Annotated in this window: 55 protein-coding genes and 1 tRNA gene (2 of these 56 running past the window's edge); 31 read left to right on the plus strand and 25 right to left on the minus strand. The window is 64.6% G+C overall.

Annotation, left to right across the window (positions count from 1 at the left end):
* Positions 1-675: the 5' portion of a redox-regulated ATPase YchF gene (ychF, locus tag RT97_RS26975; protein ID WP_042581929.1), read on the minus strand. 417 nt of this gene lie to the left of the window's left edge; 675 of the gene's 1,092 nt are visible here — the first part of the coding sequence; its start codon is at positions 673-675; the stop codon falls past the left edge of the window.
* A gap of 204 nt (positions 676-879) precedes the next feature.
* On the opposite strand from ychF, the gene RT97_RS26980 reads away from it, so the two are divergent.
* The 6 genes from RT97_RS26980 (at position 880) to rbsD (ending at position 7,001) form a co-directional block, all read left to right on the plus strand.
* Positions 880-1,833, plus strand: a complete 954-nt coding sequence (locus RT97_RS26980; RefSeq protein WP_042581930.1) for a sugar ABC transporter substrate-binding protein — start codon at positions 880-882, stop codon at positions 1,831-1,833.
* Positions 1,834-1,869: 36 nt separating this feature from the next.
* Positions 1,870-3,486, plus strand: a complete 1,617-nt coding sequence (locus tag RT97_RS26985) for a sugar ABC transporter ATP-binding protein (protein WP_042581931.1) — start codon at positions 1,870-1,872, stop codon at positions 3,484-3,486.
* Positions 3,483-4,469 carry an ABC transporter permease gene (locus tag RT97_RS26990; RefSeq protein WP_042581932.1) on the plus strand — a complete coding sequence of 329 codons (987 nt, stop codon included), beginning with the start codon at positions 3,483-3,485 and terminating at the stop codon, positions 4,467-4,469. The genes RT97_RS26985 and RT97_RS26990 overlap by 4 nt, the downstream gene beginning before the upstream one ends.
* Before the next feature lie 62 nt (positions 4,470-4,531).
* On the plus strand, positions 4,532-5,629 hold the full coding sequence (locus tag RT97_RS26995; protein WP_042581933.1) for a LacI family DNA-binding transcriptional regulator: 1,098 nt from the start codon (positions 4,532-4,534) through the stop codon (positions 5,627-5,629).
* On the plus strand, positions 5,626-6,606 hold the full coding sequence (gene rbsK / locus RT97_RS27000; protein WP_042581934.1) for a ribokinase: 981 nt from the start codon (positions 5,626-5,628) through the stop codon (positions 6,604-6,606). Before RT97_RS26995 ends, rbsK begins: the two co-directional genes overlap by 4 nt.
* Positions 6,603-7,001 carry a D-ribose pyranase gene (rbsD, locus tag RT97_RS27005; RefSeq protein ID WP_042581935.1) on the plus strand — a complete coding sequence of 133 codons (399 nt, stop codon included), beginning with the start codon at positions 6,603-6,605 and terminating at the stop codon, positions 6,999-7,001. Before rbsK ends, rbsD begins: the two co-directional genes overlap by 4 nt.
* A gap of 1 nt (position 7,002) precedes the next feature.
* On the opposite strand, the gene RT97_RS27010 is transcribed toward rbsD, so the two are convergent.
* On the minus strand, positions 7,003-7,884 hold the full coding sequence (locus tag RT97_RS27010) for an MOSC domain-containing protein (protein ID WP_042581936.1): 882 nt from the start codon (positions 7,882-7,884) through the stop codon (positions 7,003-7,005).
* Positions 7,885-8,024: 140 nt separating this feature from the next.
* Between RT97_RS27010 and RT97_RS27015 the strand changes: the two genes are divergently transcribed.
* The 5 genes from RT97_RS27015 to RT97_RS27035 all read left to right on the plus strand — a co-directional run bounded on the left by RT97_RS27015 (position 8,025) and on the right by RT97_RS27035 (position 13,250).
* On the plus strand, positions 8,025-8,735 hold the full coding sequence (locus tag RT97_RS27015; protein WP_052810760.1) for a hypothetical protein: 711 nt from the start codon (positions 8,025-8,027) through the stop codon (positions 8,733-8,735).
* A complete protein-coding gene (locus tag RT97_RS27020) occupies positions 8,729-9,472 on the plus strand; it encodes a hypothetical protein (protein ID WP_042581937.1) in 744 nt (247 codons plus the stop codon). Before RT97_RS27015 ends, RT97_RS27020 begins: the two co-directional genes overlap by 7 nt.
* 66 nt (positions 9,473-9,538) lie before the next feature.
* Positions 9,539-10,666 carry an FAD-dependent monooxygenase gene (locus RT97_RS27025; protein WP_042581938.1) on the plus strand — a complete coding sequence of 376 codons (1,128 nt, stop codon included), beginning with the start codon at positions 9,539-9,541 and terminating at the stop codon, positions 10,664-10,666.
* A gap of 32 nt (positions 10,667-10,698) precedes the next feature.
* The gene (locus RT97_RS27030) at positions 10,699-11,418 is read left to right on the plus strand and encodes a DsbC family protein (RefSeq protein WP_042581939.1); all 720 of its coding nucleotides are present in this window, start codon (positions 10,699-10,701) and stop codon (positions 11,416-11,418) included.
* A complete protein-coding gene (locus RT97_RS27035; protein ID WP_042581940.1) occupies positions 11,418-13,250 on the plus strand; it encodes a M61 family metallopeptidase in 1,833 nt (610 codons plus the stop codon). Before RT97_RS27030 ends, RT97_RS27035 begins: the two co-directional genes overlap by 1 nt.
* On the opposite strand, the gene RT97_RS27040 is transcribed toward RT97_RS27035, so the two are convergent.
* The gene (locus RT97_RS27040) at positions 13,247-13,837 is read right to left on the minus strand and encodes a DUF2325 domain-containing protein (protein WP_042582007.1); all 591 of its coding nucleotides are present in this window, start codon (positions 13,835-13,837) and stop codon (positions 13,247-13,249) included. The two genes, RT97_RS27035 and RT97_RS27040, sit on opposite strands and share 4 nt — an antisense overlap.
* Positions 13,838-13,975: 138 nt before the next feature.
* On the opposite strand from RT97_RS27040, the gene RT97_RS27045 reads away from it, so the two are divergent.
* On the plus strand, positions 13,976-14,755 hold the full coding sequence (locus RT97_RS27045; RefSeq protein ID WP_042581941.1) for an enoyl-CoA hydratase: 780 nt from the start codon (positions 13,976-13,978) through the stop codon (positions 14,753-14,755).
* Positions 14,756-14,776: 21 nt separating this feature from the next.
* Here RT97_RS27045 and RT97_RS33935 read toward each other — a convergent pair whose 3' ends face one another.
* The gene (locus RT97_RS33935; protein ID WP_253278324.1) at positions 14,777-16,204 is read right to left on the minus strand and encodes a hypothetical protein; all 1,428 of its coding nucleotides are present in this window, start codon (positions 16,202-16,204) and stop codon (positions 14,777-14,779) included.
* Entirely contained in the window at positions 16,201-16,866 is a 666-nt protein-coding gene (locus RT97_RS27060) for a sigma-70 family RNA polymerase sigma factor (protein ID WP_042581942.1), read from the minus strand. The genes RT97_RS33935 and RT97_RS27060 overlap by 4 nt, the downstream gene beginning before the upstream one ends.
* Before the next feature lie 136 nt (positions 16,867-17,002).
* Here RT97_RS27060 and RT97_RS27065 point away from each other — a divergent pair, with 136 nt between their 5' ends.
* The 3 genes from RT97_RS27065 to RT97_RS27075 all read left to right on the plus strand — a co-directional run bounded on the left by RT97_RS27065 (position 17,003) and on the right by RT97_RS27075 (position 20,058).
* The gene (locus RT97_RS27065; protein WP_042581943.1) at positions 17,003-18,520 is read left to right on the plus strand and encodes a vWA domain-containing protein; all 1,518 of its coding nucleotides are present in this window, start codon (positions 17,003-17,005) and stop codon (positions 18,518-18,520) included.
* A gap of 53 nt (positions 18,521-18,573) precedes the next feature.
* Positions 18,574-18,650, plus strand: a tRNA-Met gene (locus RT97_RS27070).
* A gap of 82 nt (positions 18,651-18,732) precedes the next feature.
* A complete protein-coding gene (locus RT97_RS27075) occupies positions 18,733-20,058 on the plus strand; it encodes a site-specific integrase (RefSeq protein WP_042581944.1) in 1,326 nt (441 codons plus the stop codon).
* Positions 20,059-20,144: 86 nt separating this feature from the next.
* On the opposite strand, the gene RT97_RS33235 is transcribed toward RT97_RS27075, so the two are convergent.
* The 5 genes from RT97_RS33235 to RT97_RS33240 are packed head-to-tail and all read right to left on the minus strand — an operon-like array spanning position 20,145 to position 22,491.
* Positions 20,145-20,315, minus strand: coding sequence for a hypothetical protein (locus RT97_RS33235; RefSeq protein WP_155403901.1), 171 nt, complete (start codon positions 20,313-20,315; stop codon positions 20,145-20,147).
* 21 nt (positions 20,316-20,336) lie between these two features.
* A complete protein-coding gene (locus tag RT97_RS27080) occupies positions 20,337-20,987 on the minus strand; it encodes a hypothetical protein (RefSeq protein WP_052810762.1) in 651 nt (216 codons plus the stop codon).
* Positions 20,988-20,995: 8 nt separating this feature from the next.
* A complete protein-coding gene (locus tag RT97_RS27085) occupies positions 20,996-21,289 on the minus strand; it encodes a hypothetical protein (protein WP_042581945.1) in 294 nt (97 codons plus the stop codon).
* A 12-nt stretch (positions 21,290-21,301) separates the two neighbouring features.
* A complete protein-coding gene (locus RT97_RS27090) occupies positions 21,302-21,721 on the minus strand; it encodes a hypothetical protein (RefSeq protein WP_042581946.1) in 420 nt (139 codons plus the stop codon).
* Between the two features lie 11 nt (positions 21,722-21,732).
* Positions 21,733-22,491 carry a hypothetical protein gene (locus RT97_RS33240; protein ID WP_155403902.1) on the minus strand — a complete coding sequence of 253 codons (759 nt, stop codon included), beginning with the start codon at positions 22,489-22,491 and terminating at the stop codon, positions 21,733-21,735.
* A 158-nt stretch (positions 22,492-22,649) separates the two neighbouring features.
* Between RT97_RS33240 and RT97_RS27100 the strand changes: the two genes are divergently transcribed.
* Complete coding sequence (locus tag RT97_RS27100) at positions 22,650-22,922, plus strand: helix-turn-helix domain-containing protein (protein ID WP_042581948.1); 273 nt, start codon at positions 22,650-22,652, stop codon at positions 22,920-22,922.
* Between the two features lie 440 nt (positions 22,923-23,362).
* The gene (locus tag RT97_RS27105; RefSeq protein ID WP_172672258.1) at positions 23,363-25,534 is read left to right on the plus strand and encodes an AAA family ATPase; all 2,172 of its coding nucleotides are present in this window, start codon (positions 23,363-23,365) and stop codon (positions 25,532-25,534) included.
* An 8-nt stretch (positions 25,535-25,542) separates the two neighbouring features.
* On the opposite strand, the gene RT97_RS27110 is transcribed toward RT97_RS27105, so the two are convergent.
* From RT97_RS27110 to RT97_RS27120, 3 genes are all read right to left on the minus strand, one after another.
* A complete protein-coding gene (locus tag RT97_RS27110) occupies positions 25,543-26,163 on the minus strand; it encodes a hypothetical protein (protein ID WP_155403903.1) in 621 nt (206 codons plus the stop codon).
* A 61-nt stretch (positions 26,164-26,224) separates the two neighbouring features.
* Positions 26,225-27,607 carry a relaxase/mobilization nuclease domain-containing protein gene (locus RT97_RS27115; protein WP_042581951.1) on the minus strand — a complete coding sequence of 461 codons (1,383 nt, stop codon included), beginning with the start codon at positions 27,605-27,607 and terminating at the stop codon, positions 26,225-26,227.
* Positions 27,604-28,059: a plasmid mobilization protein gene (locus RT97_RS27120; protein WP_042581952.1), complete on the minus strand. Its 456-nt coding sequence runs from the start codon at positions 28,057-28,059 to the stop codon at positions 27,604-27,606. The genes RT97_RS27115 and RT97_RS27120 overlap by 4 nt, the downstream gene beginning before the upstream one ends.
* A gap of 462 nt (positions 28,060-28,521) precedes the next feature.
* Here RT97_RS27120 and RT97_RS27125 point away from each other — a divergent pair, with 462 nt between their 5' ends.
* The gene (locus RT97_RS27125) at positions 28,522-31,251 is read left to right on the plus strand and encodes a DEAD/DEAH box helicase family protein (RefSeq protein ID WP_080898450.1); all 2,730 of its coding nucleotides are present in this window, start codon (positions 28,522-28,524) and stop codon (positions 31,249-31,251) included.
* 9 nt (positions 31,252-31,260) lie between these two features.
* Positions 31,261-33,279: a site-specific DNA-methyltransferase gene (locus RT97_RS27130; RefSeq protein WP_042581953.1), complete on the plus strand. Its 2,019-nt coding sequence runs from the start codon at positions 31,261-31,263 to the stop codon at positions 33,277-33,279.
* Between the two features lie 151 nt (positions 33,280-33,430).
* Here RT97_RS27130 and RT97_RS27135 read toward each other — a convergent pair whose 3' ends face one another.
* From RT97_RS27135 to RT97_RS32195, 4 genes are all read right to left on the minus strand, one after another.
* Positions 33,431-34,459, minus strand: coding sequence for a restriction endonuclease (locus RT97_RS27135; protein ID WP_042581954.1), 1,029 nt, complete (start codon positions 34,457-34,459; stop codon positions 33,431-33,433).
* 109 nt (positions 34,460-34,568) lie between these two features.
* On the minus strand, positions 34,569-35,144 hold the full coding sequence (locus RT97_RS27140; protein WP_042581955.1) for a hypothetical protein: 576 nt from the start codon (positions 35,142-35,144) through the stop codon (positions 34,569-34,571).
* On the minus strand, positions 35,141-35,488 hold the full coding sequence (locus RT97_RS27145; RefSeq protein WP_042581956.1) for a hypothetical protein: 348 nt from the start codon (positions 35,486-35,488) through the stop codon (positions 35,141-35,143). Before RT97_RS27145 ends, RT97_RS27140 begins: the two co-directional genes overlap by 4 nt.
* Before the next feature lie 170 nt (positions 35,489-35,658).
* Positions 35,659-37,185, minus strand: coding sequence for a DNA primase family protein (locus tag RT97_RS32195; protein WP_052810765.1), 1,527 nt, complete (start codon positions 37,183-37,185; stop codon positions 35,659-35,661).
* A gap of 124 nt (positions 37,186-37,309) precedes the next feature.
* On the opposite strand from RT97_RS32195, the gene RT97_RS27155 reads away from it, so the two are divergent.
* On the plus strand, positions 37,310-38,251 hold the full coding sequence (locus RT97_RS27155; protein ID WP_155403904.1) for a hypothetical protein: 942 nt from the start codon (positions 37,310-37,312) through the stop codon (positions 38,249-38,251).
* 47 nt (positions 38,252-38,298) lie between these two features.
* Here RT97_RS27155 and RT97_RS27160 read toward each other — a convergent pair whose 3' ends face one another.
* The gene (locus RT97_RS27160; protein ID WP_042581958.1) at positions 38,299-40,251 is read right to left on the minus strand and encodes a DEAD/DEAH box helicase; all 1,953 of its coding nucleotides are present in this window, start codon (positions 40,249-40,251) and stop codon (positions 38,299-38,301) included.
* A gap of 380 nt (positions 40,252-40,631) precedes the next feature.
* On the opposite strand from RT97_RS27160, the gene chrA reads away from it, so the two are divergent.
* Positions 40,632-41,849, plus strand: a complete 1,218-nt coding sequence (gene chrA, locus RT97_RS27165) for a chromate efflux transporter (RefSeq protein WP_042581959.1) — start codon at positions 40,632-40,634, stop codon at positions 41,847-41,849.
* A gap of 10 nt (positions 41,850-41,859) precedes the next feature.
* Here chrA and RT97_RS27170 read toward each other — a convergent pair whose 3' ends face one another.
* A complete protein-coding gene (locus tag RT97_RS27170) occupies positions 41,860-42,306 on the minus strand; it encodes an SRPBCC family protein (protein ID WP_042581960.1) in 447 nt (148 codons plus the stop codon).
* Between the two features lie 186 nt (positions 42,307-42,492).
* On the opposite strand from RT97_RS27170, the gene RT97_RS27175 reads away from it, so the two are divergent.
* Positions 42,493-42,714, plus strand: coding sequence for a hypothetical protein (locus tag RT97_RS27175; RefSeq protein WP_042581961.1), 222 nt, complete (start codon positions 42,493-42,495; stop codon positions 42,712-42,714).
* 35 nt (positions 42,715-42,749) lie between these two features.
* On the opposite strand, the gene RT97_RS27180 is transcribed toward RT97_RS27175, so the two are convergent.
* The 4 genes from RT97_RS27180 to RT97_RS27195 all read right to left on the minus strand — a co-directional run bounded on the left by RT97_RS27180 (position 42,750) and on the right by RT97_RS27195 (position 44,706).
* Positions 42,750-43,190, minus strand: a complete 441-nt coding sequence (locus RT97_RS27180; RefSeq protein ID WP_042581962.1) for a helix-turn-helix domain-containing protein — start codon at positions 43,188-43,190, stop codon at positions 42,750-42,752.
* An 81-nt stretch (positions 43,191-43,271) separates the two neighbouring features.
* Positions 43,272-43,694: a hypothetical protein gene (locus tag RT97_RS27185; RefSeq protein ID WP_155403905.1), complete on the minus strand. Its 423-nt coding sequence runs from the start codon at positions 43,692-43,694 to the stop codon at positions 43,272-43,274.
* Positions 43,695-43,777: 83 nt separating this feature from the next.
* Positions 43,778-44,257: a MarR family winged helix-turn-helix transcriptional regulator gene (locus tag RT97_RS27190; protein WP_042581964.1), complete on the minus strand. Its 480-nt coding sequence runs from the start codon at positions 44,255-44,257 to the stop codon at positions 43,778-43,780.
* Between the two features lie 17 nt (positions 44,258-44,274).
* Positions 44,275-44,706: a GNAT family N-acetyltransferase gene (locus RT97_RS27195; RefSeq protein ID WP_042582012.1), complete on the minus strand. Its 432-nt coding sequence runs from the start codon at positions 44,704-44,706 to the stop codon at positions 44,275-44,277.
* 82 nt (positions 44,707-44,788) lie between these two features.
* Between RT97_RS27195 and RT97_RS27200 the strand changes: the two genes are divergently transcribed.
* The 3 genes from RT97_RS27200 (at position 44,789) to RT97_RS27210 (ending at position 46,454) form a co-directional block, all read left to right on the plus strand.
* The gene (locus RT97_RS27200; protein WP_253278325.1) at positions 44,789-45,190 is read left to right on the plus strand and encodes a DUF2946 family protein; all 402 of its coding nucleotides are present in this window, start codon (positions 44,789-44,791) and stop codon (positions 45,188-45,190) included.
* A gap of 116 nt (positions 45,191-45,306) precedes the next feature.
* Positions 45,307-45,924 (plus strand): SCO family protein, encoded by a 618-nt coding sequence (locus RT97_RS27205; RefSeq protein ID WP_042581965.1) that lies wholly within the window; start codon positions 45,307-45,309, stop codon positions 45,922-45,924.
* Between the two features lie 44 nt (positions 45,925-45,968).
* Positions 45,969-46,454, plus strand: coding sequence for a copper chaperone PCu(A)C (locus RT97_RS27210; protein ID WP_155403906.1), 486 nt, complete (start codon positions 45,969-45,971; stop codon positions 46,452-46,454).
* 269 nt (positions 46,455-46,723) lie between these two features.
* Here RT97_RS27210 and RT97_RS27215 read toward each other — a convergent pair whose 3' ends face one another.
* Positions 46,724-48,364: a 3-(methylthio)propionyl-CoA ligase gene (locus RT97_RS27215; RefSeq protein ID WP_042581966.1), complete on the minus strand. Its 1,641-nt coding sequence runs from the start codon at positions 48,362-48,364 to the stop codon at positions 46,724-46,726.
* Between the two features lie 174 nt (positions 48,365-48,538).
* On the opposite strand from RT97_RS27215, the gene RT97_RS27220 reads away from it, so the two are divergent.
* The 5 genes from RT97_RS27220 to RT97_RS27240 all read left to right on the plus strand — a co-directional run bounded on the left by RT97_RS27220 (position 48,539) and on the right by RT97_RS27240 (position 52,279).
* The gene (locus RT97_RS27220; protein ID WP_042581967.1) at positions 48,539-49,210 is read left to right on the plus strand and encodes a nitroreductase; all 672 of its coding nucleotides are present in this window, start codon (positions 48,539-48,541) and stop codon (positions 49,208-49,210) included.
* Positions 49,211-49,270: 60 nt separating this feature from the next.
* Positions 49,271-50,047, plus strand: coding sequence for a helix-turn-helix domain-containing protein (locus RT97_RS27225; protein WP_042581968.1), 777 nt, complete (start codon positions 49,271-49,273; stop codon positions 50,045-50,047).
* A gap of 35 nt (positions 50,048-50,082) precedes the next feature.
* On the plus strand, positions 50,083-50,967 hold the full coding sequence (locus RT97_RS27230) for a DMT family transporter (protein WP_042581969.1): 885 nt from the start codon (positions 50,083-50,085) through the stop codon (positions 50,965-50,967).
* A 74-nt stretch (positions 50,968-51,041) separates the two neighbouring features.
* Positions 51,042-51,776, plus strand: a complete 735-nt coding sequence (locus tag RT97_RS27235) for a ubiquinone/menaquinone biosynthesis methyltransferase (protein WP_042582015.1) — start codon at positions 51,042-51,044, stop codon at positions 51,774-51,776.
* A gap of 227 nt (positions 51,777-52,003) precedes the next feature.
* Entirely contained in the window at positions 52,004-52,279 is a 276-nt protein-coding gene (locus tag RT97_RS27240) for a hypothetical protein (RefSeq protein WP_042581970.1), read from the plus strand.
* Positions 52,280-52,300: 21 nt separating this feature from the next.
* Here the strand turns inward: RT97_RS27240 and RT97_RS27245 are convergent, their stop codons facing one another.
* A complete protein-coding gene (locus RT97_RS27245) occupies positions 52,301-55,429 on the minus strand; it encodes a CHAT domain-containing protein (RefSeq protein ID WP_042581971.1) in 3,129 nt (1,042 codons plus the stop codon).
* Positions 55,430-55,515: 86 nt separating this feature from the next.
* Here RT97_RS27245 and RT97_RS27250 point away from each other — a divergent pair, with 86 nt between their 5' ends.
* Positions 55,516-55,863: the 5' portion of a hypothetical protein gene (locus tag RT97_RS27250; protein WP_042581972.1), read on the plus strand. It continues 90 nt past the right edge of the window; the window shows 348 of its 438 coding nt (coding positions 1-348); the start codon lies at positions 55,516-55,518; its stop codon lies off the right edge, out of view.

Raw genomic sequence — 55,863 nt, forward strand, 5'->3', positions numbered from 1 at the left:
GTATTCGCGCAGGCGATCGAGGTAGGGGTTGTTCTCGAAGCCGTCTTCGGCCACATTGCCCACGAACATCGCGGGCTTGGCGGTGATGAGCGTGAAGCTCTTGACCAGCGGCTGCTCTTCCTTGGTGAACTCGAGCGCGCGCACGGGCGTGTTCTCGTTCAGGGCGGCCTGGCAGCGCTCCAGCAGGCCGACGAGCTTCTGCGCGTCCTTGTCGCCCGAGCGCGCCACCTTGGTGTGGCGGTGCAGCGCTTTCTCGACCGTGGCGAGGTCGGCCAGGCACAGTTCGGTCTGGATCACTTCGATGTCGGAGATCGGGTCGACCTTGCCGGCCACGTGGATCACGTTGTCGTCGTCGAAGCAGCGCACCACGTTCACCGTGGCATCCGTCTCGCGGATGTGCGCGAGGAACTTGTTGCCCAGGCCTTCGCCGGTGCTGGCGCCGGCCACGAGGCCGGCGATGTCGACGAACTCGACGATGGCGGGCACCACTCGCTCGGGCCCCACGATCGCGCTCAGTTGCGCCAGGCGCGGATCGGGCACTTCCACCACGCCCACGTTGGGCTCGATGGTGCAGAAAGGATAGTTTTCCGCTGCGATGCCGGCCTTGGTCAACGCATTGAAAAGGGTGGATTTACCGACGTTGGGCAGGCCGACGATGCCGCATTGCAAACTCATGGGAGGTCCTCTTGGGTAACCCGCGATTTTAGGCGACCATGCTTGCATGCCCGCCCGGCAGGTCTTCGGCCCCCTTCGTCCATCCCTCGAAAGCTCAGGGTTAAACCCGATTAGCAAACGTTTGCGCAAACGTTTTCGTTAGGTAATATCGGAGCCCCCGGCAGAGACCGGCGTACCGCTCAACCACACCTCAGGAGACACACCATGAAGTTCACCCGCCGCACCCTGCAAAGCGCCGCCGCGCTCACGCTGCTGGGCGCCATCGCCGCCACGCCCGCCTTCGCGCAGGACAAGCCCAAGGTCGCACTGGTCATGAAGTCGCTGGCCAACGAGTTCTTCCGCACCATGGAAGACGGCGCCAAGGCGCACAACAAGGCCAACGCCGCGAAGTACACGCTGGTGGCCAACGGCATCAAGGACGAGACCGACACCTCCGCCCAGATCAAGATGGTCGAGCAGATGGTGGCGCAGAAGATCAACGCGCTGGTCATCGCGCCGGCCGATTCGAAGGCGCTGGTGCCCGTGATCAAGGCCGCCATCGACAAGGGCATCCTGGTGGTCAACATCGACAACCAGCTCGACGCCGCCGCGCTCAAGGAAAAGGGCATCCAGGTGCCCTTCGTCGGCCCCGACAACCGCGCCGGCGCCAAGCTGGTGGGCGATGCGCTGGCCAAGGAGCTGAAGGCGGGCGACAAGGTCGGCATCATCGAAGGCGTCTCGACCACCTTCAATGCGCAGCAGCGCACCCTCGGCTACCAGGATGCCATGAAGGCCTCCAACGTGACGGTGGTGGGCGTGCAGTCGGGCCAGTGGGAAATCGACAAGGGCAACACGGTGGCCGCCGGCATGATGCGAGAGCACCCCGATCTCAAGGCGCTGCTCGCCGGCAACGACAGCATGGCGCTCGGCGCCGTGGCAGCGGTGAAGGCCGCGGGCAAGACCGGCAAGGTGCTGGTGGTGGGCTACGACAACATCGGCGCCATCAAGCCGATGCTCAAGGACGGCCGCGTGCTCGCCACTGCCGACCAGTTCGCCGCCAAGCAGGCCGTGTTCGGCATCGAGACCGCCCTGAAGGCCATCGCCGACAAGAAGAAGCAGTCGGAGATGCCCGCCGAAGTGAAGACCGACGTGGTGCTCGTCACCAAAGACTCCAAGTAAACCGAGAGAGCCAAGACGTTGAACGCAGCGCCCGCCATGAATTCCGGTCCACCCGTGCCCGTGCTCTCGCTGAGCGCGCTCGGCAAGGACTACGCGGCGCCGGTGCTCGACGACGTCTCGATCGTGCTGAACGCCGGCGAAGTGCTTGCCCTCACGGGTGAGAACGGCGCCGGCAAGAGCACGCTCTCGAAAATCGTCTGCGGCCTGGTGCAGCCCACGCGCGGCCAGATGCTGCTGGACGGCAAACCCTTCCAGCCGGGCTCCCGCCGCGATGCCGAGCGCCTGGGCGTGCGCATGGTGATGCAGGAACTGGGGCTGGTCACCACGCTGTCGGTGGCCGAGAACCTGCTGCTCGACCGCCTGCCCAACACGACCGGCTGGATCCGCAAGGCCAAGCTGCACGAGCTGGCCGCGCGCCAGCTCGCCAAGATCGGCATGGAGAACATCGACCCGGCCACGCCCGTCGCGCGGCTGGGCATCGGCCAGCAGCAGATGGTCGAGATCGCGCGCAACCTGCAGGACGACACCCGCGTGCTGGTGCTCGACGAGCCCACCGCGATGCTCACGCCGCGAGAAACCTCGCACCTCTTCGAGCAGATCGAGCTGCTGAAGGCGCGCGGCGTGGCGATCGTCTACGTGTCGCACCGCCTCGAAGAGCTGCAGCGCATCGCCGACCGCGTGGCGGTGCTGCGCGACGGCAAGCTGGTGGACGTGCGCGCCATGGCCGGCGTGCGCGAATCCGAACTGGTGCAACGCATGGTCGGCCGCGCGGTGCACGAGCACGAAGGCCGCGATCGCCGCGTCGCCGGGCCCGTGCTTCTGAGCGCGCGCGGCCTCGGCCGGGCGCAGGTGGTGCGCGACGTTGATCTCGACCTGCGCGCCGGTGAAATCATGGGCCTAGCCGGCCTGGTCGGCTCTGGCCGGACCGAACTGGTGCGCCTCCTCTTCGGTGCCGACCGCGCGGACCGAGGCGAAATTTCTCTCTACGACGCAAAGACCGGGGCGCAGCCCGTGCAGCACGTGCGCAAGGGCTGGCGCTCGCCGATGCAGGCGATCCGCGCCGGCATCGGCCTGGTCACCGAAGACCGCAAGTCGCAGGGCCTGCTGCTCACGCAATCGATCCGTGTCAACGCGACGCTGAGCGACCTGGGCGCGATCTCGCACGCCGGCTGGCTGCAGCGCGCCAAGGAACGCAATATCGCGCGACAGCTGGTGGAGCTCCTGCGCATCCGCTCGCGCAGCATCGAACAACCCGTCGCCACGCTGAGCGGCGGCAACCAGCAGAAGGTGGTGTTCGCGCGCTGGCTGCACCGCGAATGCAAGGTGTTGCTGCTCGATGAACCCACGCGCGGCGTGGACGTCGGTGCACGCGCCGACCTCTACGCCGAACTCGACCGCATGACCGACGCCGGCAAGGCGCTCTTGATGGTCTCGAGCGACCTGCGCGAACTGATGGCGATGTGCGACCGCATCGGCGTGATGAGCGCGGGCCGCCTGGTCGCCGTGTTCGAGCGCGGCGAATGGAGCGAGCAATCGCTGCTCGCCGCCGCGTTCAGCGACGCGACCGGACGCCCCGCCGCGCCAGCCACGTCGCACTCGTCCCCTCTTTCCGATTCGAACCCGGCCCACCCGGCCACTGCCGAGACCCCATGAACGCAGCCGTCCCGACAACCAATCCGCGCACCTCCGCACTGAAGGGCCAGCTGGGCACCTACCTCGGCCTCACGGTCGTGCTGGTGGGCATGATCGCGCTCTTCGGCTCGATGAGCGAATACTTCCTCACGCGCGACACCTTCATCTCGATCGCCAACGAAATCCCCGCGCTCGCCGTGATGGCGGTGGGCATGACCTTCGTGCTGATCATCGCGGGCATCGACCTGTCGGTCGGCTCGGTGCTCGCACTCAGCGCGGCCGTGACGGCCGCGGCCATCCTCGAGTGGAAGCTCTCGGTGCCGCTCGCCGCCATGCTCGGCCTGGCCACCGGCCTCGTCTGCGGCACGGTGACCGGCGCGGTGTCGGTCGCCTGGCGGCTGCCGAGCTTCATCGTCTCGCTGGGCATGCTCGAAGCGGTGCGCGGCGGCGCCTACCTCGTGACCGACTCGCGCACGCAGTACGTGGGCGATGCGATCTCGGGCCTGGCCGCGCCGTGGATCGGCGGCATCTCCGCTGCCTTCGTGCTCGCGGTGGTGCTGGTCGTCATCGGGCAGATGGTGCTCACGCGCACGGTGTTCGGCCGGCATGTGGTGGGCATCGGCACGAACGAGGAAGCGATGCGCCTGGCGGGTGTCGACCCGCGGCCGATCCGCATCATCGTGTTCGCCGTCACCGGTCTTCTTGCGGGCCTCGCGGGCCTGATGCAGTCGGCGCGGCTCGAAGCGGCCGACCCGAATGCGGGTGTCGGCATCGAGCTGCAGGTGATCGCGGCCGTGGTCATTGGCGGCACCAGCCTCATGGGCGGTCGCGGCTCGGTGGTCAACACCTTCTTCGGCGTGCTCATCATCGCGGTGCTCGAGGCCGGCCTAGCGCAGGTGGGCGCGAGCGAGCCGAGCAAACGCATCATCACGGGCGCCGTGATCGTGGTTGCGGTGATCATCGACACCTTGCGCCAGCGCCGCGCGGACCGCCGCCTGGCCTAGGAGAAGGTGTGAACGAATCTCACGCCTTCTGACGCTTCCCAAAGAACGAGGAACAACACCCCATGGCCACCATCAAGGACGTCGCGCTGCGCGCGGGAGTCTCCGTCACCACCGTCTCGCACGTGGTCAACGACACGCGCCATGTGAGCGCCAAGGGCCGCGAACGCGTCGAGCTCGCCATCCGCGAGCTGGGCTACGTGCCCAATGCGATGGCGCGCAGCTTGAAGAGCAACACCACCTCGACGCTCGGGATGCTGATTCCGAACAGCTCCAACCCCTACTTCGCCGAGATCGTTCGCATCGTGGAAGACCGCTGCTTCGGCGCCGGCTACACGCTGGTGCTGTGCAACACCGACGACGAGCCCCGGCGCCAGAGCGTGTACCTGCAGGTGCTGGCCGAGCGCCGCATCGACGGGCTGATCGTGGTGTCCACGGGCGACGACGACTCGCTGGTCACGCAACTGCAGGGCCTGCGCATCCCCACGGTGCTGGTCGACCGCGAGATCGCCGACCCGAGCTGCGACCTGGTGGAGACCGCGCACATGCAGGGCGGCCTGCTCGCGGTGCGGCACCTCCTGTCGCTCGGCCACAAGCGCATCGCCTGCATCGGCGGGCCCGAGGGCCTCACGCCCAGCGAGCAGCGCATCGAAGGCTGGCGCATGGCGCTGGCCGAGGCCGGAACCACGCCGAACGCCGATGCGCTGCTATGGCGCGGCGCCTTCACCAGCCAGAGCGGCTACGAGGCGATGCACGCCATCCTGCGCACCGAACATCCGCCTTCGGCCGTGTTCGTGTGCAACGACCTGATGGCCATCGGCGCGCTGCGCGCCGCGCATGAAAGCGGCGTGCACGTGCCCGACGAGCTCTCGATCGTCGGCTTCGACGACATCGAACTCTCGGCCTACACCAGCCCGCCGCTCACCACCGTGGCACAGCCCAAGGAACGCATCGGAGCGCTGGCGGTCGACATGCTGCTGGAGCGTGTGGGCGGCAAGCGGCGCGACGCGCGCAAGGTGGTGCTGCAGCCCGAGCTGCGCGTGCGCGCCTCGACCGCGCGCCATGCGAGCTTCCGCGAGGCCACCGCGCCCGCGACTTCTTCTTCGGCGCCCGCCGCCGGCGCGGCGCCTTCAACGGAAAACCGAAAGTCCCGCACCCCGTGAGTCCGAAGCCTTCTTCCCGCAGTTCCGAGCCGTCGCCGGTGCCTTTGCCGCCGCGCATCGTGGTGCTCGGCAGCCTCAACATGGACCTGGTGCTGCGCGTCCCCCATGCACCGGCCGCGGGCGAAACCCTGATCGGCCATTCGATCGCCAACATCCCCGGCGGCAAGGGCGCCAACCAGGCCGTGAGCTGCGCGCGCGAAGGCGGCCAGGTGCGCATGATCGGCTGCGTGGGTGACGACGCCCACGGCCGCGCGCTGCGCGAATCGCTGGAACGCGACGGCATCGACACCGCCGCGCTGCGCACGGTCGATGCGGAGCCCACGGGCACGGCGCTGATCCTGGTGGAAGACAGTGGCCAGAACCGCATCGTGATGATCCCCGGCGCCAACGCGAAGGTCGAGATCGACGAGCCCGCGCTTCGCGAGCAGCTGAAGGGCGCGGCCTTTCTCGTGATGCAGTTCGAGACGCCGATGGACCAGGTCGCGCGCGCCCTCTCGGTGGCGCACGAAGCGGGCTGCAAGGTGCTGCTCAACCCGTCGCCGGTGCAGGCGATTGCCGAGCCGCTCTGGCCGCGCATCGACACGCTGGTCGTCAACGAGATCGAAGCACAGACGCTGTGCGGCCAGTCGGCCGACAGCCCGCAGGAAGCCGCACTGGCCGGCAAGGCGCTGCGCGCCAAGGGCATCGACCGCGTGGTCGTCACGCTCGGCGCGCGCGGCGCGGTGGCCATCGACGCCGACGGTGCGCGCCACCATCCCGCACCGAAGGTGCAGGCGGTGGACACCACCGCCGCCGGCGACACCTTCCTCGGCGCGCTCGCGGTGGCATTGGGCGAAGGCCAGCCGTTCGACGAGGCGGTGCGCCTGGGCATCCGCGCCGCGGCGCTGTGCATCCAGCATCCCGGCGCCCAACCCTCCATTCCGCGGCGCGATGCCGTGCTGCAAAGTCCCCCGCCTCCCGACTGGATCACGCTGTGAAACGCTCTCCCCTGCTGCATGCCGAACTCTCGCAAGTGATTGCCGCTCTGGGGCACGGCGACATGGTGGTCATCGGCGATGCGGGACTGCCGATTCCCGATGGCCCGAAGCGCATCGACCTCGCGCTCACGCCCGGCATCCCGCGCGTCGCGGACGTGCTCAAGGCGGTGCTGTCGGAGATGCAGGTGGAGCGTGCGCTGCTGGCGCGCGAGGCGGTGGAGCAACTGCCGGCCGGCGCGCTGCCCGCATGGTGCGAGGGCCAGCTGGCCGTGGTGCCCGAGACGATTTCGCACGAAGAGCTCAAGCGCCTGAGCGCACGCGCCCGGGCGGTGATCCGCACCGGCGAATGCACGCCCTACGCCAACATCGTGCTGTGCGCAGGCGTGACGTTCTGATTCATTCGAACCGGTAGTTCGCGCCCACGGTCTGCCCGACCTTGAGCGTGTACTCGACGCCCTGCACCACGATGCAGTTCATGCCGAAGGTGATGCCGCCATCGACGCGCGCATCCGCGCGGTAGGTGCGCAGGACGTTGCCGACATCGGGGCTGCTGAGGGCGGTGGCCGGGTCGATGTCCGGGATCGGGCAGCGCGTGCAGGGCTTGACGGGCTTGAGCTCGGCCTCGCCTTCGCCGGTGGCGATGTGCAGCGCGTCGACGCGGTCTTCGTCATGCGACTCGATGCCGGCCAGCACGATGTTGGGCCGGAAGCGCTCGATGCCGACCGCTTCGTGCCCCGCCGCTGCGAGCCTTTCATTGAGCTCGGCCAGCGAGCCTTCGCTCGCCACCAGCAGCGGGTAGCCGTCGGCGAACTGGTTCAGCGCCTCGACGCCGTCGGTCCACTTCAGGCTCGACAGGCGCTTGTGCTCGGGGTCGAAGCGCACCAGCCGCAAAGTCTGCGGCTTGCCGGGTTCGGAGAGGAAATCGCTGAACCACTGGGCCGCGATGTCGCCCATGTCGTAGGCGGCCACTTCGTCTTTCCACACCCGCACGCGCACCGGCTTCTCGACGCGGTCGAAGGCCAGGTGCAGGGCCAGCATGCCGGGGGCGCGCAGCACCACTTCCATGTGCTTCATCTGCGGCTTGATGAGCGCCATGCGCGGGATCTGGCGCTGGGTGACGAACTCGCCGTTGGCATCGACCACCATCCAGGCCCGGTCGAACTCCAGGCCGGTTTCGGTCAGCAGCATTTCATTCAATTCGACACCGGCACACGACTTGACGGGGTAGACGAACAGGCGCGCTATGGTGGCTTGGAGGTCGAAAACGGGCTGCGACACGGTGGGGCTTTCTTGAAAATCGACCGCGATTGTCCCGCATCGGCGCCGCCCCGGGACTTGGCGTTCCGGCGCGAATGGCGTTAAAACCGCGCCTTGCGCCTTTGCACCCTCGGGGCGCCCTTCCTGGAGAAAGCATCCGCATGGCAGACGACCTGAGCGAACAGCAGATTCCGATGACCGGGCAGGTCCTGATGCCCACGGGCCTCGCGGCCCTGGTGCGGATTCCGATTCCCGGCACCAACCTGTGCATCGAGCTCGACCCGCGCGGCTGGGTGCCCAAGGGCGGCTCGACCTCCACGCTGTTCTTCCAGGACATCAAGGGCAAGAAGCACCTGCGGCTGGACTACGGTTTCAACGTCAAGACCAACTCGGTGAACTACCACTGGAACGCCAACAACGCCACCGGGCATTTCGGCTACGGCGACCACCAGCCCGCGGGCACGGCGGGCAAGTACGTCTACCAGGCGGCCAAGTATTTCAAGTGGGGCGGCCGCATCATCGGCATCGTGGGCATGTCGCTGGATGCGGTCTCGGTCGTGCAGTCGGACCGGCCGATGCGCCGCGCCACCGAGGTGGTGTCGGCCTGGGCGCTCGCGCGCGTCGGCTGCGTGGCGGCCGGCGAATACGGCGCGGGCCTGGGCGTGGCGGGCGGGCCCTACGGCATCGCGGCGGGCGGCATCGGCGGCTGCCTGATCGGCGGCATCGCGGGCTACTGGGCCGGCGAGAAGATGGCGCAGGCCGCCTTCATCGTCTACGACTGGGCCGACGAGACGGTCTTCACGCCGCTGCTGCGCGCTGCCGAGTTCGAGGTCAAGGCTTTCATGAACGAGCTGGGAACGCCGCGATGGTAGGGCGCGTCGGGCTGCACACGGTGCGCGCGAGCCTGCCGCCGCACCTGGAGCTCGGGCAACTGGGCGTGGGCCAGTCGATGCTGCTGCTGCAGATCGACGATGCGGACGACGACGCACTCGATGCGCTGCACCTGGCCATTGCCGAGGCTTTCGTGGCGTTGGGCCGCGTGACCTTCCTGGAAGACGTGGAGCGGCCCACGCTCGGCACGCTGTGGCGCAAGTTGTGGAGCCCGGGACACCACCGCGTCGAAGGCGCCGAATGGACGCCCGAGGAAGACGGCACGCGGCACCGCCGCATCGTGCTGCGCAGCGCGTTCGGCGCGGCGGGCGCCGTGGGCACGGCGCCGGTGGAGCTGGGGCTCACGTCGACCGTGAAGCCCGAGGTGGCGGCGCGGCTCTTCGAGTTCTCGGGCTGGTTCCAGGGCGCGCAACTGGTGCTGCTGTCCAAGGCTGCGGCGCCCGCGCCTGGCGTGGACGACCGCTTCATCTGCACGCTGGCGGCGGAGAAGAACTGGTCGGTGCTGGATGCGTTGCCGGTAGAGGACAAGATGACGGCCGCCGCCTTTCCGGGCGTGGACGGCGCGCTGATGGGCGTCATCGCACTTGGGGACACCGATGCGCAGGCCATCGCCGACGCGCTGACCGGGCGCTTCACCGCGCACGGCCTGCCCTGGCAAGTGCATGCGCCGGCCGAAACGCTGTCGCGCTACGGCCACGCGCTGGCCCAGGGCGCCTGACGCATCGCCCCCTCCCCGGGCGGGGGCGCGGGAACGGGCGCACAACGCAACTCCTACAATCGTCCGATGGCCCTCCCCCCAGAAGTTTGCATTCGCGGCGCCGGCATCGTCGGCCGCACGCTGGCCCTGCTGCTCGCACGCGAGCGCGTGCGCGTGGCGCTGGTGGTGCCGCCGGCCACGCAGGGCCCGCAGGACATCCGCGCCTACGCGCTCAACACCGCCTCCCGCACCCTGCTCGAATCGCTGCGCGCCTGGCCCGATGCGGCCCATGCCACGCCGGTGCGCGAGATGCTGGTGCATGGCGATGAAGGCGGCCGCGTGCAGTTCAGCGCGGCGCGCCAGAAGGTCGATGCACTGGCCTGGATCGTCGATGTGCCCGCGCTCGAACAGCAACTGGCCGATGCGGTGCGCTTCCAGCCCCAGATCGAGGTCGTGACCGAGCCCGCGCCCGCACCGCTCACCGTGGTCTGCGAAGGCAAGGCCAGCGCCACGCGCGAGGCGCTCGGCGTGAGCTACGAAGTCACGCGCTATGCGCAGCACGCAGTTGCGGCGCGGCTCGAGGCCGAGCAGCCGCACGACGGCATCGCGCGCCAGTGGTTCAACGACAAGGGCGAAGTGCTCGCGCTGCTGCCGCTGGGCGGGACGCCCGGCAAGACGGTCGCGCTGGTGTGGTCGGTCGACCAACTGCGCGCACCCGCGCTGCTCGCGCAGGGCGACGACGAATTCAACGCCGCCGTGACCGAAGCCAGCCATGGCGCGCTCGGTGCCCTCAAGCTCACGAGCGCGCGAGCGGCGTGGCCGCTCGCGCGCGCCATCGCCGACCGCTGGACCGGCGCCATGCCCGGGCAGGCGAACCGGTCGTGGGCACTCGCGGGCGATGCCGCCCATACGGTGCACCCGCTCGCGGGCCAGGGCCTGAACCTCGGACTGGCCGACGCGGCCGCGCTGGCCGAGGTGATCAAGACCCGCGACTACTGGCGCAGCGTGGGCGATCCGCGGCTCCTGCGCCGCTACGAACGCGCCCGCCGCGCCGACGTGCTGCAGATGAGCCTGGCGACCGACGGCCTGCAGCAACTTTTCTCGCACAACCTGGGCCCGCTGCCTGCGTTGCGCAACTGGGGCATGCGCGGCTTCGACCGCACGCGCCTGGTCAAGCACTGGATCACCGCGCAAGCCATGGGCTTGAAGGCGTGACGACACACATTCGAACCGAACGGACCTCCCCGATGACTCTCGCTCGCAACCTTCTTCTTGCCGCCTGCACGCTGGGCGCGGTCCTGACCGCCACCGCCGGCGAAGCCGAGATCCGCAAGAACCTCCCCACGCACATCCCGCAGTTCCCGCCGATCGACGAGGTGACGAAGTCGCCGGTCAACGGCCTCTACGAAGTGCGCGTGAACGGCTCGCAGATCTTCTACACCGACGAGCAGGGCAGCTACCTCATCCAGGGCAACCTGATCGATGTGAAGACGCGCCGCAACCTCACCGAGGAGCGCGTCGAGAAGCTGAGCGAAGTCGCCTTCGACAAGCTGCCGCTGCAGGACGCGATCAAGATCGTGCGCGGCAACGGCAAGCGCAAGCTGGCGGTGTTCGAAGACCCGAACTGCGGCTACTGCAAGCGCTTCGAGAAGGACATGAAGACGGTCAACAACGTCACCGTGTACCTGTTCCTCTACCCGGTCCTGGGCGCCGATTCGACGATCAAGTCGCGCGACATCTGGTGCAGCAAGGACAAGGGCAAGGCCTGGGGCGACTGGATGGAAGCCGGCACCAAGCCCGCCACCGCGGCAGGCAGCTGCGACGTGGCGGCGCTGCAGCGCAACGTGGAGTTCGGCCGCAAGTACAACATCACGGGCACGCCCACGCTGATCTTCACCAACGGCACCCGCACGCCGGGCGCCATTCCCGCAGAGCAGGTCGAGAAGCAACTCGCCGCCGCCAGCTGATGGCGACGAAAGCCGTTTCCCGGCGCGCAACCGGCGCGCCCGCTGCGGGCGTGCGCTACCGCATCGAGTGTGCGGATCTGCACGCGCATCTCTTCGCCGTCACGCTGACCATCGACGCGCCTGCCGCGCTGCAGCGCGTGACGCTGCCGGTGTGGATTCCGGGCAGCTACCTCGTGCGCGAGTTCGCCAAGAACCTGCAGGGCCTGCGCGCCGTGCAGGGACGCCGCAAGCCCGCGCTCACGCAGGTCGACAAATGCAGCTGGCTGGTCGACTGCGCACCGGGCCAGCCGCTGGTGCTGCATTACCAGGTCTGCGCGTACGACAACTCGGTGCGTACCGCGTGGCTGGACGCCGAGCGCGGCTTCTTCAACGGCACGAGCCTGTGCCTGCGGGTCGAAGGTCAGACCGATGCGCCGCACGCGCTCGAAATCGTTGCCCCCGCATCGACAGCCGATGGCGCCGCGTGGTCGTGCGCCACCGCGCTCGTGCACTCGAAGGTGGACAAGCAGGGCTTCGGCACCTACCAGGCCAGCGGCTACGACGAGCTGGCCGACAGCCCCGTCGAAATGGGCGCCTTCTGGAGCGCCGAGTTCGACGCCTGCGGCGTGCCGCACCGCTTCGTGATCGCGGGCGCCTCGGCCTCGTTCGACGGCGACCGGCTCATTGCCGACACCAAAGCCATCTGCGAAGCCGAGATCCGTTTCTGGCACGGCGACAAGGCCGGCAAGCGCGGCGGGCCGAAGCTGCCGATCGACCGCTACGTCTTCATGCTCAATGCGGTGGACGACGGCTACGGCGGGCTCGAGCATCGCCATTCCACGGCGCTCATCTGCAACCGCCGCGACCTGCCGCAGCGCGGCGAAAAGAAGAAGCAGCCCGAGGGCTACACGACGCTGATGGGCCTCATCAGCCACGAGTACTTCCACACCTGGAACGTCAAGCGCATGCGACCCGCGGAGTTCGCCCACTACGACTACAGCCGCGAGAACTACACGCAGCTCCTGTGGTTCTTCGAGGGCTTCACGAGTTACTACGACGACCTGCTGCTGCGCCGCGCCGGGCGCATCGACGATGCGGCCTACCTGCGGCTGCTCAACAAGACCATCAACCAGGTGCAGCAGACGCCGGGCCGGCTCGTGCAGCCCGTGGCCGACGCGAGCTTCGACGCCTGGGTCAAGTACTACCGCCAGGACGAGCAGACGCCCAACAGCACGGTGAGCTACTACACCAAGGGCGCGCTGGTGGCGCTGTGCTTCGATCTCACGCTGCGCCACGAAGGCAAGGGCTCGCTGGACGACGTGATGCGCCACCTGTGGACGCACAGCAGCGGCGGGCCGATCAGCGAAGCGGACATCGCTGCCGCGCTCGAGGCTGTGAGCGGCCGCTCGTATGCGCAGGAACTCGCACGCTGGGTGCATTCGACCGAGGAGCTTCCGCTCTCGCAACTGCTGCGCGCGCACGGCGTGGCGACGCTCGAAGACCCGTCGCAGCAGGCGCAGGTGCTCGGCCTGCGCGTGGCCGAAGCCAACGGCAGCGTGCAGGTGAAGGTGGTGCTGCGCGGCGGTGCGGCTGAAAAGGCCGGTTTCTCCGCGAACGACGAGTGGGTCGGCATCGAGCTGCCCGCCGTCGGCAAGAAAAAATCGTCGCAGGCCTGGCGCATCGCCAAGCTCGACGACCTGGCGCTCTACCTGGGCGACACGACGAAATTCACAGCCATCGTTGCGCGCGACCGCAAGCTGCTGCGTCTGCCGCTCACGCTCCCGACCGGCGTGACCACCTGGCGCCTGTTCACGCACGACGCCGCCAAAGTAACGGCCTGGCTGGCCGGCTAAGCGGCGTTTTCGGTCGCCGCGGGCTGCTGCCGCACGAACAGCATCGGCTGCGGTTCGCCCACCAGCACGCAGGGCTTGCCGGTGCGGCGGCAGTGCTCCTGCACGCGCCAGTAGGCGCCGTGACTCACGCAGCCGGTCTGGCAGATCACGAGATCGGCGGCGCGCAGGCCCGCCTCGAGCGCGAGGTGGTCGGCATCGTCGCCGCCGTCGTGATGCAGGTAGCGTCCACCGGCGATTTCAACCAGCTGGCGAGCGAGCGAAGGCGCCTCTTCTTCACGGCCCACGCACAGCACGGCTTTCTCGCGCAGGTCGGCGGGCGCCACGGACACGGGCGGTATCTCATGGCGGCGGCCGGCCGGCGACAGCAGTGCGTGCAGGCGCTGGGGCAGCGCGCCACCCACGGCCGCCCGCGCCGCGAGCTCTTCGCGCACCATCGCGATCGCCGAATCTCGCGCCACCAGCGCACCGCGCAGCCGCACGATCTGCGCCTCGAGCCGCTCGACCAGCGCGGCCTGTTCGGCCAGCAGGCGCGAGCAGCGCTCCTGCACCCGGGCATAGGCCCGCAGCAACACGGCATGTTCTTGCATCGGGAACTCCATGCGGTCATTCTAGATGAGAGCAATTCTCAATTGGGAGGCCGTGGAGCGTCAGCAGGCGCGAAGCCTTGCTCGGTATAGTGGCCCGAGCGAATTTTTCCCTTTTCCCTCACCTTTCCCGGAGACACCATGAGCTACGAAAACATCGAAGTGCGGACCGAAGCAGGCAAGGTCGGCATCATCACCCTCAACCGCCCCAAGGCCCTGAACGCGCTCAACGACGCGCTGATGACCGAGCTGGGCCAGGCGCTCAAGGCCTTCGATGCGGACGAGGCCATCGGCTGCATCATCCTCACCGGCAGCGAGCGCGCGTTCGCGGCCGGCGCCGACATCGCGGCGATGGCCAAGTACAGCTTCATCGACACGTACAAGGGCGACTACATCACCCGCAACTGGGAAACCATCCGCTCGATCCGCAAGCCCGTGATCGGCGCGGTCGCCGGCTTTGCGCTGGGCGGCGGCTGCGAGCTGGCGATGATGTGCGACTTCATCATCGCGGCCGACACCGCCAAGTTCGGCCAGCCCGAGATCAAGATCGGCGTGATCCCCGGCGCCGGCGGCACGCAGCGCCTGCCGCGCGCGGTGGGCAAGAGCAAGGCCATGGACATGGTGCTCACCGCCCGCATGATGGACGCCGCCGAAGCCGAGCGCGCCGGCCTCGTGAGCCGTGTGGTGCCCTACGAGAAGCTGGCCGACGAGGCGCTGGGCGCGGCGCTCGTCATCTGCGGCTTCTCGCAGATCTCGGTGATGGCGGCCAAGGAGTCGGTCAACCGAGCTTTCGAGAGCGGCCTGAGCGACGGCGTGATGTTCGAGCGCCGGCTGTTCCACGCGCTGTTCGCCACGGTCGACCAGAAGGAAGGCATGGATGCCTTCCTGAACAAGCGCGCACCTGATTTCAAGAACGCCTGAGGGCGTTTGCCTGGCGCGCGGCTAGCGCGTCAGCAGGGCACGCAGCGCGGACAGGGCCTGCGCCGGTGGCGTGCCCACCGTTGCGGTGCCGCCGGGCTGCGGCGTCCAGCGCACCTGGTCGCCCGCGATCTCGAGCACGGCGACCACCGTGCCGCCTTGATGGAGCGACAGGCGCGCCTCGACCGGCGCGGCCAGTTGCGAATCGGCCGTCGTCGCCGAGCGGGCCACCGTGTTCACCAATGCCGCCAGCCCTTCGATGTCGCCGCGTGCGTGGCGCACGACATCGCCTCCACGCGTGATCTCGAAGGACGTCCAGCGGTCCAGCGCGGAGAACGGTGACGCACCCACTGCCGACCTTGCGGCCTTGGCGGCTGCTGCACGCGGCGGGGCGGCGTCGCGCACGGCGCCCGATACGTCGGCACCCGGGCTGCCTCCCCGCGCAACGGAGCCGGATGCGTTCTCCGACAGCTCCCGGCGCAAGGGGCCCGGTGCAACAGGTGCCGGCGGCGCGGCCGGAGCGGATGCGACCGCGGGCGGCGCTCTTTCAGGTACGGCGATGGGTGCAGGCGCTACCGACGGCGCGGGCGCGGGCGCGGGCGCGGGCGCGGCGGCATATTCAGATCGCCCTTCGCGCTCTCTTTCATCCTGCACGCCTTCGCTCTTTTGACGCGCGCGTGCGGAGGACTCGGCAGCGCCCGGCGCTTGCGCCGCGAGTGGTGGCGGAGGCGCTGCCGCAGGTGCAGGTGCAGGTGAAGGTGCGGGCGGAGGCGCCTGCGCAACGATGGCAGGCGGCGGAGACGCAGGCACGGCCGCCGATCGCGCTTCGGTCGGGGCAGGCGTCGGCACCGGCTCGGGAGCCGCTTTCGACTCCGGCGCAGGCGCGACCTCGGCCTGCTTGCGCGCAGGCGCCGGCTTGCGGGCTGCATCCGCCGAAGCGCGGTCCGGCGCTTCCCTGACCGCATCGCGCGGCGATGCTGCGGGTGGTGCTGCCGCAGGTGCCTGCTGGGCGGCGGTTGCGGGGCTGGGCGCCTCTGGTGCCGACTCCGCTGCGGGCGACGAGGGCGCGGCGGCGGGTGCCGGAGCCGGAACCGGCGCACTCGCGACCTTCGCCTCGCCATCGAGCTTCGCATCGGGAATCGGCTCGCGGTGCCACAGCACGGTCACGAAGCCAGCCACGAGCACGGTGGCGAAGGCTGCATTCCAGGGCATGCGCGCACGCGCGTCGCCGCCGCCGAACAGCCGGCGCCACCAGGGCGCAACGCTCGCGCTGTTGGCGGCCGACGCCGGCACCGATGCGGGCGCAGCGGCCAGGTTGTGCGCCATCTTCAGGATCGCGTCGCGCGTGCGCGGATCGGGCGCGGCATCGCGATCGGGCGCGTGGTCGAGCGCGCGGCGAAGTGCCGGGTCGCGCAGGTCATCGTCGCCTTGGAAATCGATGTCGTTGCTCATGCGCGTTGCTCCAGCACCGACAGGTAGCGCTCCATGCAGCCGCGCAGCTTCTGCAGGCCGTAGCGCAGGCGGCTGCGCACCGTCTCGAAACCGATCTCCAGGCTCGCTGCCAGCGCCTCGACGGTCAGGCCGTCTTCGTGGTGCAGCAGGAATGCGGCGCGCTGGTCGGTCGGCAGTTCATCGAGGCAGGCCAGCAGGCGCCGGCCGGCGGCGCGCCAGAAGGCGAGTTCTTCGGCGGAGGGGTGGGCGGCGGCATCGACCGCACCGCGCACCCCGCGGTCGAGGGTAGGCACGGCATCGCCGTCGTCGTCCGGATGCGCGTCGAGCGCCACCTCGCGGCCGCTCACGCGCAGGCGGTCCATCGCCAGGTTGTGCGCGATCGTGAAGGCCCAGGTGCGCCACGCGGCGCCCTGCGGCGAGAAGCTCTCGCGCGCCGAGATGATCCGTACCCAGGTGTCCTGGAACACCTCGTCGGCCTGCGCCGCGAGCCGCGCACCCAGCAGGCGCTTGACGAAGCGGAACAGCCCGCCCTCGTGGCGCGCATAGAGCACGTCGAACGCGGCGGCGTCACCGTGGGCGTAGGCCAGCATCAACTGATCGTCGGGCATGGCGTCGCGCTCGGTGGCGGCTTGGGCGGAAGGGGCGCGTGGGAGCGCAGACATCGGCGGATTTTCACCTGAGCTTGTACGGGCGGCGGACGGCATCGGGGTTCGCGTCCACAAAAAAAGTCACACGGCTTAACCCCGTGGCCGCGGGCCGGCCGTATCAGCCTGCATTCCACAACCCCGGAGTTTTTTCATGGCCCAGCCCTTCGCTCTCCGTTTTCGCCGCCCGCTGGTCGTGTTGCTGTGCGCGCAGTTCCTGTGGAGCGCCAGCGGCGCGACCGAGATCCCGGCCATCGGCGCCAACGCGCGTTGGCCCCAACCGGCCCTGCAGGTCTCGCAGACCGAGCCGAACTTCCAGGCGCCCTCGGCCACCCATTGCGCGCGGCCGGTGCAGACCCACGAAACCCCGGGGGTGCGGAACGCGCAGCTCGAAAGACCCCGCCCTACCGCAGCACCGACGATCGGCCGCCTGGACGCCGCGCCGCCCGGGGCACTGCGCAAGGCGGAGCCGGCCGCATCGGCCGAGAAGAAGGCCTACGGCTCGAGCGCCCGCGAGATGAGCGCAGCCATGCCTCCTGTGGCGGAATCTGCGCCGGCACCGGTCGCCGCGACGCCTGCCGCGCCCGTCTCGCCTGCCCCGCGCGCAAGCATCGCCCAGGCCGGACGCCCCGCGAACGAGCCCGTCACCGCCGGCATGGTCGACGACAACGCCGACTTCAACGAATACCTGAACTTCCGCGGCCGCACCCAGGTGGCCCACCGCGCGCGCGACATCAGCATGCGCTACCTGCTCCAGGTGCGCGATGCGCGCGGCGCCGTGGTTCCTGACGCCGAAGTGGCGGTGCAGGCGCCCAGCGGCGCCGCGATGTGGGCCCGCACCGATGCGGGCGGGCGCGCCTGGCTGCATCCCCTCGCGTTCGACAGGACGCACAGCCAGATGTACGAGGTCACGGTCCGCAAGAACGGCCGGCAGGGCACCGCCTTCCTGCAGCGCGGCCAGAAGAGCGCGGTCGACGTGGTGATCGACAAGCCCGGCGCCGGCCCCGCCCGTGCCCAGCTCGACCTGGTCTTCCTGATCGACGCCACCGGCTCGATGGCCGACGAGATCGCCAAGCTCAAGAGCACGCTGCGCACCATCGCCGACGAGGTCGCCCGGCTGCCGAGCCGGCCGGACACCTGCTTCGGGCTCGTGGCGTATCGCGACGTGACCGACGACTTTGTCGTGCGCCGCCACGATTTCACCGACAACCTCGATGCCTTTCAGGGCGTGCTCGACGGGCTGCAGGCCGCGGGCGGCGGCGACTACCCCGAGGCGATGAACGAAGCGCTGGCCGACACGGTCCACCGTCTGAGCTGGCGAGGCACGGGCACCACTCGCCTCGTCGTGCTGCTGGCCGATGCGCCGCCGCACCTGGACTACGGCGGCCCGCAGTACGACGACAGCATGGTCGCGGCGCTGGGCAAGGGCATCAAGGTGTTCAGCGTGGGCGCCTCGGGGCTCGACAAGCAGGGCGAATACATCCAGCGCCAGATCGCCCAGTACACCGGCGGGCGCTTCGTTTTCCTGACCTACAAGGAGGGATCGAACCCGGCGAGCGGCCCGGGCTCGCAGACGCGGCACGACGTTTCGAACTACTCGGTCCAGACGCTGGACCGCCTGATCGTGCGGCTGGTAACCGAAGAATTGGGCAAGCTGCCGGCGGGTGGTTGAAAGCGTCCCGCGGTCTGGGCTATAATTTTGGGCTCAGCGCAAAACGCTGAAACGGCTCTTTAGCTCAGTCGGTTAGAGCGATGGAATCATAATCCACAGGTCCGCGGTTCGAATCCGTGAAGAGCCACCATTTTGGTAAGTCGTTGATTTTAAAGGGAAAAATCAAGGCTTGATTAGTTAGGTGAGACGGTCAGTGACACGGTCTCCACCCAATGAACAGACTACCGAACGTGCTGAAATCCCGGCACGGCGTCTACTACCTCCGCACTTATCGCAACGGCAGCGAAGTGCGCACCTCCCTCCGAACCAAGGACTGGGCCACAGCTAAACTGCTGGCCCTGAACTTTCACCTTGGCCGGGCCATGCCGAATCGCAAGCTTGACGTTGAATTCCCCTCCGGTTTCAAGATCACGAACGTCAACACAGCAGACGACTACGAACGGCTGAAGGAACTGCTCGCCAACGGCGATGTGAAGCAATTCCTGGAGCTGAGCAGTGCGCGTATCGCGGATGTGCAGGCACATGTCGGCATCACCCCTGCGGCAGCGGCCGCAGCACCCACCGCCCCCGCTGCGCCGCCGAAGGCCAAGACCAAGCCGTTCAGCGAAGTGGTCAAGCTCTACCTCGCGGAAAAGAAGCTCGACAACACGCCAAAGACCCTCACGGAAAAGCTCGCCACGTACACCGAATACCAGCGGCTGTTTGGCGATGTCGACCTCAGCGCGTTGAGCATCGAGGCCTCCGTCAGCTTCAAGAACCGCATGGTGACCAATGGCGCCAACGCACCGAGCATCAACAAGAAGCTGTCGTACCTGAAGGACCTCTTCAGCTACGCCATCAACAACAAGATGTACTTTGAGGCGAATCCGTTCGACAACCTCAACATCTCCAAGAAGTCCAAGCTGCGGGCGGCAACGCAGAGCTATCGCGAGTTCACCGACAGCGACCTGAAGCGGATTTTTGAGACATCGCAATATGCGGAGTACATGAACGAGCCAGATTACCACTGGCTGCCCTTCCTCGGGCTCTACACCGGCGCGCGCATCGAGACGCTGGCCAACCTCAAGGTGGAGCAGATTCAGAAGGACGGCGACATCTGGTTCCTGGACATCGTCAAGGACAAGAATGCGAACTCCATCCGGCAGGTGCCGCTCCACGAGCGCATCGTGGAGTCGGGCTTCCTGAAGTATGTGGAGTCGGTCAGGGCGGCAGGAAAAGTCCAACTGTTCCCGCACCTCAAGCCCGGCAAGAACGGCTACTCGCGCAACTGCTCACGCCGCTTCGGACAGTACCTGGACCTGGTAGGCATCAAGGAATTGCGCAAGGTCTTCCACTCGTTCCGCGTCACCTTCATCAACCGGATGACCAACACCGGCGTTCACCCCGCCATCCTCATGGGCCTAGTGGGGCACTATGAACAGAAGCGCATTGATTTCTCCAGCGCGCACTTCCAGACCTATCAAAAGGAAAAGCCGCTGGAGGTGCTGAAAGCTGCGATTGACAGGCTGGAGTACGACATCAAGTTCGCGGCGCACTGAGAACCTCACCAACAAAACAAAGAAGCCCGCGACTGCGGGCTTCACTACTTCTGGCGGACCTCATGCCCCGCCGCTCGTACCTGCGACTACAAGATCCCCGGCAACACCACAGGCTTGGGCTTCTTCGCCTTCCAGGGTTCATAAACGGTCGCGTCCGATCCCATGCTCGCCAGAAGCTGCGCCGCCTCTTCGTTGCCGATGTCCTTCGCATAGGCATAGAGGTTCGGCGGCGCGCCAGGATCGGCCTTGGCCTGCACCGTGCTCGCCTCGTTCAGGCCCTAGCCGTACTTCGCCAGCAGTTGCAACTGCTCCTTCATGCGAGGCGACCTGTTCGCGATGACAGACACCGCAAACGAAGTGCGGCTGGTGTCATGACTGGAATAGATGCTCATGCCACCGCGCAGGAACAGCTCCAGTGCCCGCAAATCCCCGATGCGCGAGCTTTTGCGCAGGCCCTCCTCGCTCCACTCCACGCCGATATTGCGAAGCTCGACCCGAGGGTCATCGCTCTTGCCTGCCTCAATCCGGTTGAGCGTCGTCTGGATGTCGCCGGTCTGCCGCTCCAGCCGCAGCAGATTGGATTGCAGCGCCTTCGCATCCTCTGAAGTTGCCGCGAGATAGCCACCCTGCGCCGCATGCCTTGAGCTGGCCACCGCACCGACCGAGAACGCACCAGCACACACTCCCGCACACAGCACCATGCTCACCGGAATGACCCGGTTGGCTGGGGTGTTGACGAACTTCAGCACCAGCAGCACGACGAAGAACAGCACGACGACAGCGGCCACCTGGCTCATGTACGGGAAATGCGGCCGAACGAAGTCCATCACGGGCACCAGCGCACCCGCTCCGATGAACATCGTTGCGTTGATTGGCCCGAGGTGATCCGTCACCTTCTTACCGAAACTCACGTACAGGGACTTGGACATGGCGCCTCCTACTTCTCGTTCAGACCTACCAGCACCCAACCGGCATTCCCCTTCACAAGCCTGCCGCTGGCGCCGCCCGATGGACCGGTCCAGTCGCATACGTAGCCGTTGCTCTCGGCCTTCTTGCAACCGATGACGTTCAGGGCATCCAGTTCGGTCTGCTGCTCCTTTGCAGCTTCTTGGCCGACAGCGGCTTCAATTTGTTTGAGCAAGGCCGCCTTGACGTCGGCTTCGCCGGGCTCCGAACCGCAGCCGACCAGCAGCACGCCACAGGCCGCAATGGCGATGGAAATTTGCTTCATGGTCGCGCCTCCTCACACCTTCATGCCACCGGCCGCCGCCACCCTGCGGTAGTCCAGCCATCTGCGTCCGCCAATGGCGTAGATGACCACGGCCCACGCCAAAGCGCCGAGTGGCTGATACGTGAACACGATACCGGTGAACACGATGTTGAACAGCATCGCGAAGTAGAAGAACGGGTTGATCGTGCCGTAGTACCTCGTGTCATCGCCGACTTGCACGCCCATCACGATCTTGCCGCCGTTGAGAAACCAGAGCTTGGTAGGTTCCTGCGTCTCGATGCCATCGGCCAGGAAGTTGTTGAGCTTGCGGTCGACCATCACATTGGTCAGGGTCTGGTCCCCGATCTGGATGAGCGAATACTTGACCACTTCGCTTTTCATGTTCACGGTGGATTCGCCCAGTCGCTTGAGCCTGCCTTCGATCAGTTTCATGGTGTCCTCCTTCAGTTCTTGATTTGCTTGATGACGACGGACGCCTTGGGCGTGCCGATGGGGTTGGCATAGAGGGTGGCCAGCACTGGCCAGAATTCCGGCCCGATGGCGTCGTCATCGCCGAAGCCTTTGAAGTGGGTGGCGAGACCCATGGCATGCCCGATCTCGTGGATGACAATTTCCCCGTCTGCCACGCATTGGGGGTTGTCCAGGTTCACGTAGATCCGCCCGGTGAGTTCCCCGGGGCTGAGCATGGAAGCCGACCAGCCGCCGCTAAAGGGCGCATCACTGACATTGCCACAGAAGGCCTGCGGATTGCCACCGGCCGGCAGGTAGGCCGTGCCTTGGCGGAATACGATGCCACGGGTGATCGTCGCCTCGTCGGCGCTCTCGATGCTGGCGCGGTCAAAAATGACGTACCCGAGCTTGGCTTCAACGGCGTCCATCGCAGGCACGGCACGAGCTTCGCCGTTGGTCTTCACCGGAATGGGCAAGGTCCAACGCTTCACGACACCGGCGTACCGGCCATTCCACGGATAGCCGACGCTGGACAGGTTGGTGGAATCGGCCAGACCGAGGATTTCGGCATCCGTCGGGCCAGCGGGAGTTACCGGGACCACGGGCTCGGTGGGAGCCGGAACCGGAGCTTCGGGTGTTACCGGCGCGGGGGACGTTTGCGCTGGCGTGGTGGGAAGCACCCCGACAGGCATGGCCGAGCCTCCGCCTCCACCCCCACCACCGCAAGCTGCCAGCACCAGGGCTGCGCTCAAGAAAACCATCCTGCTCTTCATTTCGATCCTTCCGGTTGCTTGTTGGATATCGCGTGGGCTGCTTGCCTCTGCGCGGAAGGATCGTAGCTCAAAGGTAACCATATCCCGGGAAATCTTATTCCGTGGAGTTTTATGCATGAGAAACGGACCATCCAGGCATGGTCAAAACGGCGCCCCCTGAAAAGCAAAAAGCACCTGAGCTGGTGCTTTTTGGGGAGGCTGTTCGTCGTCGGCGGAAGGCGCTGGGCTACTCGCAGGAAGCCTTCGGCGATGCGTGCGGTATTGACCGCAGCTACATGGGCGGCATTGAGCGCGGCGAGCACAACCTCGCTTTGATCAACATCCTGAAGATCATCCGGGCGCTAGACATTCAGCCTTCGGATTTCTTCAAAGATCTGGACACGCCCAAGAAGAAGAGCAAGTCAACGTAGCAGTCCATGGCTGCACCTGTGGGCAACCCTGCTGCGCCCTGCGGCAGGCATGGGCAGGGTTGTCCATAGGCAGGCGAAGCCTGAGCGGTGGACTGTGGATTGAATCCTATGGGTCCGGCGTGCGGCCAATGCGTACCGACTCGACACGCTATTGCCTTTCCGGCCCAGAGAGACCAAAGGTTGGGTGCGGATATTCGCGTTTTCTCTACCCCTAGCGCAGGCAGCAGATCCAGCAACAAACGGTTACCCTACTAGAGCGATCCGAAGCGGACGAAGGTCTGTGCGTGCGTGTATTTCCATGAATAAACTGGAGAAGGCAATTGCTAGAGCGAATCTCTGAGATACAGGGCGTCGGACTTCTGCACGATGCGAGTGCAAAATCTCATACTTGCCGTAAGGCGACGCTGATATATGGAGACAACGGACGCGGCAAGTCCACCTTGGCAACCATCTTGCGTTCTCTTTCCATTGGAGACGCATCGCTGATTACCCATCGAAAAACGCTCGATGGAAAACTGCCCCCCAAGATAACTCTTCAATTCGCGAATGGGCATCCGGTCACTTTTTCCAACGGGGCTTGGTCTGAGTCGCGTCCGGAAGTCTTGGTTTTTGACGCCAACTTCATCGAGCTGAACGTCCATTCCGGTGGGGCAGTAAACACCAATCATCGGAAAAATCTTCTCGAGTTTGCTCTGGGTGAGCCAGCCGTTGCCGCGCGCACTGCTGCGGACAAGGCAACAGCAGATGCGAAGAAGGCTTCCGAAGATGTCCAGTCGTTGTCTTCGCAGTTGGCCGGGTATCACACCGGCATGGCTTTCGTTCAGTTTGAAAAACTGGCTGCGGTTTCGGATGCTGACACCCAGCTTGCCGCGCTTCAAGCCCAGATCGGTGCGGCAAGAAACCTCAATGCCATCTCTGCCAAGGCAGTTCCCTCAATCGTCACTGAACCGACCTTCGATCTTGAGTCAGTATTCTCGGTTCTTCGGACTTCGCTCAAAGATGTCCATGCTGATGCGGAGAAGGTCGTCAAGGAACACCTCGGGAAGATTGGAGACGAAGCTGCCGAAGGCTGGATAAGCCAGGGCCTTCAGTTTGGAGACGGGAAGAGCTGCCCATACTGCAATCAAGATGTCGAAGGTAATGACCTTATCAAGGCTTACCAAACCCACTTCAACGCAGCCTACGGCGAACTGAAGGCTAAGGTCACGGCCTTGAATACGACAGTTTCGACGGCAACGTCAGCAACCCACGTAACCTCCATCGTCCAAGCAGTTGCAACCGCTGCTGCAAGAGTGTCGGCATGGGCAGAACAGGTGCCCACTGATTCGTTCGTGTTTGACCCGATCCCAGCGGAGAAGGCGCTTAAAGAATTGGAAGAGTTTCTATTCGTACTTGTTCATCAGAAGCAAGGATCGCCCTCTGATGCGGCGGGTTCCCCCGAAGACCTAGCCAAGGCTGAGCAACTCTGGAGCGCTGTGCTTACACCCTTGAAAGAGGTGAACACCACCATTAAGGCGGCTAGCGATCTGATCGATGACTACAAAGGCAAGCTTGCAACGGCGAACACCACAACCCTCCAACAACAGGTCCTGCAACTTGAATCCGCAAAGCGCCGACATCAGCAGGTCGTTGTCGACCTCATCGCAAAGTTAGGCATTGCGCGGAAAGCTGCCGAGACAGCAGAGTCGGTCAAAAAAGCCGAGCGTGAAAAGCTCGATACGTTGATGAAGGCGACCCTCAGCAAATACGAGAAGTCCATCAACACTCTGTTAAAAAATTTTGGTGCATCCTTCAGCATCGAGGGCATGGGCGCCAACTTTCGTGGAGGGGCCGCGCGTAGTGAATATGGGCTGCTACTGCGAGGCAAGACAGTTGCCCTCGAGGGCGGACATCCATCTTTTGCGACGGCACTAAGCGAAGGCGATAAGAGAACTTTAGCATTTGCATTTTTCGTTGCAAGCACTCTGGCGGATACCAAGCTATCGACGAGAACGGTGGTGGTTGACGATCCCATGTGCAGCCTGGATGCAAACCGAAAGCAGCATACAAAGGCTGTCCTAAAACGGTTGCACGCTGGAGCCGCACAGCTCGTAGTATTGGCACACGATCCATACTTTCTCCGCGATCTGCGCGACGCGTTTCTGAAGGTGGACTCAGCGACTCCGATCAGTCTCTTTCAACTTGTTCTTGCTGCCAACGACTACACGAGCTTCGGCGCTCTAGACATCGACAAAGAGTGTGAGTCAGCATATTTCCAGCACCACCGTGTGCTCAACGCATTTTGCGACGGAACTCCATCAGACAGTCGAGCCGTCGCAAAGGCCGTTCGGCCAATGCTGGAAGGTTATCTCCATCGCCGATTCCCAGGTCTTGTATCGAAGTCACTGCTGTTCGGTCAGGTCGTCATTCAGATTAGGGACGCAGGGGTTCCGAGCCCACTCGTCCATGCTCAAAACCTCGTGACTGAATTGAACGAAATCAACGACTATGCAGGTCAATTTCATCACGACACCAATCCAGGTGCTGACACAGTAGTTGTCGTCGCAACAGAACTAAAAACGTATGTCACTCGTGCCCTGCACATTGTGCATCGGGGCGAGGCGATGGCCTGACGCGAATATCAAGTCCAGTCTAGTTCTGAAGCGATAAGCTTTCGGTATTCGGTGTCGATCTGACTGGGGGCGCGGCGGACGTATTCTTCGGCCGCTATGCGCTCGGCTCCATCAAGTTCGTTCAGATGCGCGACGATCTCTTCGGCGCGCGGCATAACGCCTGGGCTGATTTTGAAGCCGCAACTCAAACCCGTCCAAACTACGCCTGCGAGGCCTCGCTCTTGTGCCCACGCAGCAATCGCCGGTGCTCCCTCGCCCTGATAAATTCCGCCGGACCTGTCCCAGTAGCCGATGTTGGCTTCGATCCACTTTGGTTTGGCCGCCTCAAATTCGCGAAGACCGAGTTGCTGCCTCGCGGTCGCCACATTATCCGCAGCAAGCAGAGTCCACAGTGATTGAACCTCCGGCACGTTCTCGCAAATCACCAGTGTGATCTTGCGGCCAGCCGACTCTCTTGCGAACTCGACGGGGAGCATCGGACCATCTCGGTTCCAACCGCCGACACATGGCAACGTTCTCGGGTCCCAGATCAGCGAACCCCAGCCAATGCAGACAATTTTGTCTTGATGATGTTCCATGCTGACCTTTGGGACTTCACTTGATGCCTTGCCAGAATTTCTGGCGGTCATGCTTCTCGTGCTGATCGTATGTGCGTTCTTCCGCGTCTGCGGCGAAATTCCGCAAAGCTTACTACCACTTCAGCTTCTTGCTCGGCGCCTCATTGATCTGCCTGACCTTCGCCTCCTGCAACTGCTGCTCCAGCCGCGCCATCTGCTCCATCAGCGCCGCAAGCTGCTGCTGTGCCTTCTTCGCTTCGTCCGGAGTCTTCGCATTCGCCATATCGGCAACGGCCGCATTGATGGACTGCTGCAAGGCACCGATGGCCGCCTGAATGCTGTGGATGGTGTCCATAGCGGTGGACGGCACTGGTGAAGTGACCGTCGTTCCGGTGTCGCGCATGGCTTTCATTCGCTGGGTCGCCTGCTCCATGCTGGCGATCACGGGCTTCTTGACCTGTTCGCCGTCGGCCTGCTTGGCGGTGGTCATCGCATCTTCCACGATGCGTTCGGTATGGGGTGTCTTCTTGATGGGCATGGTTTTCTCCTTTGTTGTTGCTCTTGTGAAGTCGGCAGGTTTCAGCGTTGCTGCTGAGGCGCTGCCGGCGCCTTGGGTTCTCGGGAAGGTGCGAGGGCTCAGGTACATCTTGATGTTGAAAGCTCGCCGCTCGCCGACCAGGGTGTCCAGGCTGGCCAGGGCTTTCTGATACTCGGGCACGGTCAGCATGACGGTGCCGGGCTTCCCGCTCTTTGGCGGCGCCAAGGAGCGGTAATCAGTGTCGGCTTCAAACAAGGGGCCTTTGAGCCGCATCGCCTTCGTCGCGCCCGGCATCTTCACAGAGAGATAGTCCTGGCCTTGACGTGTGACAGTCACGCCGAGTGCGTCATCCAGCCACTGCACCAGTTCATTCCTGTTATTTGCGTGGCCAGCCTGGACAGCCTGGACAATTTCCTGTTGCAGCAGATGGGCGGAACGCCGTTTCCCTTTGCTACCGGGTAGCTTCCGGTCGGTGACCGAGATGGCGGCACGCATTGGGTCCGGGCTGACCTGCCCATAGCCCATCCTATGGTTCGTCACCTGGGTGAAGGCTTCGTACAGGGCCAGGTTGCGTTCACCGGGTGGATGAATATTGAGCCGCTTGCCGCGTCCAGTGGCGAATTCGATCATCGGCACAACGAAGTGGATTTCAACATTACCCTTCTCGCGGTGCAGCACGAACAGGCTGTTGAACTGGCGATCCAACAGACCCGGTGCCACGGTCTTCTTGAACGAATCGACCACCTCGTGCATCTGCTGGCGGGTTGGCTCCTCCTTGTCCCGGAAGGCCAGTACGCCGGACACATAGCGGTGTTTGCGCTGGATGCCGTTGATGACGGCAATCGTGGTGGCGGGATGGCCTTCCAGCACCTCGGGAGCGACCTCGCGGGGCTGGCCCGTGTGGTCCTTCATGCTGAGCAGGTAGTTCACCGGCGCTTCGCCATTGGAGGTGCCCGACTTGAAGATACGCACGATCACGCCGCCTCCGCTGTTCCCGCCGTGGCCGCAGTGCTCTCCTTGGTGATGCGTTTCAGGTTCTCTTCGGCGAGGTCTAGGACCTGCATCATGACCATCAGCATTTCTTCGTCCAACGCTTCGCCTTCGGTCAGGTGGCGTGCGATCTGGTTCACATGGCCGGCGATGTCGTTGAGTTCGGCCTGGCAGGCCAGCAGAATGTGGTGATGGCTGAAGGGTGAGTCGGCGTTGCCGCCATGGACAGCTTGCTGGCGAACATATTGGGCGATGCTGCCGAAGCCCTGCGACAAGGCGCGGGCACAGATGGTGGCGTGCTCTGCGGGCGAGACTCTGGTTTCCACGCGGCGGGTGCGCAGGTGTTGCTGTCCATTATGTCCAGCCCGTCCTGGCTGTTGCTTGGAGATGGTGCCGGCGACCTCGTGAGGGTCGGCGGTGGTGGTGATGTTGTCGTTCATGGCGGCGTCCTTTCTTCTTGTTGTTGTGTGCCGTGCCGGCGCATGGCTTGAGCGCCAGCGGGGGGTGGAGACGAGAGGGGTATGGGGGAACCCCATCAAGGACATGTTCGCCTACGGCGGATAGGTTGACCTTGCTTCCTCTTGGTTTTTCTTTCTTCCCCTCCCCCTGATTTCATTCAAGCAGAGGACAACGGGAATGCAAGTGCCGGCGAGCTGTTTCCGATAGGTGGTGTGTTCTCGGGATGTGCGGGCCGGCGGAAAAGTTCTGAGTGAATGCTGTCCAACCTGTCCAGGCCGCCAACCCGCCCAGTTGATTTCACTGATTTGGCTATGACATCGCAGAACAGACAGCCGGCATTCTGAATGCGCGCCACATCGTCGTCCCCTTGTACGATTCACCACCAGCGGAGCCCTCATGAGATTCGGTACTCCACCGCCTAGCACAAAAAATACATTTCTTCAATGAATCACCTGTTTCAAGCCTTGACCGTCCGTGTGGACGAGTGGCGCAAGGCCCGATACGAGTGCCCAGACTTCCCCGCCATCGGTGAAATTTTGGATTTCGCGATGGAAGACCCTGCTACCGACCAGTTGCGGTACTTGCGCCGGGCGCAGTTCCGCGCACTAGAGACCTATTGGTACCTGCGTCTGGTGCTGAACACACCGCGCATTCCTGACTTGTACGCCACCCTATTTCCGAAGCCAAAGGACCGGCGTGAGGCCATGGGGCTGACTGCGCGCGAAATCGTGGACATGATTGCCGACGATGGCTTGGACGCCGTGCTGGAGTTGGTGCAAACCGACAATGCGTTTGTCCGTAAGCACGGACTGGAAAGCCTTCGCGAGACCTTCTCGCTGGATTACCCCAGCTACATCCTGGCGCTCGCCATGGGCGCGGGGAAAACCATCCTCATGGGTTCCATCGTCGCCACTGAGTTCGCCATGGCGCTGGAGTATCCAGACGGTCCATTTGTGCAGAACGCATTGGTCTTTGCGCCGGGCAAGACCATCCTCAGTGCTCTGCGGGAACTGGCGGACATCCCGTTTGAGCGCCTGTTGCCTGCCCGCCTGCACAAGCCGTTCGCGGCCAGCCTGAAGCTCACCTTCACGCGCGACGGCGACAAGCAAATTCCCATCACTTGGGGCAGCAGCTTCAACGTCATCGTCACCAACACCGAGAAAATCCGCATCCAGAAGCCGACCATGCGGAATACGGCCCAGAACCGGCTTTTTGCCGGCACCAAGGATGAAGAGGCGACGGCCATGGCCAATTTGCGCCTGCAAGCTATTGCCTCATTGCCCCACCTAGCCGTTTTCTCCGACGAGGCCCACCACACCTACGGCCAGAAGCTGCTTGGCAAATGGGAGAGGGACAAGCAATCCGGGGAACTGGTGTTCAAGGACGACGGCATCAAGAAGGTGCGCCGTACCATCGACTACTTGGCGCGGGAAACCAACCTCATCGTCACGATCAACGCGACCGGCACGCCGTACTTCGAGCGGCAACCCTTGCGTGACGTGGTGGTCTGGTACGGGCTGGGCGAGGGCATCCGCGACGGCGTGCTGAAAGAGTTGGCCAACGGCATCAAGGTGCTGGAGTTGGGTGATGGTGACGCCGAGCGCATGGTGCAGAGCGTGATCGATGACTTTGTGACGGACTATTGGCCCGTCTCGCTGGAGAACGGGGCACCCGCGCGGCTGGCCTTGTACTTCCCCAACCTTGAAACCCGCGACGAGTTGCGATCCAGCATTGAATCCGCGTTGCTGGCCCACGGCATTGGCCCAGACACCATGCTGGCGGTGGACAACAAATCCAGCGAGACGACCCGGCGCAGCTTTGAAGCCGTGGCACGCGACCCTGCGGCACCGCACCGCGTCATGCTGCTGGTCAACATGGGCACGGAGGGATGGAACTGCCCCAGCCTGTTTGCCTGCGCATTGGTGCGCAAACTGGCGACCAGCAACAACTTTGTGCTGCAGGCCGCCACCCGTTGCTTGCGCCAAGTTCCCGGCAATGCCAAGCCTGCCCGCGTGTACCTGACGGCGAGCAACAAAAAGACGTTGGAAGACCAGTTGACCGAGACCTATGGCACCAGCCTCAAGGCACTGGACACTCAGCAAGCCGAGCGGGTCGAAAAGATCATTCACCTGCACAAGCCGCACTTGCCAGCTTTGCTGATCAAGAAGCGCGTGCTACGCATTCAGCGCAAGGCAGTCCTCGCTGATACTGCGCCATTGGCATTCACCTTGCCCGATGTGTCTGCACCCGCTGGGCCAGTGGTTCAGACGTGGAGCCCGGTGCTCACCGCTAGCGGTGGCACCCGAATGCAACGGCTCGATGCCGCAGACGTGCTGCTGGAGTCGTTCACTCCCTTGCTGGATTGCTACACCGCTGCCGCCCGCCTTGCCGCATGCCACCACATGCCCACCACCGAATTGCTGACCGCACTTCGTCAGGTCTACGTAACGCAGGAAGTGCCCGACCACCACATGGACGCCCTAGGCCAACAGATTGAGGCGCAGCGCAACCAGTACGAAGAGGCATGGGACGAAATCGAGGTGGCCGTGGCATTGGTCAAGGCCGATGGTTTTGACCTAACCGAGGTCAACGGCAAGGCGGTCTATACCGCCCGCATCAGCTTTGACAAAAAGAACCAGCACCTCTACAAGACGGCCAACGAGACCGCCGATGCAGCGCATGCCTTGCGTAATAGCTTCCACTACGAAGGCTACAACTTCGACTCCAACCCGGAGGCCGAGTTTTTGGACTGGACGCTTGGCCTGTTGCATGCGCACCCGCACCAGATAGAGGGCCTTTGGTTCACCGGGGGCCTCACCGATGCAGGAAAGACCGACCTGCGAGCCGAGTATCTGGGCGACGATGGACGTTGGCATACCTACACGCCGGACTTCGTGCTGCGCCGTGCCGATGGCAAGCACCTTGTGGTTGAGGTGAAGAATGACAAGCTCAGTCCGGACATTGATGCGGACATGGCCCGGCATGCCTTGGGTAAGGCGGCGCAAACGCTGGAAGGTCGCAAGGCCGTGGCCTTGAAGCGATGGGAACAACTCAACCCCGACCGCCTCAGTTACCACGTCATGTTTGCCGACACTGTCTTGCACGACGCTGGTAAAAAAGCCGTGCGGGACTTCATCACAGCCAAAGTAATCGCCGCGCCTGCGGCCACCTGATAGACCGTTATGACCGAACAAGCTAAAACCAAGAAGAAGCCGACAGATGTGACGGTGGGGCGGGCCAAGGGTCGGCCTATGTTGAGTTGGGTAGGCAAGAAACCGCTGGGCCGTGTTGCTGCGTTCCCCGCTCAGCATATTGAGCGTTTCAGTGCGGACGATGCCGCACACCCGCTGTCTCCGAGTTCCGCCGATTGGTCTAAGTGGCCCAAAGACTTGCCGCAGGGTGGTCTGCTGTATCACGGGGATAACAAGGAGGTTTTGGCGCACCTGTTGGCAAACGGCTTTCGTGGACAGGTCAAGCTGATCTACATAGACCCGCCGTTTGACAGTGGTGCGGACTACGTGCGCAAAGTGCAATTGCGTGGCGCCAAAGGCACGCTCAAGATTGACGGTGAAGACTATGCGCTTGGCGAACAGGTGCAGTACACCGATATCTGGAGCAACGACAACTATTTGCAGTTCATGTACGAGCGGCTGTTGATGCTCAAGGAGCTACTGAGTGAAGACGGCGCACTATATTTGCATTGCGACTGGAACAAATCCCATCATCTGCGGTGCCTACTGGAGGAAGTATTTGGGCCCGACGGATTCAAGAACGAGATCATCTGGCAGCGTGTGGCATCGCGCAGCGACTCCACCACATACAACCATATCCATGACGTCGTGATGTTCTGCACCAAAGGGCCAGATTTCGTCTGGAATCAGCAGTATCACGCTTACAGCGACAAGTACGTTGAGGACAAGTATTCACTTGTCGATGCAGCAGGGCGAAAATACCAACTCGACAACCTCACAAGTCCCAATCCTCGGCCCAACATGACGTATGAATGGATGGGGCATGCCCCGCCCGAGAAGGGCTGGCGGTATTCAAAGGAGTCAATGCAAGAATTGCACGACTCTGGGCGCATCTGGTATCCCGAAGACAAAGAGAAGCGCCCGCGCCTGATTCGTTATTTGGATGAAGGTAAAGGTGTTCCGCTTCGCAGCATGTGGACGGACATCAACCCAGTGAACAGCCAAGCCGACGAACGTTCCGAGTATCCGACCCAGAAGCCGGAAACATTGCTGGAACGCATCATCTCCACATCCACGGACCCCGGCGACTTAGTTCTTGACTGCTTCATTGGGTCGGGAACCACTGCCGCCGTTGCTCAAAAACTTGGCCGCCGCTGGATCGGCTGCGACATCAACAAGGGCGCAATTCAGACCACAGCTAAACGACTGCAAGGGGTGATTCGGGAGCAAGCTGCCGCGCTCGCCAGAGCATCCCAAGGCGAGTTGGTTGCCCGTGAAGATGCGCTGCCACCGCCTTGCCAGTTGACGCTCTCTAGTTGGCGAGTGAACGACTACGACCTGCACATCCAGCACAACGAGGCCGTTGAGTTGGCATGCGAGCACCTGGGCATCACACGCACCCGAACCGATCCGTTCTTTGATGGTACGCGCGGCAAGATGCTAACCAAAATCATCCCGTTGAACCATCCGCTCACGCCGCTGGACTTGGAAGCTCTGCGTACCGAACTCAAGAACCGACCCGAAGAAGAGCGCGATCTGTTGGTTGTGAGTCTGGGGCAAGAGCACAAGGCTCGCGAATGGGTGGAGCACTACAACCACAACCGGCCTATCAACAAAATCCATTTGATTGAGTTGCGCACGGACCGCAAGGCAGGGGGGTTCATCAAGCACGAGCCGATGTCGGTGCAGGCCAGCGCTCGGCGTGAAAGTGACAACCTAATAGTTACGATTGCCGATGTGGTTTCGCCAAGCATCATCGCGCGGCTGGATTTGCAAGAAGGCATTTTCCGGGCACAAATACCGGACTGGCGGGCAGTGGTGGACTGCATTCTCATTGACGCTAATCACGATGGTGCCGTTTTTAACGTGACCCTTGCTGATGTGCCCGAGCGCAAGCAAGACCTCGTTAGCGGTCGCTATGAGTTGGTAGCCCCGCCGGTTGGGGCAGTTGTCGCGGTGAAGGTCATCGACATGCTTGGCGAAGAGCGGATTGTTTCGCTGACGGTTTAGCTCAAATTTTTAGGATCAGGACAGTTGGCCTGGTTCTAGAGCCGGCGACCTTTCATCAGGCTCGACAGAGTTCGAGCGCGGAGCCTTTCAGCGGCAGCCGAAACACGACAAATGCATGGCCAGCCTGGACAGCCCGGCCACGGCGCCAACATCAGTCTGCGGTGCTATCGCTCAACACCGGCTCAGGAATGTAGACACGGCGCATCGGGATGAGCGCTTTGTATTTGGCGTCCAGTGCTTCGTAGTGCCCAAGCACCAGTTCGACCAATGCGTCACCGTCTATCAGCCGTAGATTGCTCTTGCTGCGCGCGAACTCCGTTGCTTGCTTCGTGAAGTAGCCCAGCGTGACGAACAAGCCGAATTCGGTGGGAGCAACGTTTCCAGCCAGCTCCCTTATCGCGGGGCCGCCGATACTACCTTCCGTGCTCTTAATTTGCACCTTGATGATTGGCGGAGCAAAGCCAAGTTCATCTGTGTGAGCCACGATGTCAATGCCCCCGTCTGAGCCCTCCGGAGACACGCGAGTGCGATACCCCATCGTCTGCAAAAGATTCGCCACGAAGTGAGCAAATGGGTGCCCCTTGGTCTGCTGGGCAAGCACCTTAAGAACATAGTCTCTAGCGGTCTCTTCAACATCCTGGCTGATCTCTGCGACTGAGTCGTCCTTCGCTACAGGCACCACAGGTGGTGGTTGCTTTCCTTGAATTGCGGACAAGAATTCATCGGCGTAGTTTTTGACCACGAAAAGGGACATTGCCGAGCCGATCTCGTACAGTGCACCTTGCGAGAAGTGCGAGCGTGGAATGGTCTTCAGCCATTCAACCCTTCGGCGCTGTGGATACAACGGATCGCCGCCGGCATCATGAACATAGTCGCCTATGACGCGTCCGAGGTGGATTTCTCTCGGATTTTTTGACGGGTACACCACGAGGTCGTTGATCTGCATCTCGTGCACAAAGCGAAAGAGCTGCCCGGCCGACGTGGGAACTTGCCCCGGCTTGGATTTCGCTGCTACGGGATACACAGCCGCATATCGTTGCTTGAATGCTTCCCGCGTTGCTGTGAGGACGGCCAAATTTCCCATAGCGTGCCAGCCAAGGGCGATGACTTTCTTTTTGAGGAACAACGAGTTGGCATCTCCTGTTTTACCGGCGTGGATGCCCCAGAGTGTTTGCGTCATTCTTCTTCTCTTACATTTCTAAGCTTGTGATTCGACGGTTATACATCCGCCGCGATAGCCGACGATGACACCTGCTCCATCTCCATGTCGTACTCTAGTTCTGTGAACTTCAGATCTTGACCTTCTTGGTATCGGTCCCGGCCTTCGGTTTGAGCCGCGCCGACAACCACTCATGCTGCAACGCCGTGCCGCACCGACCGACGAATGTGGCGAAGCGCTCATCACGACCTTCACCCGACATGCTGTTCTCTTGCATGAGTTCGCCCACGATTTCGACTGGGGTTATCCGCAACCGCAGCAGGTACTGCACCAGCACCTCGGCGATACGGCGATTGCGCATTTCCATCCAGTGCCGATGCGCGATCATCGCGAGACCCACCGACGACGGATCGGGCTCGGCCAGTGCCCCGGCCTTCAGCAGAGATTCAAGCTCGGTGACATGGTCGTCGCTGAAGTGCTGAAGTCGCCACCGCATGAGCTTCTCGCCCCGTTGGACGGCCGCTTTCAGTTCCGTCACACCGGCATCCGTCAACACGCTGTGCATCGTGTGCGTGCGGAAGTTGGGTTGGTAGTCGTAGGTTGGATTCGGCTCGTAGTCGTCGGCCTCCGAAGGCGGGTAGCTTGCAGCCGGCATCCGCCAGCAATGCCATGCCGTCTCGGCCCAAACGATTTCGGCGGCGTTCATGACCAGTCCTCCGCCAGTTCTTCATCCCGTGCGAATGCGATGTCCAGCAGGTTGCGAAGCTGTTCCGCATCGGTCGCACCGGTAAAGTTGCCGCCGTAGATGGAGATTTCCTCCAGCGAGTCGCCATCGCAATAGCAGGCTTCAAAGATGGCATCGACCGGATCGATGACAGTTCGTTCCTTCTCGCGACCGTAGCCCATCGCCTCGCCGAAGCTCAGTTCTTCCTCGCGGATGGTGATCGAGAAGTCAAAGCTATCGTCGTCATGATTGCAGGCATAACCTCCGCTGGTCTGGCGCAGCGTGAAGGCGACATTGAATGCCTGGGTGAATTCGTTCAGTGTCATTTTGGTTTCCTTAAAGAGTTGGGTTGATGTGTCCACCCTGTCCAGGCTGGCCAAGCGATTTCGGTGTTTCGTCGCGTGAAATCTGCTGAGCGGGATGAGCAAGTCGTCGTCACCGTCTGGCTGGCCAAGTCATCGAAATGCCTGGCCAGCCCGGACTGCTTGGACATGTACTACCTGTTCTTGAACGGGTCGAAGTCCTCGTCGGCCGCTGAAATGTTCGCCATGAGCATGGCGTTCAAATCAGCGTTCTGGCCGCCCGTCGTGGGAATGTTCGCCATGCGCATGGCATTCAAATCGGCGTTCTGGTCGTCCGCTGGCTGCTCAATATCAAAATGACCGAGCATCAGCCCCAGACGGCGCACCCGCTCTTTCTTCCCATTGACGGTGAGCACCACACGGTCTTCCTTGGCCGTGGGGAAGACGGCCTTCATCCGCTTGAAGAACTCGGCATTGCCCACGGGCATCAGGCCGTGCTGCTGGCAGTGGTCGCGATAGCGGTCATAGAGGTCTGCCTTGCTCACCATCTGACTGGGAAGCATGGACAGAGCCACACCGGCATCCTGGGTCCAGGAGCACACCGTGTTGGATGTCTGAATGGCATCCTGCTTGGCCTGCTCCATGACCTGGGGCACCGCGAAACCACCGTGAGCAAGCATCCGCTGCAACCCGAGCAAGGCCCAGTCGAGCACCGCATCCAGTTCCGTCTCAATGATCTTCTGGTCCAGGTCGTAGATGACTTTTGCACCCTTGATCTGCTGGTTCCACTCCACGATGTGAAGACGGCGCCACCAGCCATCGGAATGGTCCGTCGCACTGGGCAGGTGGTTGCTGCAAATGATGAATTTCGCCGTGGAGCGATAGTTGAACGACTTGCCGTACTTCGGCTCCACTTGCACCGCACCGCCGCTGATCAAGGACTTCAGGGCCTGCTGGTTGATCTTGGCTTTCGGCGTCTCATCGCAGAATGCCAGCGAAGCGCCCACCAGACTGGCGAGGTCGAACCCGTCGAGCTTTTCCAGCCGCACGGCGACGGAATGTTCATGCAGGGCACGAACGACATTCAACAGCAGCGATTTGCCGTTGCTGCCCGCACCGACCCACAAAGTTCCGACCTGCAACTTGGTGGTGCCGGTCAAGGTGTAGCCGATGTACTCCTGAACGAAGTCCTGCACGTCCTGGTTGGGCAGCGATGAGGCCAGGAACTGAGCGAACAGCGATTCCGGATCCAGAGGCTGCGGCGTGTAGGGGCCGAGTGGAATGCTCCTGTCGCAGGAAATCCGATGGCAGATGCCGACACCGATATCCGGTTCAATGGCGGTAATGGCACCCTCGGGGTCCACGAAGAGCCAGCAGTCGCGCAGCGGAATGACGATGCTCGAAGCCTTCGGCTTGGCGGGCAGCTTCCGCACCCTCAGCCGGGCGGTGTCAACACAGGACTGGGCCATGGAGGCCGTCGCCCTGCTGCGGTCGAAAATGGAAAGCCAGTCCAGTGCTTCTTCCTGGATTGCCTCGTCCGAAGTGGCCTTCCAGTGGTCCTGCTCCCATTTGTAGAACAGCCGGTCGCTGCGAGCGGTGCGCGGGTCCTTGCGACACAGGTCCGCATACTGGATCTGCGAGGTCTCCGAGTCAGAAGATTTTTCGCGAACCAGCGGCGCGGATGAGGGGAGGCTTGAATCGATAATTTTTTTCTTCGTCATGTTGGTTCCTTTCGTTGTTATGACGAACCGAATATCTCAAGGCGACACCCAAAACACCCGGCCAAACCACCCCTGAAAAGGCGCACCCGGTTCGTCCTTGACAAACATAAATCCCTTTAAAAAAATGAAAACCAATCCCGTCGCAGGAAGCAGCCGAGCCCGCTCGTCACCGGCTGTGAAGAGCCCAGAACTTCAGAAGCTGCGGGTGCAGACCTGGTATCGGCACCTGCTGGAACGCGCAGTCGGTTCGGAGGTGGAACGGTATTCCGACATCGCAGCCACACGAGCGGCCATCGGCGTGGATAACGCCTTGCCCAATCTGAACGCGGCTTTGCAGAAGTGGCTGAACATGCAGGTGGAGCAGAACCTGCACCGGCTGACGTTGGAGGAAGCGGAAGCCGCGCAACGGCTGAGCCGCAGTCGGTATGACGAAGGCAACAGCACGCCCACCGAATTGACGATCAGTGTCTTTGAGGTGCTTCTGCCTGGCTCGGCGGCCGTCTACGACCTGGGGCCGGGATATCTGCCGGTGTGGCAAGTGGTGGATGGCGATTTGAAGGCGTGCAAAGCCTATGTGCAGGAGATGCTCAACCCGTCATCGCAACGATGGGAAGGCGGGTTCAATGAACTCGTGCAGGAGGTGTTTGATGCACTGATCGCGCCGGCCTACCGCTTGAAAATGGACGAGATCCCGGTGCTGGGTGCGCCGCAGCGTGATACACACCCGGTCTGGCTCAGCTACATCAACAGCCGCTATGCCGCCACCTTCGGCGATGACGAGGCAGACAAGTTGCCCGAGGCGTTCACGCTGGACGACGCCATTCTTCTGGCCATTGGGCTCGCCCACCTTGCCACCGAAAGAGAGGGCAGCCCGAAGCTGCAACTGGAATGGCTGCTGGTCGGGCTGTGCTGGGGCGTGATCGGGCAGCACATTGATGAACACCTTCAGGAATACGTCTTGAGGTCGGTGCAGGAGCGCGGCAAGGCCATGGATGTGGCGCTGAGAAAGATGGGAATCAGGCTACCGACGTTTGAGGAACGGTGGCCGACGGGAATTACCCCGTAAGAACCTCGGGCCGAGCCTACTGGCTGGCGCACCTGATGAGTCAACGCTCAACCCAACTCAGCCCACTCAGTTCGAAGTCGCTCCAACTGCCCTCGCACTTGATCAACCAATGGACCCACTCGCCGCGCCGATAGCGCCAGCCACAGGGTCGCCCGAGTCATTGCCACGTAGAGCAGCCGCAGCTCATCAGCAGCAGATTGGTGTTTGGCTTCTTCGAAGGCATCAATCGCACCGACGAACACATGCGAAAACTCCAGGCCCTTGACGCTATGGGCAGTCAAGATCCGAACGGCGTCATCAGTCCACCTCAAGTCGCGTGGCTTCAGCGTACGCATGGACTGACATGCAATGCCATGCACGCGAAGCGCCTCTTCCAGGGGCTCCATTGCTGCCTTGAAGCGAAAAACGACGGCAATCTGCCCCAATCGCACGCCCTCGCTCTGCAATTGAGTGATGCGCTGCACCTGCCAAAGCGCTTCAGCCCGGGGAGATTCGGCCTCGTGCAGCACTGGCATCGGACCCCTGCGCCCCGCCGAGTCTGGGTGCACTACGGATACTGGCGCGTCGCCGCCACCCCCATCCAGCAACGCACCCAATTCGCTGTCATCCATATCGGAACTGGAGCCGTCACCCGGGATCTGTGACATCAACTCGCCAGCGCAGCGAAGCGCAAGGCTCAGTACCTCCGCTGTATTGCGGTAGTTGGTGCGCAAGATGGTGCTGCGACGGCCGCCGACCACGTCAATGCCCAGTGCCTTGAAGGGCGTCTTGCGGTTCTGCTTCTTGTAGATGGCCTGGGCATGGTCGTAGAGAACCAGCAGCGCTTTCGTGGCGGGATTGACCAACTCAACCGACATGCGCAACCATGAGTCTTCAAAGTCATGCGCCTCGTCGATCATCACGGCCGTGTACTGGCCCTTGGGCACAAAGCCCGTGGCGAGCGCGCGTTCCACCGTGGCCGCCAGCTCAGCAAAGTAGGCGCCGGCCGGGCTGCGCGGGGTCTTCACCTCCAGTTGGTAGGTACGGACCATGTCCTCGCACCAACTATGAAAGGAGCGCACCACGACACCTTGGCTGGACTCACTGACCCCCCTTTGCTCCAACAGGTAGGCGATGCGCTCAGCGAGCGCGCGGTTGTAGCAGAGCACGAGCACCGGCCGCCCCACCGCAGCCGCCGCCTTGGAGAGGTGTTGAGCGCGGAACACCAAGATCATGGTCTTGCCCGACCCTGCAACACCGTGAATGACCCGATGGCCGTCACCCATGCGGCGCGCCTCGCGCTCTTGCTGCATGTCCATGACGTGCATCATGTCGTGCATGCGAACGGGACTTTCGGGTTTCGCCTCCCCCAGCCCCAGCACCTCCTGCTGCGGTTCCACACGGAGGGTGGGAAACAGATGCCAACGCACGCGATCTTGCTGCGGCAGGGTCATCGTGTGCGGGAAGTTCACTTGCATCATTGACCACAACCGCTGGCTGAAGGTCTCCGTGTCCACGTCGTCTGACAGGTCGTCGCGCAGCAGCGTCCGATCGCTCGGAAAGATTTCCGCAAAGCCGGGGTCTGAAACGTCGTCGCGCTTCAAGTTGACCAAGGCACAGCCCCATCCCCACGGGAACAAGAGCTTTCCTTTGAAGCGCCCCTCCGCCGCCACCAGTGCCGGATCAAGTTGCATTCGATCAGCCAACGCCAGCACATGCTGCCGTGCCTGAGCCAGCGGGTGGGGGCTGGTCACGACGCCCCGTTCAACGTTGAGTTGCACGCGATGCTTGTCCGCGCCGACCAGCGTGTTTCGCTTCCAGTCTTTGACCTCCAGCACGAGCAGGCCCTGTCTCGGGCTCAGGATCACGAAGTCAGGTTGCAAGCCGGCATCGCCAATGGGCAGATCGTGCCAAACGAGATGGTCGTCGGGGAGATGGCGCTTCAGCGCCTCAAAGAGCTTGCGTTCACCCGCATTGCAGCGGGCATGCACGGTTGTTTTGCCTTGCGGAAAGTAAGCCATCGTGCCCCCTTGAGGCCGGTCTCACTGCGCAATCGAAAGGCGAAAAGGCATGGCGCGTGACAACTCAGCCGTTGATCAGTAACCGATTGTGATCCAAGTAGCGAGACACCTCCGGCGGGGCATGTGTAGTGGTGGCGCCTTGCTCGAGGCCGCTGGCCCGTTGGTGGCGTACGTGATACGGTTGGTGTCACGAATTCGGACCACCTCTGACCGTCCCGAATTCGCCAAGTACTTGATATTCAAGGACTTTCCGGATTTTGGTTTTTCCTCCGTGAAGAGCCACCAACACTGCTGAAGCGGTTCTCCGCTAAAGTCAAAAGCCCTAGGTAGATCAACTACTTAGGGCTTTTTTCGTCTGGTCTTGCCCAAGACCCCGCCTCATGAACCTGCCGCAGCAACCCGCACCGGAACATCGCTCACACGGCACGGTGCTCGAAGTCTTCCTCGCCTTCCTCAAGCTCGGCCTTACGTCTTTCGGCGGGCCGGTCGCCCACCTCGGCTACTTCCGCGCGGAGTTCGTCGAGCGCCGCCAATGGCTGGACGACCAGAGCTACTCGGACCTGGTCGCGCTGTGCCAGTTCCTGCCCGGGCCCGCGAGCAGCCAGGTCGGCATCGCGCTGGGATTGGGGCGGGCCGGCTGGGGCGGCGCGATTGCGGCGTGGATCGGTTTCACGTTCCCTTCGGCGATGGCGCTCATCCTCTTTGCGGCCGGCGTCACGCGATGGGGAGCCCTTTCCGAATCGGGCGCCGTCCATGGCTTGAAGGTCGTCGCGGTGGCCGTCGTCGCGCAGGCGGTATGGGGCATGGCCAAGTCTCTGTGCCCTGACCGCCTGCGCGCAGGCGTGGCCATCGCTGCGGCGTTGCTGGTGCTCGCGGTTCCCACGGCAATGGGCCAGGTCGCAGCCATCGTCGCCGGCGGCCTGGTGGGGCGGTGGGCGCTGAAGCTTGGCCACCTCCCCGACGCACAGCATCGCGACTACGGCGTGAGCAAGGCGACCGGCGCGGCCCTGCTGGGTCTTTTCGTCGCGCTGCTCGCGGCGTTGCCCTTGCTGGCCGCGGCGATGCAAGCACCGGCGATGTCCGTCGTTGCCGGGTTCTACAAGGCGGGCGCCCTGGTCTTCGGCGGGGGACACGTCGTGCTTCCCTTGCTGCAAGCCGGCGTGGTGCCCAGCGGCCTGGTCTCGAACGATCTCTTCCTGGCGGGCTACGGCGCAGCCCAGGCGGTGCCTGGCCCCCTGTTCACGTTCGCGGCTTTCCTCGGCGCTGTCATGCCCACCCCGTTCGGCGGCTGGCTGGGCGGCCTGGCGCTGCTCCTGGCCATCTTCCTTCCCGCCGCGCTGCTGGTGATCGGCGCGCTCCCTTTCTGGGAGACCTTGCGCCAGCGCGACGGCGTGCAGCGCGCGATGGCCGGCGTCAATGCCGCGGTCGTCGGCGTCCTGCTGGCGGCGCTCTACGACCCGGTGTGGACGAGCGCCATCCACTCGTCCGCCGATTTCGGTTTGGCATTGGCGGCCTTCGGGCTGCTGGTCTACGGGCGGCTTTCGCCGGTGATGGTCGTCGCGCTGGCCGCAGCCGCCGGATGGCTGCTGGCGCTCTGAGAGCGAAACGCTATTCGTTGATCTCCGGCTCGACCAACCTCGCCAGGTTGCGCAGCGACTCCTGCCAGCCGAGATAGCAGGCTTCCACGGGGATCACCTCGGGCAGCCCCTCCTGGACGATGCTCAGCTCCGTGCCGACCGACACCTGCTTCAACGTGACGGTCACGTGGATTTTCCCGGGCAGGTTGGGATCGTCGAAAACGTCGGTGTAGCGCAGCAGCTGGTTCGGCACGAGTTCGACGTATTCGCCACCGAACGAGTGGCTCTTGCCCGTGGTGAAGTTGGTGAACGACATCTTGTACTTTCCACCCACCCTGGCGTCCATCTCGTGGACCTTCCCGGTGAATCCGTTGGGCGGCAGCCACCGCGCCTTGGCGTCGGCATCGAGAAATGCGCGATAGACCTTCTCGGGCTTCGCGGCAAGGACGCGATGCAGTCTGACCGTGTTGGTACTCATGGTTCTTCCTTTCGAAACCACGAGCCTACGAATATCCAAGGTGCATCACAAGGCCCGAGAAACCGTAGATCCTGCCAATTGCGCCGGGCCCTAGCGTGGGGTTCGATGTCATCTGTATCTGTTCGTACAGACGCTTACTCCTTTGGCCTACAGGCAATCGCGCACGGAAATGAAAAATTCCACCCCATGCTCGAAATGGAAAACCCCGACCCGCACGGCTTGGCAACCCAAGCGGCCGAGTGGCGGCGGCGCGCGCTTCGGGGCGACCGCGACGCACGAGGCATCGCGCATGCGCTCGAGGTGCAAGTGAGACGGCTTCGCGGCGGATCGCCGACCGCGATCCCCGATCTGGACACTCGTCCGCTGGCCGACTGGCAATCCGCGCGGCCTTGGTGGAAGCCCTGGTGAGGCAATCGGCGGCCGCCAGTTTGCCGCCGATGCGTCTACTCGGCGCCCAGCCGCTCTGCCACTTCCTGTTTGCTTAACTCCCTTGCAGCGGCAAGCCTCTGCAGTTGTGCAGCACGCGGCCGGGCCTTGCCCTGCTCCCAGTGATAGATCGTCTGGCCCGATACGCCGACGAGTTTTCCGTAGGACGCGGCAGAAAGACCGAGCTTGCCGCGATGCGCAGCCAGCCGCGTCGCGCTGAACCTGCGCTTCGGCGCCGAATCGCCCGCCTCGTCGGACTCATCGGCAGGCCCACGCCGCGCGGAGCCCTTGGCGGCACGCCGCAACTCTTTTTCCAACGCACTCACTTGCCGACGCAAGGCAGCAATCGAGGCGCGATGGTTGGCAGATGCCTTCTTGAGTATGTCGATCTCTGCACGCACTTCTTTCCTGGCAACGCGTGAGATCTCGGCTTTGAGGATGGATGCAATGTTTGGCATGCCAGCATTGTGACCAAATCGTCAACCGCCGCGGATGTCAGGCGCTGTAACGGAATGGGCGTATCGAGTTTGGCCCGAGGCTTAGCGTGCCGTAATCCAGGCACACAGCGCCGCGTTCGCAAGCATGAGAGTGCCGTCCGTCGCGAAAATGAAAAGCATCGGCCCTTCGAGCACACGCCACGCACCTGGTGCTTTCCGGCGCCACTTGCCGATCATCGGAACATTCACCGCAAACTGGCTCGCGTGCGCCACGGCGATCACAGCGGCAAAGAATGCCTGCTGCCGCGCATCCGGGAAGAGGCCGCCGAACACCAGCAGCATCGCGCACAGCGCCATGAATCCGAAATTGAGACCGCCCAGGAAGCGGATCGAATCGCTCAGCGTGCGAAACAGCGGGCTCCCGCGCTGGTCGCGCGGCACCAGCGAACGGGCCGAGGCCTCCGGCTTCAGGGAGAAGTGGAATGCGCCGAGTCCGAACCACATGGCGTTCAGGATCAGCAGCACGGTCCAAGCGGTTGTCGGCATCGGGCGCTCCTTCAGGTCAATAAAGTTGACCTGAAGATCTTACCCAAGCCTGGTAGGCGGTGTCAGGCCATCCGCGCCAGCACGGTCATGATCTTGCGCCACGCTTCCTGTTCGCTGGGCGACACGCCGCGCAGCGCCGTCTCCATGGCCTCGCGCTCGTGCGCGGAAGCCTGTTTCTCGGTGCGGGCGCCACGCACCGTGAGGCGCAACTGCTTTGAACGGTGCTGCTGCGGATCGCGTTCCGCAACGATGTAGCCCTCGTCCTGCAAATACTTGAGCGGCCGGTGCAACGCCTGCTTGCTCACCCCGAGCAGGTCGATCAGTTGCCCGATCGAGATGCCGTCGGCGCGCGCCACCGCATACAACACGCGGTGATGAACGCGCGACAACCCTTGGCCTGCAAGGTAGGCATCGGCCTTCATCACGAGCCCGCGGAATGCGAAGTGCATGAGCAGCAGCGCGCCGTCTTCGGGATGGAGTTCGCGCATGCCGGCATCGGCAACGCGCGGCAAATCGAATGCGGGACTGGAAGACTTGGGCATGCCTTCGGATTGTCCGCTCAGGGCGCAGCCAGATAGGCATCCGGCACGTACTTCTCCATGAGCGTCTGCGGCCGCGACGGCGTCGTGAAGCCGAACTTCGCGTAGAGCCCGTGCGCGTCGCCGGTCGCCAGCATGAAGCGCCGCAGCCCCTGCAACTGCGGATGGGCCATGACAGCCGCGACCAGCGCAGCGCTGTAGCCCTTGCCGCGATGCTCTTTCAGCACGAACACATCGACGAGGTAGGCGAACGTCGCATGGTCGGAGACGACCCTCGCGAACGCCACCTGCGAGTCGCCGAGGAAGCCGCCGAAGTTCAGCGAATTGCGAATGGAGGTGCGCACGGTCTCGATCGGAATCTGCCGCGCCCAGGCCGATTCTTCCGACAGGAAGCGATGGATGAGCGCCACGTCCAGGTCCTCGATCGCGGTGGAGATTCGAAGTTGCTGCATGCCAGCGAGCATAAGCAAAGCCCTTTCGCCGGAGAAGCACTGGCACGCCGCCGGTCATGCGTGTCACCGATAATCCGCGCCAATGCCCACGCCCTTCCACGCCGCACTGAACAGGCACGCAGCCCCTCTGGGCTTGCGGCGTCCCGGTGTGCCGCTGATCCGCTGGGCGCTGCTGTGGTTCGCGCTGTCGCTCGGCGCGGCCATCGCCTCGCCGATGGTGCATCCGGTGTCGATGGAGCTGGTCTGCTCGGCCAGCGGTTCGGTCAAGGCCATCGTGCATACCGACGACGGCGCGCACGAACTGGGCGCCGGTCACCTCGACTGCCCGCTGTGCGTGCTCGGCGGCGCGCCGCCTGCAACGCCGGGCGTGTCACTGCCATCGGTCGCGCCCGCGGTCCACGCGGCCGCAGCCTTCGCGCATGCGCACATCGCCGCCATCACCGCAGCGCCGCCGCCGGCGCGCGGGCCGCCTTCGCTCTCCTGATTCGCTTCCGGTTCCTGCGCATGCGATGCCGCCTCGATGGCGGATTTCGCATCGCGCGTTCCCGCCATTCATGCGATCGCGTTCGCGAATCCGAGCGATCGCCAGAGAGAGCTTTCATGCACACGACACGACCTCCCACACTTTCTCGCCGCCACCTGCTGGTCGCCGGCGGCGGCCTTGCCGCACTGTCGCTGGCTGCCTGCGACAAGGTGCTGCCCGCGCGCTTCAACGGCATCGACATCACCGGCGCCAACTACGCGCAGGATTTCCGTCTCACCGACCCCGACGGCCGCGAGCGCACGGTGGCCGACTTCAAGGGCAAGGCCGTGATGCTGTTCTTCGGCTTCACGCAGTGCCCCGATGTCTGCCCGACCGCACTGCTGCGCGCCGCCGAGATCCGCCACATGCTCGGCGCCGACGGCGAGCGCCTGCAGGTGATCTTCGTCACCGTCGATCCGGACCGCGACACGCCCGTCGTGCTCAAGGCCTACACGAACGCGTTCGACCCGAGCTTCATCGGCCTCTACGGCGACCTGCAGAGAACCAGCGAGACGGCCAAGGCCTTCAAGGCCTACTACAAGAAAGTGCCCACCGGTTCCTCGTACACGATGGACCACTCGGCCTTCAGCTACGTGTATGACCCGCAAGGACAAATCCGGCTGGTGCTGCGCCACGAACAGGGCGCGCCGGAATGCGCCGAAGACCTGCGCAAGATTCTCAAGACGACCGCCTGAGCGCCAGCTCGATCCGATTTATTCAATCCAAGGAGATTTCCCTCATGACGAACATGACCCCCATCGCCCGCATCCTCGCCCTCTCCGCCGCTTCATTCCTCGTGGCCACCGCCCACGCGCAAGTCACCGTCAAGGAGGCGTGGGTGCGCGCCACCGTGCCGCAGCAACAGGCCACCGGCGCGTTCATGCAGATCAGCGCCGCGAAGGACACGAAGCTCATCTCGGCGAGCTCGCCCGTCACTCCGGTCGTCGAGGTCCACGAGATGGCCATGCAGGACGGCGTGATGCGCATGCGCCAGGTGCCCTCGGTCGCGTTGCCCGCGGGCAAGACGGTCGAGCTCAAGCCCGGCGGCTATCACGTGATGCTGCTGGATCTCAAGCAGCAGGTGAAGGAAGGCGACACGGTGCCGCTCACGCTGGTGTTCGAAGGCCAGGACGGCAAGCGCGAGACGCTGGAGGTGAAGGCGCCGGTGCGCGCGCTCAACGCCGCGGCCAAGCCTGCTGCTGCGCACGGCGATCACAAGCACTGAGCGACGTCGCGAGAGATCGATCGCCGACCGCTGCACACGAGCGGCCGGCGATGTTACCCAAGACCGCTGCGTGTCACACCGGAAATCTGCTGGGGATTTCCCCTTATGCCGGCCGCGCACGCACCAGTTTGCGTCGCACGTTTTCCCCGCCGGCCGCGGGGCTGCTCATTCAACAGGCAACGTGGTGGGAACCCCCGCCAATGCTCGCTTTGCAGCCCGCCCTCCTATGGCAACCCACAGAGTTGTCCACAGAAAAATCGAACAAGTCATCAAACTGACTTCGCCGCGACATATCCCTTGAACATTTCCCGCAGCTTCGTCTTGAGCAGCTTGCCGGTGGCTGTATGCGGCAGGCTGTCGACGAAAGCCACGTCGTCGGGCAGCCACCACTTCGCCACGCGCGTCGAAAGAAAAGTGAGCAGTTCCTCGCCCGAGACCTCCGCGCCTGCGCGCTTGACCACGATGAGCAGCGGCCGCTCCTGCCACTTCGGATGCGCGATGCCGATCACCGCGGCCTCCGCCACGGCCGGGTGCGCGCTCGCGGCGTTCTCCAGGTCGATGGAAGAGATCCACTCGCCGCCCGACTTGATGACGTCCTTCGCGCGGTCGACCAGCTGCACGTAGCCGTCTTCGTCTATGGTGGCGACATCGCCGGTCGGAAAGAATCCTTCGGCATCCAGCACGCTGCCGCCCTCGCCCTTGAAGTAACCGCTCGCGATCCACGGCCCGCGCACATGCAGGTGGCCGAAGGCCTTGCCGTCGTGCGCGAGGCGCTGGCCGTCTTCGCCCACGATCTTGATCTCTACGCCCCACACGCCGCGGCCCTGCTTCATCTTCACCGTGGTCTGCTCCTCCTTCGATAGCGCGCGGTGCTTGGGCAGCAGGTTGCCGATCACGCCGATCGGGCTGGTCTCGGTCATGCCCCAGCCCTGCACGAAGTCGGCGCCGAAGTCGCGCTCGAAGCGTTCGATCATGGCGCGCGGCGTGGCTGCGCCGCCCACGCCAATGCGCTTCAATCCGATGGCGTGCGTGTCGATCTCCGGGTGCGCATCGAAGTACTGGAACAGCATGAGCCAGATGGTGGGCACGGCCTGCGAGAAGCCGACCTTCTCGTCGCGCATCAATTCGTACAGGCTCTTCGGGTCCATGTGCGGGCCGGGCATGACCAGCTTCATGCCGGTCATGGCCGCCGCGTACGGCATGCCCCACGCGTTGGCGTGGAACATCGGCACCGCGAGCAGCAGCGTCATCTGCGAGTTGACGCCGAAGGTGTCGGGCGCGCACTCCATCAGCGAATGCAGCACGGTGGAACGGTGCGAATACAACACGCCCTTGGGGTTGCCCGTGGTGCCCGAGGTGTAGCAAAGCGACGAGGCCGTGCGCTCGTCGAACGCGGGCCAGGTGCAGTGCTCGCTCTGCGCGCCGACGAGCTCGTCGTAGCACAGCAGGTTGGGCACGTCGATGGCGGGCATGTGCGCGCGGTCGGTCATCGCGATGAAGGCGCGCACGGTCTTCAACTGCGGCGCGAGCTTCTCGACCAGCGGCGCGAAGGTGGTGTCGAAGAACAGCACCTTGTCTTCCGCGTGGTTCACGATGTAGTCGATCTGCTCCGGAAAGAGCCGCGGGTTCACCGTGTGCAGCACCGCACCGAAGCCGGACACGCCGTAGTACAGCGCGAGGTGGCGGTGGGTATTCCATGCGAGCGTGCCGACGCGGTCGCCGGGCTCCACGCCCAGCACCTTCATCGCGTTGGCCACCTGCTTGGAGCGGCGCTGCACCTCGCCATAACTGGTGCGGTGAACCGGCCCCTCCACCGTGCGCCCCACGATCTCGGCGTGCGGGTGGAAGGTGGCCGCGTGGTCGATCAGCGAAGAGATCAACAGCGGGCGGTCTTGCATCAATCCGAACATGTACGTGTCTCCTGTGCACCGGGGAATCTCATGCAGCGGCCGGCAGCATCGTAGGCAGGCCCCCGGCACGCCACATCGTCGGAACGGACGATTGAGCACCCCGGGGTTGTCCCTAGCATCGGCCTCGTTCAAGATGAATGCATCCCCGCCCTGTTCTCGAATGAAAGCCAAAGCATGAACGTGTACGAAGCCGTTGCGAGCCGCCGATCGGTGCGCGAATTCCTGGGCGAGCCGGTGGCGCCCGACGTCATCCGCCGCGTGCTGCAGCAAGCGCTGCGCGCCCCCTCGGGCGGCAACCTGCAGCCCTGGCATCTGCACGTGGTGGGCGGAGAGCGGCTCGACGAACTCAAGGCGCTCATGCGCACCCGCGTTCTGGAAGCACCGACCGGCGAAGGCACCGAGTACGACATCTACCCGCGCGAACTCGTGGCGCCCTACCGCGACCGCCGCTTCGCAGTCGGCGAGGCGATGTATGCGCGCCTGGGAATCCCGCGCGAGGACAAGGCCGCACGGCGCGCATGGTTCGCACGCAACTACCAGTTCTTCGGCGCGCCGCTCGCGCTGTTCTGCACCGTGGATCGCCGCATGGGCCCGCCGCAGTGGTCCGACCTGGGCATGGTGCTGCAGAACGTGATGCTGCTGCTGCGCGCCGAAGGCCTGGACAGCTGCCCGCAGGAATGCTGGGCGATGTACCCGCAGACCATCGGCCGCTTCATCGAACTGCCGCCCGAGCGGATGCTGTTCACCGGCATGGCCATCGGCTACGCAGACCGGAGCAAGGCGATCGATGCGCTGGTGACGGAGCGCGCGTCGCTGGGGGAGGTGGCGCAGTTCATCGGGATCTGAGCCCTGGACGAGCCCCACCCGTTTGCGTGACACTGCCGCCCGCGACTTCGCACGCACCCAATGCCCCACGAACGAACCCTTCTCTACACCGGACGCGAGTTCGAGGTGGAGCACGTTCGCTCGCATGCGCACGGCCATGAATGGAGCGCGCCTTATGTCATGGCATCGCAGCGCATCGTCTTTCCGATCAGCCGCGCGATGCTCGATCTGCGCTTCGGCAACGACACGTGGCTGGTCGATGGGCTGACTGCCATCAGCTTCGGCGATGCAGTGGTCTATCGGTTGCGACCGGGTGCGCAGGCGCCGCGGCGCAGCGTGGTCGTGAGCCGGCATCCGCGGGTTCCTGGGCATTCGGAGCCGGCCGTCTCCTTGCTTTCGCCGAAGTCGCTCTATCGCGTCCATGCCGCGCAGCAGCAACTTCGATCGGGCAGCGGCGATGCGACCTCCATCGCGTCGCTGGTCGGTGAAGTTCGTTCCGCGCGCAAGCTGGTGCCGATGACGGAGCCCATCGCCAGCGCACGTCGGCTGCTGGCGGAAACCGCCGACCGGCATGCAGGCCCCTCGCTGCACGAAGTCGCCGATGCCGTCTCGCGTTCGCCGTTCCACATGGCGCGCAGCTTCAGGAAGCAGACCGGCCTCAGCCTGCACCAGTACCGCCAGCATCTGCGCCTGGCCGCAGCGATGGAACGCCTCGTCGATGGCGACCGCGACCTCGCCGGCATCGCGCACGATCTGGGCTACTGCAGCCAGAGCCACCTGGGCGCGGTGTTCAGGCAGGAGGTCGGCGTCACGCTGGGCGAAGCCCGCCGCGCGCTCGGGCCGGGCGCACGAATCTGATAGCTTTCGCGCCGGCCCGTCGCGAGACTCGCGCGATGGACCGCAACCTTCCGATCGGCCTCTTCGCCGTACTGGCCGCGGCGCTCGTGGGCAGCGCGTGGCAACTCATCTCGCGCCATGGCGTCACCACCACGCTCGGCCCGCTGGACATCGCGCTGTTGCGCTACGGCATTCCAGCGCTGCTGCTCTGTCCCTTCCTGTTCGGGCAACAGCGCGTCGCGGCCAAGGCGCCCCGCATGGCGCTCGTATTGCTGGTCATCGGCGGCGGACTGCCCTTCGGTTTGCTGGTGCTCGCCGGCGCGCAATGGGCGCCGGCCAGCCACATGGGCATCTTCATGGCCGGCAGCCTGCCGCTCTTCACCGCCATCGGTGCGCGCATCCACAAGGGAGAGAAGGTGCAGGGCGTCCGGTTGGCCGGTCTCTGCTGCATCGCGATCGGCATGGCGCTCTTCGCGGTCGGCAGCTTCCAGCCGGGCTCGCTGAGCTGGCGAGGCGACCTGCTCTTTCTCGCGGCCGCGATGCTCTGGGCCGTCTACTCGCTGGCCTTCGGACATTGCGGACTGACGCCGTGGCAAGGTGCGGCCTTCGTCAACGGCTGGTCGACGCTGTTGCTGCTGCCGCTGCTGCCGCTGCTGTGGTTCACGGGCACGCCGCGGCTGCTCGGCGCGCCCTGGCCCGACGTGGCGCTGCAGGCCGTGGGCCAAGGCGTGGTCGCCGGCGTGCTCGGTCTGGTGGCCTACGCAGCGGCCATCTCGCACCTGGGCGCAGCGCGCGCCTCGCTGTCGGCAGCCGCGGTGCCGGTGCTGACCACGCTCGGTGCAGCGTCTTTCATGGGCGAGCCCATCACGGCGGCGGTGCTGCTGGCGTTGACGCTGGTCGTGCCGGGGATCGTGCTCGCGAGCGGTGTACGCATCAGGTAGCGCTCCCGGGCCGATCGGCCGGAGATCGAGACATGACGCTGCGGCAGAATCCGCGCAACCCCACGGCCCCCTCAATGAACAACGCAGCCGATTTCCACACCCAGGAAGACGACGTGTTCGGCCGCATCGCCGGACGCTACGACCTGCTCTCGGACCTCTTCAGCTTCGGCATCCACCGGCTGTGGAAGCGCCGGGTCGCGGCCCTGATCACGCAGGAGCCGTGGACCGATCTGCTCGACGTTGCCGCGGGCACTGGCGATGTCGTCCTGAAGGTGGCAAAGCGCAAAGGCCTGCAGTCCGGCCAGAAGATCGTCGCCTCGGACATCAGCCTGCAGATGCTCGCGATCGCACGCCGGCGCGCCACGCAGCTGAAGGTGCCGGTCGAGTTCCGTGTGCTCGATGCGCACGCGATGCCGGAGATCGCGGATGCGAGCGTCGATCTCTTCTCGATGTCGCTGGGCCTGAAGATCTGCGACCGCAAGCTGGCGCTGCGCGAAGCGCTCCGCGTGCTCAAGCCGGGCGGCCGCTTCATCGCCCTGGAGGCGTCCAACATTCCCGTGCACTGGCTGCACCGCGCCTACCTCGGCTACATGGCCGTGTGCATGCCCGTCATCGGCTGGGCCGCGACGGGTGGCGACGCTTCGGCCTACAGGTACCTGCTCAAGGGCATCCAGGATTTCCCCACGGCCGAGGGGCTTGCCGCGGAGTTGCGGGACATGGGGTTCGCAGATGTCTCGTTCGAGCGGCTGTCGCTGGGCATCGTCGCAATCCACATCGCGCGCAAGCCTCTCGTGCTGCCCCCTGACTGATACCTCCGGTATCGCCAAGCGATAATTTTTGCGCTGACACGGAGGGCGGCGCACCCGCGCCGTTCGGTGAATCCGTCGCGTGTCGAGCGCGGCTTCGAGGAATGCCTGCGGGCCGCGCTGAAGGCCTGGCACGCCTGAGCGCGCGAACGGGCCGGCCGCGCCCGCTTGCATCGGACCGGGTTTCGGCCAACAGTGATGGCCCGCCCCAACCCACGGAGGTTCACGCGATGGATGAAGACCTCGATGCACTCACCCGCGACGCGCTCGTCGCCGAAGTCCGCAAGCTGCGCGCCGCCATCAGGCAACACCGCGATTCGAGCGGCCACGACCTGTGCTGGCACCACCCCGATCTCTGGGCGCTGCTGCCCGACAAGCGCGACCCGGGTTTCATCGTGCCCGACTGGCCGCAGTTCATGCGCGGCTGCGTGCGCTACCGGCAATCGCTCGACGCGCAGGCGCCCGATGCGCCGCGCACGCAGGCCGAGTTCGACGACCGTTCGTAGCCATCGTCCGCAGGCGCGCGGTCACGCGCCGTAGAGCACGAACCCGGCCCAGTAAGCCGGCCGGCGCAGCTTCTCGCCGTGCTCGCCGCTCGCGAACGCCCGCTTCGTGCCGGCCAGCGCCTGCTGCGTCGGCTCGCCGGCGTTGAGCCGCCGGAAGAACGCTTCCATGAAGCGCGCGGTGCTCTCGTCGCTCACCGGCCAGAGGGTCATCACCGTGCTGGTGTTGCCCGCCATGTAGAGCGCGTAGGGCAAGCCCATCACGCCCTCGCCATGAACGACCTTGCCGACACCGGTGTCGCAGGCGGACATCACCACCAGGTCGCTGCGCAGCGTGTAGGCGGGCCATTCCGCCGCCGTGACGTAGCCGTCGAGCGTGGGCGGGTTGCCGACCTGCCCGAGCACCAGCGCGCTCAGCGCGGGCACCGAGGTGCTCAGATAGCCGTGCACCGAGAACAGGAGGCGCCGGTAGCGGGCGAGCTGGCCCGAGCCGTCCATGTCGAGGAGCTTGCGCTCGGTGGCATTGCCGCCGGTCACGACATCGACGCGGCCACGGTCGACGGCGCGCCGCACCGCATCGATCTCGCGCGCCGTGCCCGGCAGGTTGTCCCAGGTGCTCTCGCGCAGCAGCGCGATCGCTTCGTCGACGCCCTCGTCGCTCTCGGCGCTCTCGGCGCTCTCGGCGATCGACTGCGCCGCAGCCTCGCGGTCGACCACACCCGGCGCCGCCGAGCGCGAGCTCGCCGCAGCGCCGTCGCCGGCGGCCCTGTAGAGCGGATTGCCGAAGGCCAGCAGCGCACGACGCGAAGGCAGCTTTGCATAAGCCTCCTTGCGCGACGCGAGCGCGGCGAGCATCGACAGCGACTGGATGTAGCTCAGCTCGCGGGTGCCGGCCATCGGCCGGCCGTCGAACGGCAGTGCGTCGAAGGGCAGCAGCGCCAATGCCGCATCGGGCGCAACGACGATCTTGTCGTGCGAGCGGATCAGCGCCGCCATGGGCTCGAGCAGTTGCGCCGACAGCACCGCGCCCAGCGGCGCCGCGTCGTCCACGGCGACCGCGCCGGGCACGGGCGGCTTGTCGCGCAGGCCGAGGCGATAGCTGCCCGGCCCCGTCTGCCATACCGCCTGCTGCGGCTCGAGCGCATCGCCCGAGAGCTTGCGGAAGGCCTCGACGGTAGCCGCGAGATCGGGCGCCGCCGCGAGCTCGGAGGCATGGCGCAACCCGCTGCGGTCCACCGCGAAGGCCATGACCCGCGCACCGTCCACGAGATAGCTGATGAAGAGCGTGTCGGCGGGCAGCAGGCGGCGCGCATCGGCCAGCGTGGCCTTCGGCGCTTCGGCCAGTTGCCGGTACTTGGGGTAGCGGGCGCGCAGGCGCGCCTGCAGGTCGGCGTAGGCGCGCACGACGATGTTGCGCTCCGACTCCAGCTGCTGGCGGCGGTCGGCCTGGCCTGCGGCCGCGTCGATGTTGCGGTCCAGCGCGGCGAGCCTGGCTTCATGCAGCGCGATGGCCTGCTGCGCATCGGCCGGCAGCGCGCCGGAGCGGTTGGCGCGCTGCAGCGCCATGCCCTCGAGCAGCGTGCGCGCCTTCGACAGCTCGGCCAGCTCGAACGCGCGATCGGCCTCCCCGCCACGCAGGCTCGCGAGCGCGTAGTGGCGGTAGCCCTCCACATAGCGCTCGAACAGCGTGCGGCGGCTCTTCGGGCTCAGCCCGTGCTGCGCGCGAAGCGATTCGACATGTGCGACATACGCCGGCAGAAAAGGCCGCACGCTGTCGAGCTGGTCGGCCTGCAGGGCCGCACTCATGCGGTCGATCAGCGCGAGCAGCGTCTCGGGGTGCGCATCGCCCAGCAGGCGCACATGGCCCTCGTGCGCCTGCGTCAGGAGCACCAGCGCGCCGGCCGCATCGCCGGCCGACAGCCGCGCCCTGCCCGCGCTGCGCAGCGCCGCCAGCGTCAGCGGGTGCATCTCGCCCATGACCTCGCGGCGCATCTGCAGCGCCTCGCCGGTCACGCGCACCGCCTCGGCGTGGTCGCCTTGCGCGTCGAGCACGCTCGCATGCACGTTCATCGCATAGAGCGTCTCGGGATGGCGCGCACCGCGCAGGCCCGAGAGCGTGTCCCACGCCTGCTGCGAGAGCGCGCGTGCCTCGCCCAGGCGGCCTGCGCGCCGCAATTCGATGGCCAGCGCGCTCGCCGCATATTGGGTGCGCGGATGCGCGGGGCCGAAGCTGCGGCGCGCGAGCTCGTGGCCCTGCTGCGAAAGGCTCAGGGCCTCGCGCGTCCGCGACAGCATGCCGTAGGTGGCGGCAAGGCTGCCGAGCGAACTCAGCGTATCGGGCGCAGCCGGCCCGAGCGCCGCCTGGCGCGCGCGATAGACGGCCTCATGCGCGATGAGCGCATCGGCGTACTGCCCGAGGTCGGTGTAGTCGGCCGCCACCGAGTTGCGAAAGCGCAAGGTAGTCGGATCGTTCGCACCCCAGCGCGCCTCGGCCTCGCCCGCGAGTTCGCGCGAGATCGCGAGCGCCTCGGCGTAGCGCCCCGACTGTCCAAGCGCCACGCCCAGGTTGTGGCGCGCAACCAGCGTGTTGCGCGAGCCCGGCCCCTGCGTCTGGAGCGTCTTGCGCGCAACTGCCTCCTGCACCGCGATCGCTTCCTGGCAACGGCCGACCTTGCACAGCTGAAGCGCCCATGCGTTCTGCGCGGCGAGCGCCGCGTTGGCGTCTTCGCCCCAAAACGCGCGGCGTGCGTCGCGCCGCTTTTCGAGCCAGCGCAACTGCGACTCGTCGTCCGCGCGCAACTCGCTGTTGTCGATCAGCCGGCCGAGCACGAGGTCTTCGGCCAGGTAGCGCTGCATCGGGTCCTTCGCATTCAGCGATGCGCCGTCGATGGCGCCGAGCGCGCTTTCCAGCGTGCGGCCCGCGTCGGCGAACCGGCCCTGCGCGCTCGTTGCCTCGGCCTCTTCGAGCTGCTTGCGCACGCTCGCGAACTCGCCGGCGAGGATGCGCAGCGGGTCCGGCGCGGCAGGCGCGCGCGCGCCTGCCGTGGAGGCCGTTGCAGCCGCAGGCGCCGTTGTTTTCTCTTGGGCCGAAGCACCGATGAAGCTTGCGGGAATCAGCAGAAGTAGCGCGACAACACCGTTTCTCGTTAGCATCGATATCGGACGAATTGCAGTGAAAAAAGTATAGGTGCGACATGCCGCGCCTCCCCCTACGAAGATCCGTAGTCACACATCCAGTCATGACACTTTCAAGGCTTTCCACACCCGTCGCCCTGCTCTGCCTTTTCGTCGCCACGCAGAGTGCGGCCTTCAACCTCATCACCGAAGACGAAGCGCGCCTGCCCTCGGCCTACCAGGAAGGCAAGCGCGCCGGACTCACCCGCGGCCCGGGCATCGACGTGGCCAGCCCCGCCGGCACCGTGCAGAAGAACGGCGTTGCGTTGAAGGTGCAGTTCAAGTCGCGCGGCGGCGTCGCGATCGATCCGAAGACGGTGCGCGTGGTGTACATGAAGAACCCCGCCGTCGATCTCACCGATCGCATCCGCACGCATGTGAGCGGCACCGGCATCGAGCTGGACGGCGCGCAG

The organism is Variovorax paradoxus (assembly GCF_000834655.1).
GTDB lineage: Bacteria > Pseudomonadota > Gammaproteobacteria > Burkholderiales > Burkholderiaceae_C > Variovorax > Variovorax paradoxus_F.

What these genes read in the sequence shown, in the direction of transcription:
- RT97_RS26980 (WP_042581930.1), top strand. Translation starts at nt 880, where the DNA reads ATGAAGTTCACCCGCCGCACCCTGCAAAGCGCCGCCGCGCTCACGCTG.
- RT97_RS26985 (WP_042581931.1), top strand. Translation starts at nt 1,870, where the DNA reads ATGAATTCCGGTCCACCCGTGCCCGTGCTCTCGCTGAGCGCGCTCGGC.
- RT97_RS26990 (WP_042581932.1), top strand. Translation starts at nt 3,483, where the DNA reads ATGAACGCAGCCGTCCCGACAACCAATCCGCGCACCTCCGCACTGAAG.
- RT97_RS26995 (WP_042581933.1), top strand. Translation starts at nt 4,532, where the DNA reads ATGGCCACCATCAAGGACGTCGCGCTGCGCGCGGGAGTCTCCGTCACC.
- RT97_RS27015 (WP_052810760.1), top strand. Translation starts at nt 8,025, where the DNA reads ATGGCAGACGACCTGAGCGAACAGCAGATTCCGATGACCGGGCAGGTC.
- RT97_RS27020 (WP_042581937.1), top strand. Translation starts at nt 8,729, where the DNA reads ATGGTAGGGCGCGTCGGGCTGCACACGGTGCGCGCGAGCCTGCCGCCG.
- RT97_RS27025 (WP_042581938.1), top strand. Translation starts at nt 9,539, where the DNA reads ATGGCCCTCCCCCCAGAAGTTTGCATTCGCGGCGCCGGCATCGTCGGC.
- RT97_RS27030 (WP_042581939.1), top strand. Translation starts at nt 10,699, where the DNA reads ATGACTCTCGCTCGCAACCTTCTTCTTGCCGCCTGCACGCTGGGCGCG.
- RT97_RS27035 (WP_042581940.1), top strand. Translation starts at nt 11,418, where the DNA reads ATGGCGACGAAAGCCGTTTCCCGGCGCGCAACCGGCGCGCCCGCTGCG.
- RT97_RS27040 (WP_042582007.1), bottom strand. Translation starts at nt 13,837, where the DNA reads ATGCAAGAACATGCCGTGTTGCTGCGGGCCTATGCCCGGGTGCAGGAG.
- RT97_RS27045 (WP_042581941.1), top strand. Translation starts at nt 13,976, where the DNA reads ATGAGCTACGAAAACATCGAAGTGCGGACCGAAGCAGGCAAGGTCGGC.
- RT97_RS33935 (WP_253278324.1), bottom strand. Translation starts at nt 16,204, where the DNA reads ATGAGCAACGACATCGATTTCCAAGGCGACGATGACCTGCGCGACCCG.
- RT97_RS27060 (WP_042581942.1), bottom strand. Translation starts at nt 16,866, where the DNA reads ATGTCTGCGCTCCCACGCGCCCCTTCCGCCCAAGCCGCCACCGAGCGC.
- RT97_RS27065 (WP_042581943.1), top strand. Translation starts at nt 17,003, where the DNA reads ATGGCCCAGCCCTTCGCTCTCCGTTTTCGCCGCCCGCTGGTCGTGTTG.
- RT97_RS27075 (WP_042581944.1), top strand. Translation starts at nt 18,733, where the DNA reads ATGAACAGACTACCGAACGTGCTGAAATCCCGGCACGGCGTCTACTAC.
- RT97_RS27080 (WP_052810762.1), bottom strand. Translation starts at nt 20,987, where the DNA reads ATGTCCAAGTCCCTGTACGTGAGTTTCGGTAAGAAGGTGACGGATCAC.
- RT97_RS27085 (WP_042581945.1), bottom strand. Translation starts at nt 21,289, where the DNA reads ATGAAGCAAATTTCCATCGCCATTGCGGCCTGTGGCGTGCTGCTGGTC.
- RT97_RS27090 (WP_042581946.1), bottom strand. Translation starts at nt 21,721, where the DNA reads ATGAAACTGATCGAAGGCAGGCTCAAGCGACTGGGCGAATCCACCGTG.
- RT97_RS27100 (WP_042581948.1), top strand. Translation starts at nt 22,650, where the DNA reads ATGGTCAAAACGGCGCCCCCTGAAAAGCAAAAAGCACCTGAGCTGGTG.
- RT97_RS27110 (WP_155403903.1), bottom strand. Translation starts at nt 26,163, where the DNA reads ATGACCGCCAGAAATTCTGGCAAGGCATCAAGTGAAGTCCCAAAGGTC.
- RT97_RS27120 (WP_042581952.1), bottom strand. Translation starts at nt 28,059, where the DNA reads ATGAACGACAACATCACCACCACCGCCGACCCTCACGAGGTCGCCGGC.
- RT97_RS27125 (WP_080898450.1), top strand. Translation starts at nt 28,522, where the DNA reads ATGAATCACCTGTTTCAAGCCTTGACCGTCCGTGTGGACGAGTGGCGC.
- RT97_RS27130 (WP_042581953.1), top strand. Translation starts at nt 31,261, where the DNA reads ATGACCGAACAAGCTAAAACCAAGAAGAAGCCGACAGATGTGACGGTG.
- RT97_RS27135 (WP_042581954.1), bottom strand. Translation starts at nt 34,459, where the DNA reads ATGACGCAAACACTCTGGGGCATCCACGCCGGTAAAACAGGAGATGCC.
- RT97_RS27140 (WP_042581955.1), bottom strand. Translation starts at nt 35,144, where the DNA reads ATGAACGCCGCCGAAATCGTTTGGGCCGAGACGGCATGGCATTGCTGG.
- RT97_RS27145 (WP_042581956.1), bottom strand. Translation starts at nt 35,488, where the DNA reads ATGACACTGAACGAATTCACCCAGGCATTCAATGTCGCCTTCACGCTG.
- RT97_RS32195 (WP_052810765.1), bottom strand. Translation starts at nt 37,185, where the DNA reads ATGACGAAGAAAAAAATTATCGATTCAAGCCTCCCCTCATCCGCGCCG.
- RT97_RS27155 (WP_155403904.1), top strand. Translation starts at nt 37,310, where the DNA reads ATGAAAACCAATCCCGTCGCAGGAAGCAGCCGAGCCCGCTCGTCACCG.
- RT97_RS27160 (WP_042581958.1), bottom strand. Translation starts at nt 40,251, where the DNA reads ATGGCTTACTTTCCGCAAGGCAAAACAACCGTGCATGCCCGCTGCAAT.
- chrA (WP_042581959.1), top strand. Translation starts at nt 40,632, where the DNA reads ATGAACCTGCCGCAGCAACCCGCACCGGAACATCGCTCACACGGCACG.
- RT97_RS27170 (WP_042581960.1), bottom strand. Translation starts at nt 42,306, where the DNA reads ATGAGTACCAACACGGTCAGACTGCATCGCGTCCTTGCCGCGAAGCCC.
- RT97_RS27175 (WP_042581961.1), top strand. Translation starts at nt 42,493, where the DNA reads ATGCTCGAAATGGAAAACCCCGACCCGCACGGCTTGGCAACCCAAGCG.
- RT97_RS27180 (WP_042581962.1), bottom strand. Translation starts at nt 43,190, where the DNA reads ATGCCAAACATTGCATCCATCCTCAAAGCCGAGATCTCACGCGTTGCC.
- RT97_RS27190 (WP_042581964.1), bottom strand. Translation starts at nt 44,257, where the DNA reads ATGCCCAAGTCTTCCAGTCCCGCATTCGATTTGCCGCGCGTTGCCGAT.
- RT97_RS27195 (WP_042582012.1), bottom strand. Translation starts at nt 44,706, where the DNA reads ATGCAGCAACTTCGAATCTCCACCGCGATCGAGGACCTGGACGTGGCG.
- RT97_RS27200 (WP_253278325.1), top strand. Translation starts at nt 44,789, where the DNA reads ATGCCCACGCCCTTCCACGCCGCACTGAACAGGCACGCAGCCCCTCTG.
- RT97_RS27205 (WP_042581965.1), top strand. Translation starts at nt 45,307, where the DNA reads ATGCACACGACACGACCTCCCACACTTTCTCGCCGCCACCTGCTGGTC.
- RT97_RS27210 (WP_155403906.1), top strand. Translation starts at nt 45,969, where the DNA reads ATGACGAACATGACCCCCATCGCCCGCATCCTCGCCCTCTCCGCCGCT.
- RT97_RS27215 (WP_042581966.1), bottom strand. Translation starts at nt 48,364, where the DNA reads ATGTTCGGATTGATGCAAGACCGCCCGCTGTTGATCTCTTCGCTGATC.
- RT97_RS27220 (WP_042581967.1), top strand. Translation starts at nt 48,539, where the DNA reads ATGAACGTGTACGAAGCCGTTGCGAGCCGCCGATCGGTGCGCGAATTC.
- RT97_RS27225 (WP_042581968.1), top strand. Translation starts at nt 49,271, where the DNA reads ATGCCCCACGAACGAACCCTTCTCTACACCGGACGCGAGTTCGAGGTG.
- RT97_RS27230 (WP_042581969.1), top strand. Translation starts at nt 50,083, where the DNA reads ATGGACCGCAACCTTCCGATCGGCCTCTTCGCCGTACTGGCCGCGGCG.
- RT97_RS27235 (WP_042582015.1), top strand. Translation starts at nt 51,042, where the DNA reads ATGAACAACGCAGCCGATTTCCACACCCAGGAAGACGACGTGTTCGGC.
- RT97_RS27240 (WP_042581970.1), top strand. Translation starts at nt 52,004, where the DNA reads ATGGATGAAGACCTCGATGCACTCACCCGCGACGCGCTCGTCGCCGAA.
- RT97_RS27245 (WP_042581971.1), bottom strand. Translation starts at nt 55,429, where the DNA reads ATGCTAACGAGAAACGGTGTTGTCGCGCTACTTCTGCTGATTCCCGCA.